Below are 57,407 nucleotides of genomic sequence, written 5' to 3'. Positions count from 1 at the left end.
GGTAATACTAATCCGGAAATAATTAATACTACCTGATTAATCAACGAAAATACTGAATTTAAGCGTAGTTTCTTTATATTATCCAACTAATTTTCTCCAACTTTCACTAGATTTCTTTTTATAAGCACCTCAAATTTATAAATTTCAATAATTAAAGCTATAATAATCGAAATTTAATTATCTATTTTAAATTTTTCTCCTAATTTCATATCAGCCATATATGAAATATCTTTATCATAGCCAGCACTAGAGTATAGGGTTAGTTCTCCTACATAAATCTTATTATCAACTGAGTACATATCTACTCTAACCTCTCTAATATTCTTAGATAATTTTTCGGCCATTTTCCACATTTTTTGAATATTTTTTGGTAGTTCAATGGACACATTATTAATCATTGCAGAAATAGATTGGAGATTATATGGCAGCATATTTCCCTTTTTATCGAAATAATAGTAATTTGCTGATCCATTTTTACGTTCTGAACAAACTAATAAACAAACAGCTTCACCATTGAAGCAATAAAATTTATAATCCAACAACTCGATTTTTTCTCCAAAGTTATTTAAAGCAATATTTTTCTCTGCAATAATTCTGGGTTGGACATCTTTATATGCCCACTCTCTATTATGAAAGAATAAATTTTGCTTAAGATGGTTTGATAATCCTTTTTTTATTCGTTCAAGTTCTTGATCTGTTAATTGATTTTTATCATTAATGATATAAACCCCTTGCCAGTCATGAGTTGTTTTTAAAACAAATGTATTTGGTAATTGATCAAAATTAATTTCTGAAACATTATTCCAAACTGCATAATTTGGAACACAGAATTCTTCCCCAATTATCTTTGAAACATAATTTTTTACCTCATATTTATCAACTAGCTTATTATATAGCGGATTATGATCATATACTTTCATCCATTGTACTTTTTCATTAAATGTCTTTGGATTAGATAAGTTTAATTTATATCCCATATGTAATAAAAACTGAAGACTAACAAAATATTTGTCGGAGAGCCAATTAAAGAAACCTTTCCAAGTAAGAATTAATAACCCTAATTTTAAATATTTAAAGTGAATGTAATTTTTTCCTAACATATTTTAATTTTTCCTTTACTGAATATTAATTTTAAGATTAAACATCTTTTATTTTTTATAACAATTAATCATATTGTATGGACACAATTGTCAGTTATAAAAATCCAAAAATAATTAGTAATCTGCTGAAAAAATTAAATATATGCATTATAATTACTATTCCACAAACCAATTTCTAAAAAAATTCTTATATCAATCTTGAATAATTAGTATTTGCAATTAGGTAGGATTAAACTTTGCAAATATACCAATAAATCACTTCATATATAGAAAGTTAGAAAATAAGCACTAGTCAATTAATTTATTTACAATATTAGCTACGATAATTACTTTCTAATTATCCTTATCAAAAGATAGATCCCAAAGATCTCCTAACATTAAATTAGCTTCATCAGGATGTATAATTTCAAATCCTGCCCCATTTGTAAAGGTCATCTCGCCAAAATATATTTTTCCATCAACGTTATACAAATCTACTCTGACATGAGAAAATCCTTCACATAAGATTTCAGCCAGCTCAACCATTAGTTCAAAGTTTTTGGGTTTAGGAACACTTCCTTCAAAATTAGAATAATTGTATTGATTCCAATCTTGTAACTCCCAATCTAAATTATAAATATTTCGTTTATGTTCATCGTATCGATCAAAATCCACCCAACAATAGTAGACTTTGCCACCAAAGCATAAAAACTTATAATCATTAAGTTGCCCTGAAGAGTCTTCAATATATTCTTCAGCGATTATTTTAGGCTGAATATCTTTATAGTGTAGTTCTAATGATTCAGTGTACCCAAAGTTTCGTTGCAAGGCATTATTAAATATTACTTTTTGAAGTTTCCAATCAATTTGGGACTTATCTTTTACTATTAAATTAACACCTGATGAATGATTAACTTTCAAAACAAATTGATCAGGAAGGTTTTCTAAATTAATTTCTTCAAAGCTATCCCACACACCCAGTAAGGGTATGAGATAGCTTTCGCCAATCTTATCTGCTATCCATTGCCTAACTAAATATTTATCACTAAGTTTTGTCTTTAATTGAGAACCATCATATAATTTAGCCCATTGCATCTTTTCCGTGTATCGTTCTCAATTAGTCCAATCCAGGTCTTGATTTGTTCTATTTTTATAAACAAACTTCAAATTATCTTCCATTTGTTTATTTGTAAATTGGCTTCTCTTTATTTCTTTTTTTATTTCCAAATTATTCTTATGAGTAATATATTTAGCGTATAAAGGAGTTAAATTTTTCAGTTTTGATTTAAGCATACTTACTCCTTCCATTAATCAATCATTATAAAATATATCTATATAGATAACTACTTACTTCTTAATATTAGGCGTACATCTTTTTATAAGCTATACTGAACAGACTGATATATAGAGATAATTCAATTTTACAATTTTTCCTCAATGATTTTAACTATTCTTTGAGATGCTTTACCATCTCCATAAGGATTTTTAGCATTTTTCATATTCTGATAATATTCTTTATCATTAATTAATCTATCAAAATAATAGAATATGTTATCTTCTTCCACTCCCACCAATTTAAGAGTGCCTGCCTCAACACCTTCAGGCCGCTCTGTAGTATCTCTCATAACCAGTACTGGGATATCTAAACTTGGAGCTTCTTCTTGGATACCACCACTATCAGTTAATATCAAATAAGAATTAGCCATAAAGTTATGAAAATCAAAAACATCTAAAGGGTCAATTAATTTAATCCTTTGATGATTTAAGAAATACTTATTAGCTAATTCTCTTACTCGAGGATTAAAATGAATTGGAAAAATAATTTTTATATCTGAATTCTTATCTAATACTCGGCGAATTGCTCTAAACATATGCTTCATCGGATTACCTTGATTTTCTCGTCTATGGGCCGTTAGCAATACCAATTTACTATCTTTCGCCCATTCTAAATATTGATTAGTGTAATCGTCAGTTACTGTTGTCTTCAAAGCATCGATGACAGTGTTTCCCGTAATAAAAATAGATTTAGAATCAAAATTTTCTTTTAAAAGATTTTGTTTGGCCAGCTCTGTTGGGACAAAATTAAATTTAGATACTAAACTCACTGCTCTTCTATTAAATTCTTCCGGAAAAGGTGAAAGAATATCTCCGGTCCGTAGTCCTGCTTCTACATGACCAATTGGAATTTGAAGATAAAAACAAGCTAAAGCTGTAACAAAAGTTGTAGAGGTATCTCCATGAACAAGCACCAAGTCAGGCTTTTCCTCTACTAATACTTTCCTTATTCTTTGTAGAATATTAACTGTAATATCGAATAAATCTTGGTTTTTCTTCATAATTTTTAAGTTGTAATCAGGGGTAACTTTAAATTTTTCTAGAACTTGAGTTAACATTTCATTATGTTGCCCTGTCACGCAAACAACTGTTTGAAGTTTTGTGGATTTCTTTAATTCTTTTACCAGGGGGCACATCTTGATTGCTTCAGGTCTAGTCCCAAATACAGTTAATATTTTTTTCATTGATGATTTACCTCCTATATTTCCAGAAATGTTTTATAGTAGAACCTAGATAGACAAAGAGCAATTTTAATTCTTGACCTTACTATCAAATTATATATAATCTGCTCAAATCGACCATTAAAGGAATTTCTATCTAAATTTTTAAGGCCTCTATATTCATGACGAGAATTCAGCATATCCAAAATATTTTCCGTTTTTTCTTCTATGGTCCAAGAACAAGTGGATGTCGATAAGTTCAAAATTTGAGTAAATAATGCATACCAATATTCTCTTAAAATCAATTTATCTTTATTAGGAATATTTTGTATTTCTACAAATTTTTTAAAAGCATCAGCAATATTTATCTCGTACATGTGTTTATTTGGATTAAATGTCTTAACTGCTGATCCCTCACGAGTTGCATCATAGTTATATATAATATCAGTACTTATATATATTTTTGTGATATATTTATAAGCTGTAAAATTAAATAATGCATCCTGCCCAACACATTGGTCCGAAAAATTTACATTATTCCTAAACAAAAAATCTCGAGAATAAACCTTATTCCAAAGTGATTTAATACTTACACTTTCAATGATTTTAAATGACGAACCTATTGCATCTTCCGTCAACAATTTATTATTATCATAACGATGAGTAATTGTAATATTTTTCCCGGCCTTATTTTTAGCGATTTCGTTATAACCACAGAATATAATATCAGGCTTTTCCTTATTTTTTTCAATTATAGCGTTGATTGCAGTCAAAGAATTTTCTACGGTAAAGTCATCAGGATCAACAAATACAATATAATCTCCCTTTGCGTTTTCCAAAGCTTTTGCTCTAGCTACACCAGATCCTTGGTTTTTTTGATTAATAAGTTTAATCCTATTATCATTATTAGCAAACTCTTCACAAATTTTCTTGGAACTATCTTTCGATCCATCATTGACAATGATTAATTCCCAATCTTTATAGCTCTGGTTTAAAATACTATTGATTGAGCGCTCTAAATAATTTTCAACATTATACACAGGCATTATAATACTGAATTGCATTCTTTATCTCCATTCAATTATCCTTAAATGATTAACGTAATTTCAGTTGAATTATATGTTATAAAAACAACAACTTAAGATCAAAACTTTTCTATGAGTCTTTTAATCAAGCGCTATTTTTCTAATGATTTTCTTTTGAATTTATCGTGCAGATAATGACCAATAATTTTATTTCAAGTTTCATGCTAAGTAATCCGTCTCAACCATCCATATCTATTTTTTCTTAATATTATGTATAGTGTTGAACATGAATATGTACTTTTTCATATACTTTTTAATTTACAATAACCATTATCATCCAAAAATATTTTAATTTTTCATCTAATTATTGTCTCAAGATTTTTCCAAATCTACATTTTGTTGTCTAACTTAATTAACAAAGGCGTTCTATACAGTGACTTAAAGTCACCATATTAACGAAATATAAGAAATTTATACAACTCAAATTAACGCAATTAAAGAAACGTTATTCCACATGTATCTACATCTGAGTATATTCGGAAACATAATTTGTATAACTCCCTCGACGAATAAAACGTAGACACTATTGTCAAAAATCTGTAGCTATTAGAAAGACTAATAATGTTTTCCTCTAAAGTGTATAAAAAAAGATTTTAACTCATAATTAATTATACATTGACATAAAACGTAGAACTGTTTCTTCAATTTTAAATTTATCGTCAACAACTTCCTTATGATTTCGTCGATAATTACTTTTTAACTCTAATATCTGACTTATCCAAGACTTATTATTATCATCATTAATATCTAAAAAATTTATGTTATTACTTATTATAACTTCTCGAGAAATATTTTTTGATGCCAATACTGGCAAACCATTTACTTGCGCCTCAATTAAAGATAGTGGTAAACCTTCATAAAAAGAAGGAAAAAGAAAAATATCCATTGCAGATAAGTATTTATTTACTTCGGATGTGTTACCAACAAATATGACTTTATCAGCAATACCATCCTTAAAAACATTTTCTTTAATTCCTTTTTTCATAGGACCTCCACCTACTAACATTAATTTAATATTATTATCTATACTTAATACCCCCTTAAGTATAGATATTAATTTTTTATGATTTTTAACAGGGACAAATGTTCCTGTATGTCCTAATACTATTTCGTCTTGTTGTATTCTATATTTATCTCTGATTAATTCTCTATAATCTTTATTGTATCTAAATTTTTTATAGTCAATTCCATTATTAATTTTTTGTATTCTATCATTTACTTCCCCGAATACCCACTGGCTAGCTTCGTCAGAAACACTTGCTAAAACAATATTTTTTTTCTTAGAAATTTTATGTTGATTAATTTTATGTACAATATTATGGATTAACTGTAACTTTCCTTTATTGGTAGAAGCACTATGGGCATGAATAATAATCTTTGAAACTCTATAATTTAGTGCCGCTTTTATTGCCTCGATATTAGCTAATGAATCTGTATGAAAATGAAACACCTTATATTTAGAATGATTTTCTCTCCAAAAATCATTCCAAACTTTTCTATATCTTATAGGGTTACTACGAAAACTTGGAAAAGGAATGATTCTTCCGCCTAATTCAATAATTTCTTTGTCCATATCTGCTTCATTTTTAGTATGGACTGCAAAATCAAACTGATATTTACTCTTATCTATGTTTCTATAGACATTCATAATTAAATTTTCCATTCCACCATGATTCATAGCACCAACATAGTGCAATATTTTATCCATTTAATAACAGTTTCCTTTCAATAATTAATATAACTATCTAAAATTACTTTTTCTAACTGCATTACTCACTAACTAAATCATAATGGCTATAAGACCTTATAATTAAGCCTTTTGCCTGGATCATTTTATCCCATTAGGTAAATTCTTGTTTGCGTATGCAAAATTATCTTAAAAATGAATATCACCAATATAAGAAATCAATATTTTTGCTTACATACTATCATAATCTTAGAATAATAATTCAAGGCTATTGATGTGATTAAAGCAAGCATCATTACTGCTGATCCATTAATTATTTCTCCTTTGTAGTTAGCTATTATCATAAATAATACAATAGACGCTAGCAAAAATTTGTTAGATATTCTTCGACTGAGATTAATAAAAATTGTTAAATATAAAGTAATCACATAAATTAATCCACCCTTAAAAAGATCATTAACGTAACCAATATCTGAATTAAAACCCAGAAAATATCTAGCCTTTTCACCGAAGGCCCTATGCCCAGTACCAAATATCAATGAAAGGCCTTGGGGAAACTTCAGAAAATCTTGTGTTAACGACTGCGTATAATCACTTCGATCACCATGAAGGATATAATTGAAGACATCAGCAATGGAGGTCGTTAACCATTGCAATTTATCACTATCTTGGAAAAATCTTGGTACCAAAATAAGAAGCGATATGATAAAGAAGGTCATTATTACTGCATTTAAAGATATACGAGTAAATAACTTTTTAAATACAAACATAAGAAGAACCAATACATATATGATAAAGCCTGTTCTATTGTTCAACAGGACACTCCACGCTAAGAATAAAGAATAGAATAAATATTTTATATTCATTTTTTTATCAACTATATATAGCGATAATATTCCCATAAAACTTTGAATGAAAGGTAGGGCAACCGTATATCCACTTCCAATCCCATAAATTCGATGGTTGGTAATACCTAATAAATTGAGGCTAGGATTTTCTCCTTCAATATATAACATGTTAGCAAATTCTTTGAATCCAGGAATTAAAACCATTAGTAATGAAATAACGGCCTGTGATAATCCGATAAATATAATATATTCTAAGAATTTATTGTTTTTATATATCTTTTCATACCATATGAATAAAGATATATAATTGATTAAGTTATAGCACATTACGATATTTGAAACATAATCAAATATGTAAAAACCATTAAGATAGTTTACAATACTAACATAAGCTGTCAAAACGATAAAACATATGAAGATATGTACTACTTTCATCTTTTTAACAAAACTCAGCAATTTTCGATTCAATAATATTATATTCGCTAAACTTAAAAGCAAAAGCACTATTGATGGTGAAAATAAAGAGCTTATAAAACTAAAATTTGGGGTGTAAAGGATATAAAAGGCATAGAAAAATAAAATAATTTTTTTTATATTAATCACTTTGTCCACCCTCTATAATATTCGAATATAATTTTAATAATCTTTCTTCCATCACATTCCAGCTAAAATATTTATTATATATTTCTTGAATTTGAATTGGGTTAAATTGCCTATTTACAGTTCTATTTGAGAAACCTAATAATTTATTTTCAACTGCTTCATATGAATATTCCACTGTTTCTCCTATTGAAAATTGATTAATAATACTATCGAAACCTGTTTCTTCGAACATTAATATTGGTTTTCCTAACATGAGAGCTTCATAAAATTTATTAGGAGCTGAATATATATGATTAGGAATAGTAGGCTCATAAAGAGCAAACAATAAATCACATTGCTTTTCTAAGGATAATGTATCACTATAAGCTAACTTTCCATAATAAAAAATATTTTCATATTTTTTTGACAATGTTTTGAAATCAGGTTCTAGCTTTCCAAAACCGCCAATGTGTAATTCTATATTTTGGTGTTTTGAAATTATATCTGCAATTTCTTTTAAAAACCTTCCGTCTTGTAAAATACCCACATAACATAATGAATAACAATCATTAGTGCCTTGCTTTTGAAAACTTTCATTCAAATTTAAACTACTATCGGGCGTATTATGAATCACTTCTAAATATTTGGGATTAGTCCCGATAATCTGTTTTTTTCTTTTTTCGGTGCAAATTATAACTGCATCCGCATTGTTTATAATATGACGATCTATTTTTTCTATTAACGATTTCAAGTTATTTGGAACATTAAATGCATCCACATAATAATCGAAAATATCATAAACAAACTTTTTAGAGAAAAGTTTAGCACAAATATAGCCAATAAATGCTGTATCAAAATCACACGCATGGATGACATCATACTGATCTTTATTTTTGAATAGCCAGGTAAGCATACATTTTTGAAATTTTGAGAGAGGTAAAATATTTTTTTTGAAACCAGCTCCGAATTCTGATTTAATTCCAAACCTGTAAATTGGAGCATAAAACTGATTAAATTTTAAAATATCTTTACTATCAATCTTTGACTCTCTATCCCAAGCCAAGATGGAAACCTCATGGCCTCCTTTTAATAAGCTAGCTACTTCTTTCTCAACTCTTGAATCTGGATTTACAGCATTACTTCTTAAAAAAATAATCTTCATTATGGCCTCCTTTCTCATTATTTACTATAAATTTTTTCCATTTCCTGATTAATTACATTTTTATCAAAATCGCTAATTTTATTTAAGTTATATCTCCCAAACGATAGTCGCTTGTGTTTATCCTCAATCAATGACTTTATTTCTTTTACATATTCTTCTACTGTATTATTACACAAGTATCCGCCCAAATTATGATCGATTAAGTCGGAATTTCCTCTTATATCAGACGTAATACAAGGAAGCCCGGTTCCCATTGCTTCCATCAATGAAACAGGTAATCCCTCTTGTAAAGAAGGAAAGACAAAAATATCTGTTACTTGAAGAATTTTATCAACATCAGAGCGATAACCTAAGAGCGATACTTGTTCTTCGAGGTGTTCTCTCTTTATTAGCTGGGTAAGTTCTTCCCTTAATTCACCTTCACCAATGATTAGATATTTTATATCATCATTTTTAAGTTCTGATAGCGCTTGAATTATAACTGAATGATTTTTACGAACTGATAATTGACCGACACTTGCCAACACAATCGAATCACCTTTTATTTGTAATTCCTTAGTTAGCTTTGGATCTCTATTCTTAAAATCTTTTTGCTTAAATTTTGAGGCGTCTATTCCAATACCATTAATTTTTACTACATTATTTCTTACTCGAAATTTCGCCGCACGTTCATAATCTTCCTGATTAATCGTGATTAATGTATCAGTATATCTAGCCATCCATCGCTCAATTGGATAAAAAATTAGCCAATTCTTTAGTGGCGCACCTTTAAAGAAGTGAAATCCGTGAGCGGTATAAATCATTCGCGCTGAACTTTTTCGAAATGCATAGCGACAAATCACCGACCCAATCGGTGAGTGACAATGAACTAAATCGTAATCCCTATCAGCCAACTCTTTTGTTAATCGATAGGATTCTTTTATATCTTTAATACGTGACAGCTTACGGGGAATTGGTATTTGAAAACACCTTATGCCGCTATTTTCGAGCTCTTGTTTGAACTCTTTTACCCGTTCATCAGAGGTGATACTTCCTTCTTCAAAATTACAGGCGACATCCACTTGATAACCTAGTTTTTGAAGGATTTTGATATTATTCATATTAAATAAATCGATCATCGAAGCTACTGAAGCGTACATTAGTGCTTTTTTCATCAATAACCCTCTTCCGTTATTTCAATCGTTCTTCTAAAACTTTTAACAGCTTTATTCAAGTTGTCCGATAACACTTTGTCATAATATAAATTTCCAAAAACTTTATTAATAACATTAATTGGTAAAGCAAAACGTATGAAAGGACTTAAGCCCTTGATTAAAGCTAGTTGGTGATTATGAACTTTTGCAATCTCTTTTACCATTTGACTAGTAGCCACATATTCTTCATTTTGTGGATAAAAATCGCCAGTCAATTCTTCATCGATAATTTGAGTTAATGCTGCTGATAGATTGTCGATAAATAGCATACTTCTCTTATTGGAGTAATCTGGAAAGATTGGTGTCTTTTGAGCTAATTTCGATAATTTAGGAAAGTTCCCCTTCGATCCTGGCCCATAAACCATGGGTGGACGAACAATGGCTACTTTAAACTGATCGTCTTCTAATTCTCGCAACCCTGCTTCTGCTTGTAATTTACTATCGCCGTAGAAATTATCTGGGTTGGTTGGTGTGTCTCTTGTAATTTTACTTACCTTTGAGCCAAAGACGATAATAGAGCTCATAAAGGCAAATTGGCCAACACCTTCTGCTTTCGCCTTCTTAGCTGCTTCAATGGTAAGGTCTCTATTGACTTCATAGTATAGGTCTTCCAATTTCGGATCGGAGGAGTTATGAGCAATCCCTGCCACATGCAAGATCGCATCATAAGTCGACCAATCACTTTGCCGCCAAGAACTATCCCTGAGACTTTCTTTCACCACTTCATAATCTTCCGGCCATTGGTTAAGCCATTTCTCAAATTGGTTTCCGATATAAGAATTTTTTCCCGTAATTAGGATTTTTTTCATCTATCTTCATCCTCCAATTCTTGCTTGGCTTTTTTAATGGCTCCGGTGCCACCTTCAACGACGCCTTCATGACGAATCACACTGATAATAGTTCCAAAGAAACATTTAATATCCATGGCTAGCCCCATATTTTCAACATATTGGCCATCGAGGCGGGCCTTGACATCAATCGGAAGCTCATCACGACCATTAATTTGCGCCCATCCGCTTAAGCCAGGCAAGACATCATTAGCCCCATATTTTTCCCGTTCATCGGCTAAATCATCTTGGTTCCATAGGGCGGGCCGAGGACCAATAATAGCCATCTCCCCTTTTAAGATATTAATTAATTGAGGCAGTTCATCTAGACTAGTTTTTCTTAAGAAGGCTCCTGATTTAGTAATAAAGGCAGCTGGATTATTTAATAAGTGAGTCGGCATATCTGCTGGCGTTTCCGATAGCATGGAGCGAAACTTGTAAATATAAAAAAAATCTCTATTTTTACCAATGCGCTTTTGTTTAAAGAAAACTGGACCTTTTGAGTCCAGTTTTATCCAGAGTGCTATCAATAAAAATAGAGGAGAAAGTATGATTAGGCTGATCAGAGCTATTATAAAATCGATGACTCTTTTTACTTTTAAATACATTACTTTCTCCTTTTTATTTACTCTTCTTCAACATCAAGGTGGACAAAGGTGGTCAATTTCTCACTTAACTTATCATCATGGCCACTAAGGTCTAAACCTTCCACAAAGTCTCTGCTCTCTTTCAAGCTCTTGTTGTGGACCTTACCCACGAAGATCTTGTCGTCGACTTTGCGGTCAGTAGTTTCATCATCCAAGAGTAGGGTTTCATAGAGTTTTTCACCTGGACGCATACCCACGTATTTGATCTCGATTTCATCTTCACTGTAACCACTAAGGGTAATCATCTTACGAGCTAAGTCTTTGATGTAGACTTCCTTACCCATGTTGAGGATAAATAATTCCCCACCTTCTGCCAGAGCGCTAGCTTGAATAACCAAGCGACTAGCTTCTGGAATAGTCATGAAGTAACGCCGCATGTCTGGATGGGTCACGGTGACAGGTCCACCAGCCGCAATCTGTTTCTTAAAGAGCGGGATGACAGAGCCCCGACTACCTAAGACATTGCCAAAACGTACCGCAGAGAAGGTGCATTGACTTTCTTCATTGAGACCGGTGACGATCATTTCCGCAATCCGCTTGGTTGCTCCCATGACATTAGGTGGATTATTGGCCTTATCGGTGGAAATCATGACAAAGCGTTCCACCCCATTTTCTTCCGCTGCCCGAGCCACATTATAGGTCCCGTAGATATTATTCTTAACCGCTTCAGTGGGATTGTATTCCATCAAGGGCACATGCTTATGGGCCGCGGCATGGTAGATAATATTGGGTTGGTAGAGTTTGACTAAGTCGTTAATGTGTTCACGGTCTTGAATATCAGCGATAATCGGTACGATTTGGACCCCACTTTGGTTTAAGTGGTTGAGTTCCCGATCAATGAGGTAGATGGAATTCTCCCCGTGGCCCAGTAAAAGTAACTTGGCCGGGCCAAATTTGAGCAGTTGCCGGCAGATTTCTGACCCAATTGACCCTCCTGCGCCGGTCACCAGGATGGTTTTTCCACCGATGGTATCAATGGCCGCTTGGTCATCGAGTTCAATTTCTTCCCGACCCAAGAGGTCATTGATTTCAATATCGCGCATAGCGACTTGAAGGTCTCCGGCCATAACTTTTTCCACTTCCGGCATTTGCTTAACCGAAACGTCTTTTTCATTGGCTAAGCGGATTACTTCTTCCACCTTTTCTGATGGAAGAGATGGCGCGGTAATGGTAATTTGATCCACTCGTTTAGCCTTGATTATCTCTGGAATTTGTTCGATTTGCCCAAGGACGGGATAGCCACGTAAGTAAACGCCCTGCTTGTTAGGGTCATCATCGACTAAACCGACAATAGAAAAGCGGTCACCAGCCTTGGCGAAACTTTCAATGAATAAGTTGCCGGCGTCTCCAGCTCCAACTAATAATAAACGTGGCGCATCAGTTTGAGTCTTGGCTCTGACGTGGTTCTTTTCGTCGACGTAGGTCCGCCACAACATCCGTGCCAATAGCATAAAGGCGGTCGCAAAGAATAATAAGAGGAAACTGTAGCGGTTACTTACCCGGCTGAAGACCATGGTACCGGTAATAAAGGCTACCGCACCGGCGATAATATTAGCTAAAACCAGCTGCCTAGCATCCGAGAAATTAAAGAAGCGGATAATTCCTGAGAAACTATGCTGCTTGAAAGAGACTAATAAATAGACCAGTAGATAGATGCTGGCTATGGTCGCGTATTGAAATAAATTATTATGGACGTAGAACTGGATCAAATAGACCGACAAGCTCGCACTTAGCAAAACACTAAGGGCATCACTTAAGATGATCGTTGCCTGCTTCCTTCTTCGGGTTAATTTCATTCACTAAAACCTTCCATCTTTTTCAATCCTTTAAATGCTGACATCTACTTAAAACAAACCCAAAAACTTCTTCTTCCGAATCGAACTCACCCCACCAATATCAATGGGATCACCATTAACTAAGTCTCGGGCAGTCTGGTCAAAGCGCTGGCTGGCTACCTTACCAAAGTGTTTCTCTACTTGGTCGTAAGCCTGAGCCAAGTCAAAGGGTCGGCGTTTGGGGTGGTGGGCATCTGAAGCCACCACATGAATTAAATTGGCTTCAATTAGGTCTAGGGATAGTCGCTTGACTTGCCGACCTAGTTTACCGTTCAAAGAGGCTGCCGTGACTTGGCCTAGAGCTCCCTTTTCCACTAAATCTTTTAAAATCTCGGGATTCTTTTGAATGGCCTTGTTGCGTTCCGGATGGGCGATAACAGGACGAATGCCCTGAATACCCAGTTCATAGAAGATTCGGTCGGTATACTGGGGCACTCCTCCAGTGGGAAATTCAATCAGGAGATACTTATTAAATTCATCGTAGAAGCAGATCTCACCTTTTTTAATGTTTTCCAGAATTTCGCCATGGAGACGGAGTTCTTGACCAGGAAAGAGGGTGATATTGATCCCCTCTTGGTCTAAGCGACTCTGAAAACTTTGGACCGCTTGAACCACCTGGGGACGAGGATTCATCCAAGACCGGTTCATATGATGGGGAGTGCAGACGATATGGGTCACTCCCTGGTTTTCAGCCTGTCTAGCCAAAGCCAGAGAATCCTCGATCTGCTTGGGACCATCATCCATGCCCATTAAGATATGGCAGTGTAAATCAATCACAGGATCTTACTCCTTCTCGCTTTATTCTTCCTCGTAGTAGTAATAGTAATCTTCGGTTCTTTCAGTCCGGTTCATGATCACCCCTAGGACATTGGTATTGACCTTGTCTAGGAGGGCTTGGCTTTCCTTGACTTCATCCTTGGTACATTGACCATAAGGCACCACCACTACCGTGCCATCTACCCGGGCTGATACCACTTGAGCGTCAGTAGCCGCTAGGACTGGTGGGCAGTCCAAGACAATGATGTCAAAGACATTACGCAATTGTTCCATTAATTCCTGCATTCGTTTCGAAGCTAGGAGTTCAGACGGGTTAGGAGGAATCGCCCCACAGGTTAAGTAGAATAAATTGGGAACATAGGACTTCTTAATCACTTGGTGGATCTCTAGGCGGTTATCGGTCAAGAGGTTAGTTAACCCTCGGTCGTTAGGAACGCCAAAGGTCTTGTGAACGGTGGGTTTACGCATATCGGCATCCAATAAGAGGACCCGCTTATCATCACTAGCAAAGGCCGCCGCAATATTAGCCGCTAAGAAAGACTTCCCTGATGAGGGACCTGGAGAAGTGATATTGAAGGTTTTCAATTCCTTGTCCAGCATAGAGAACTGGATATTGGTCCGGATGGTCCGGAATTGTTCGGCCATGGCTGACGTGGGATTATCAACCACCACCAAACCGGGACGGTCAGCTGGCTTTTTGATTTCTGTTTTTTTCTTTCTACCAAACATGGTTGATAACCTCCTTAAACACGTTCACGTTGCCGCTGACCACGGTCTTGGTCAGGGTGGTAAATTTGTTGTAACTCGTTAGCCTGGTGGGTAACTTTGAGGTCATTTTCAGATAATTCACTGACCCGGCCCAACATGTTCCAGCCAATTTCCTTAGTCAAGAAGTCAACGTCCTTAACAGTGTTATCAGTGAGTTCATGAATAAAGGCAATCACGAGACCCACGCCCATTCCGAGGACTAGACCAATTAAGAGAGCTAAGGCCTTACGTGGCGAAACCGGTGCCTGACTGGCTTGGGCCTTGGAGATGATCGAGACATTATCGATGTTCATCATTTTACGGATAGCCTTTTGGAAGACGTCTGCCGTGGTGTTAGCGATGGTAGCCGCTTGTTCGGGATTAGGATCCTTTACAATAATAGAAAAGACCTGGGAATTATTCTTACTTTCCACTGAAATCTTTTCCCGAAGTTGATCGGGATTTTCTTGTAAATTGAGTTGGTCAATCACTGGACTTAAAACGACTTCATTTCGAATAACATCAGAATAAGTATTAATTAATTGCAGGGAAGCGTTAATGTCCTGGTTGAGGGTATTGTTTTGCCCTTTACTATCGCTTTGGTTAACTAAGATTTCGGTAGAGGACTGGTAGATAGGCGTCGCTAAGACAAAGGCATACCCTGCTGCTAAGAGGACTCCTACCAAACTACTGATAAAGATGACATAGATATGCTCTTTGATGATCTGCCAGAGATCTAATAAACTAATTTCTTCTTCCATCGCTAATCAACACGACCTTTCCTATTTATTGCTTTATGCATGGAAATAGCGCTTGATTAGAGCGCTATTTGACTGGTAACTATCATTTAAGTGTTAGAGATTTAATTCCTGTTTTAAGGCTTGGGAAGCTTGATTGATATTGGCTTCTGGAATCATTTCGTAGTAGACTCCATCAATCATTTGTCCACTGCCCTTCAGTTGCGCCTGGTTAATATGATTGGCCGCTCCCCGGTAATTGGTAAAGAGGTCCTTCATATCCGAAAAGGCCATATTGGTTTGAACGTTACTTCCTATAGTGTTTAAGATTTCTTGGTAGTTAGGAAGCGATGATAAGGAAGCTGCTTCCTTAAGACAAGCCAGAATCACTTGGCGTTGGCGGGCTTGGCGGCCGTAGTCCCCTTCTGGATCATCATGGCGGTTGCGGACATAGGCCAAGGCAGCTTCACCATTTAAAGTGGTCGCTTGTCCTTGAACAAATTGGTGACCATCTTCAGTAAATGAGATCGGTGGTGTTACCGTCACCCCGCCTAGGACATTGATCATATCTTCCAAGCCCTGCATGTTGACAGACACATAGTAGTCAATGGGAATATCCAGCAGGTTTTGCACGGTTTCTACCGCTCCCGCTGGGCCACCATAAGCATAGGCATGGTTGATCTTGTCTTTGTTGCCATTCGGTAGAATAGTGGTATAGGTGTCCCGAGGGATGGAAAGCAAACTGGTTTGTTCCGTCTTGGGATTAACGGTCATCACCATCATGGTGTCTGACCGCCCTTGTTCCGTCCGACCTAGAGAACCCGTATCAATTCCCATTAAGAGGACCGAAAAGGCCTGATTACCTTGGCTCAAGTCAACTTGACCATTCCGCTTGGACTTATAGTCAGCAGCTTGATACATTTGGTCAGAGGTTTCTTTGACATCACTATAGGCCTTAAAGGCTATCCAGCCTCCTATACAAAGAAGGATTCCTAAGATGCCAAGCACCCAGGGCCAAATCCGCCGTTTTTGGGGTCGCTCTATTTGAGATCGATAGTCTTCACGAGTCGAAGGCCGTTCACGATGCGATCTTCTATTATTATCAAAATTATCTGTCATATACTTTCTTTCCTTAAAAGTTTTCTTTAAAGTGATTCTCATTAATTGATCATGATATATGAACATCCCAAATAAGCCTGAAAAATAGGCCTATTTATCAATTTTCATAATAACACAACTTTTTTTGCAATAACATATGAAATTATTATAAAAACGTTATCATTTAGCCAAATAAAAGAGTCTTCTTGGACAAATAAATTAAATAAAGGCCCAGTCTCAGACTAGGCCTTTATCTTGTCTATATAAATTTAATTTTCAGTATTATTAACTTTTTTATTCTTTACTCTTAGCAATAGCATCAGCTACCGCTTCTTTAAGGGCATTGGAACTTAAGGTAGCGCCAGAAATGCCATCAGCATCAGTTGAATTAGCGGCAATCATGGCTTGAGGCAGTTCTGAAAATACTTCGTGACCTTGTTGTTCACTTTCATTGTGATTAAGGACAGTGATTTCTCTTAACTTATCCCCTTCAAGAGTCACCAGCACATTCAGTTCATCTCCCATTCCTGAATGACTAGTCCCCAGGTATTGATTATCTTTTAATTGGAGGTCTTTAGTGGCAGTTCCTTTGTCTAAGTCACTTTGGAGGTTAGCGCTCTGCGTTTCTCCTGCCCCTTTTAACTCAGGTTTTGGTTGGTCTTTTTCTTGAGCGGCGTTTTCACCTGCAATCTTACCAAAAATCAGACATTCAGCGATATTCATTCCCCCTTGGTACATGCCCGGAGTAATCCCACCCAGTTCACCAGCACCGTAAAGATTAGGAATGACTTGGCCATGACTATCTAAAATTTCCGCTTTAGAGTTCCGACGTGGTCCCCCTTGGGTATTTAACATAGTTTGTACGATCGGAATAGCGTAATAAGGACCTTCCGCATCAAAAACCGTCATAGTATCTGCTGACCGACCATAAGTGTAGTCCTTGCCTATTTCAGCAAAATGATTAAAGTCCGCAATTGTAGCTTCCAAAATTTCACTATCAAGATCTAATTTCTGAGCTAATTCAACTAGGCTATCGGCCTTGACTGCTGCTTTGGCATAATCGACAAAAAGGCCATCCGTTTGGGTAAGTTCTTCATACTTCTTATGGTCAAAGATAATATATGGTTTGGCTTGTCCTTGAGGGACCCGCCAAATTCCATGATTATAGATATGACCATGGCGGTTTGCTTCATCTTCCTTGAAATAACGCGTTCCGTCGTCCCCAATGACTAGGATACTGCCGTGGGTCAAAGGTTGGGTACCAAAAGCATGTAAGGTGGCCCTTTCTCCAGCTGGGACATCAAAGGCAGTGCCGTGATACATGCCCAAGGATTCATAGTTAGCCATATGCCAGAGGTCAGCCCCGACTTCAAGTGCCATAGTTACCCCATGGCCTTGGTTATATAGTCCACCTAAGGGAGCCAGACGACTTTCATTGAGATAGTCTTTAACCATTTGCGGGTTGTTTTCAAAACCACCTACAGCTAAGACAACCCCATTTTTAGCTGCGATATTAATGGTTTGACCCTGGCGTTCGACTTGTACCCCAAGAATTGCTCGAGTATCAGGATCTTGGAGGAGGTGTTGAGCGGGTGATTCGAACCAAACATCGATGGAATCGGCCCGATCTACTACCTTTTGCCGCAAAACCTTCCACAAGGCAGCGTCAAAGATCCCCTCATGAACGGTAAGGAAGTTATAAGTTTCTACACCTTCAAATTCTGGATATTCATAAACTGCTGATTCGAGTGGAAACTTATCAAAATGGTCTTTGATACTATAAGGTTCAACTTCTAAATAATCACGAACGTAGTCTTCCATATTAACCAAGCCATCAATATAGGTTGATTTTACTTCTTCGTCTAAATCCATACCCGCCATCAGTTCATCATAATATTTGTGCATGGCTTCCTTATCATCAGCTGAACCAATCAATTGGGCACAATAGCGAGTGTTGCCCCCTTCATGGCCATTAGGAGCGGAATCGACTAAGAGCACCTTAGCTCCCCCGTCACTAGCAAAACGAGCCGCTGTCGCTCCTGCTCCACCAAAGCCGAGGACAACCACATCATATTCCGCTGCGTAGGTCGTTTGTTCATTCACTAACATCTTCGATCTCCTTCCTTTGTCGCTTATTTAAAAATCCGCGTAAGAATACGCTTACATTTACATTCTAAGTATACTATTCTTGTGAAGAAAATAACAGAATTTCTTCTTAAAGAAAGATTTCCATTAATAAAGCACAAATATAAAAAGTGACGAACACTAGCGGCCGTCACTTTCACTCTCTGCTTCAAACAGAATCTCAGAAAAATCTAAACTTATGATAAATTGCTCTTCTTGAACATCCCCTGCCATCTTTATCCCCATCTTCTTGGCAGCGGATTGAACAATATTAAGACCTAAGCCAGAAGCTCCCGACTGACGATAGCTCTGTCCTTGCTGAAAACGTTGGAAGAGGTCTGATACTGAACGAGATAAGAGATGCGTTAAGTCATTTTTAATTACCAAGAAACCTTTTTCATCCAAGCTGATCTCAACTTTTTTATCACCATGAACAAGGACATTCTTGATTAAATTCTCAAATATCCGTTGTAAGAGATGACTGTCTCCCTGAATATAGAGGGCTTGATCTGGCAAGGAAAAGTCCAAGTCCATCCCCTTATCTTGAAAACTATTGTAATAGGCTAGAAAATGGTTGACTAGGTTTTCCTTCAAATCGATTGTCTCTAGGGCTAATGGATAGTCATCGTCTTCAATTTTCATATAAGTAAAGAGCTGGTCCAGTAGTAGGGTCAAGCGGTCTAAACGTTCAGATAAATTGGCCAGGTAATGCTTGCGCTCAGTTTCTGAATCGGATTCATCCAAGAGTTGGAGGTACCCCTTTATGGAAGTCAGTGGGGTACGGACGTCGTGTGAAAGATTCAACAAAAGCTCTTGTTGCAGACGGTCTTTCTTCTCTAAAGCCAACCGTAATGTACGTTCCTTGGTCAGGCTGGCATTAATATTTTTCGTAAGTTGGTCAAAGGCGGGGCTATAGAGTCGCTGTCTAATCAGTTGATTAGTCTCCCGTTGATTAATCTCCTCTAATTGTTGACTGAGATAGACAACTTCCTTTTGGCTAAGATAGAGCATTAACAAGAGACCAATAATAATTGCTAAAGCGATAATCAAATAAAGCACCAGACTCACCCTTTTCATTTTTATTCAGTATAAGCAAAAAGCTCTGGCCTTTCTAGAAGTAAAATAGAAAGAACGCAGAGCTTTAAAACAAGCATCAATGGTCAAAGTGAAAATCCATTTTTTCAATACGGTGATAATTAAGTAAAGTGACTAAAATAATCTGACTGAGGGCTAAGGCCAGAAGTTCTAAGAACTGGCCACTTTGGCTAAATTCTATGCCTTCATAGCGGATAAAGAAAAGCCACTTAGCTAATGGGAGCTGGAGCCATTCACCGATAAAAGCGATTAAAGAGGACAGCATTCCCACGGATATCAGGGCCCCAATCAATACGCTCACAGTCCGACTTTGACTGAGGAGCGTGATTGAAGAACAGATCGCCATAATCATCAGCAAAAGACATTCAATGAGGAGAAAGTGTTTACCTAATGTAAGGAAATCTAAGTCGGTAAAGGCTTGACCTGAGAGATAATGCGTTATCACCCCAAAAACTAGCCCCAATAGTAAGGAAAGTAGTCCATAAATTAAAGCTAGGCCAAATTTGGCAAACAGCCAAGACCTGCGCGCATTTTCTAGGGGCAGGAGGTTCTTCAAGTAGCCCGAAGAGAAGTCTATTCCTAAGAAGAGGACAAAGAATATCCAGGAAAACTTACCCATGTTCATCATGAAGGACCAAGCGGCGCGATCCACTTTAAAATTAGCATAGGCTTCCTGGTGAAAAACTTGATAGGCCTCCTCATCCAAAGTCGGACTAGGCACAGGTTCAAATTCAATCCCTGCCTGCTCATCAGCTGGCTTGGTGGCTTTCTTCTCATAGTTTGCCTGGTCTTGGTCTTGCTTTTGCTTATAGACTTGGTAGTCTTGCCCATAGCCGTAGTGTTGGGTGGCATGGTAGCCAATGCCCCCTATAAGAAACATCAAGCAAATAATCACATAGAGAGCGGGACTTTTAAGCATTTTCCTCAGGTCAAAACGGATAAAATTAAGCATCATTCCCACCCCCAGTCAATTGCATATAGTAGTCTTCCAAGGAATTTTCCGAGTAGGCGAAGCTTTCAAATAGTATTCCTGCGCGTATGAGGCTATGGGGGATTTTTTCGGCTTGATCTAAGTATTCATAAATATAAAGGGTGTGGTCATCGACGACTAAGAAGTCCTTAAGGTCAAGATTTTCTTCCAAGTAGGCTAGGACGGTTTTGAGATCATGACTCCTTAAGACTAATTTATTGCGATTTTCTTTTTCTAGTTCTTGCCTACTCACTTCTTTAACCAGACTCCCCTGGTGGATGATGCCGATCTTATCAATCATCTTAGCCAGCTCACTGAGAATATGGCTAGAGATCATGATGGTCAGCCCTCTTTCCTGGTTGAGCCGCTGGATCAGCTTTCTAAAATCAGCAATCCCTTGAGGGTCTAAGCCATTAGTCGGTTCATCGAGGAGTAAAATATCGGGATCCCCTACCAGAGCTAGAGCCAAACTTAAGCGCTGCTTCATGCCTAAAGAAAAACTCTTGGCCCTTTTCTGTTTGACTTGACCTAGTCCGACCAGTTCCAGAAGATCTTGAACATAATTTGGCCTCCGAATCCCCATAGCCTCACATTTCAGCATGAGATTATCCCTAGCCGATAGGTGGGGATAGAGTCCCGGACCTTCGATCATCATCCCTAATCTTAAATCATGAGCACTGCTGGCTACCCTTTCATTGAAGAAAGTGTAGGAACCTGATGTGGCTTGGATCTGTCGACTTAATATCTTTAGGAGGGTGGTTTTCCCCGCCCCATTTCTGCCAACTAACCCATAAATCTCTCCCGCTTTTACCTGGATAGAGACCTGGTCTAAGGCCACCTGCTGACCATAGCTTTTAGATAAGTTATCGGTTTCAATTGCTAAATTAACCATCGTCTTATTCCTTTCTTTTTCTTAAGCCCTATTATAAAAAAAGAAGCCTCAGAATGAATAAAGGAAAAGCAAAGAAAGTTCAAAGAATGTTAGAGTGCGACAGTCACACCAAAGGACGAAAGCACTAGAGAAAACTGGAATAAGTTCAACAAAGTTGAGCGTTTCCAGTTTTTGAAGTGGACATTCGTCCTGTGACTGGAGCAGGTTTGGAAAGGATGTGAGAACGCCATCAAAGACTTGAATCGCTACGCATACTATATCTGTAACTCGCTGACGCTTCGAACAGCTATAGCAACTGGAGAAAAATTACCATAAGCACAGGGATCTGTGCGTTGGAATTTTCTGAAGTGACTTCAAGGCTGGCGTTCGAACTCAACTAGAGAGTGCGACAGTCACACCAAAGGACGAAAAGTCATTCACTTTGAGAATTCCTATAACCGAAAACCTAACCCCCAGATAGTTTCAATCCAGTCTTTACCACTGACTGCTTTTAGTTTCTTACGCAAGTTAGATATATGCACACTAAGGGTTTTGTCATCCCCAAAGTAAGCTTCCTGCCACGCCCCCTCATAGACCTCTTGCTTAGAAAAGATCCGCTTGGGATAAGTCAATAACAACCTAAGAATCGCCCGCTCACGTGGAGTAAGTGACAGTTCCTGCCCCTGATAGCTAATCAACTGATTAGCTTGATCTAGACTTAGGCCTTGATGGGTAATTATTTCCGTATTAGAAGAACAAGTCCCCTGCTTATTTTTTAACTGTACCTCGATTCGAGCCATCAGTTCATTTAAGTCGTAGGGTTTGACCATATAATCATTAGCCCCAGCCCTTAATAAAGTCACCTTGCTAAAGGAAGAATCTTTGGCTGAAAGAACAATAACGGGAGTATTATTTTCTTTTCGTAACTCGCTAAGAAAGTCTTCCCCTGTCATGCCTGGCAACATCAAATCCAAAAGTATTAGGTCAAAGGCTGTTTTATCAAGATTAAGTAAGGCTTCCGTTCCTGAATAGGCCTGTTTATAATCATAACCTTCTCGCTTTAATTTTTCGCTTAACATGTCTTGGATACTAGGATCATCTTCTACAATTAAAATAGTGGTCATTTCATCCCTCCTGCTTAAAGCTTATAAAAACTTCCTTTGGCTTGTTTGACCATATTAGCATAAAAGCTTGACAAAATCCGCTTGAATTGAGTAGAATATAAGAGTTGTTACTTCTCGGGGTAGCTCAGCTGGATAGAGCAACGGTCTTCTAAACCGTGGGTCGCGAGTTCGAATCTCGCTCTCGAGATAAGTGAGTGCATAATTGAACACTCAAGCAAGTTAAAAAGCTGGTAGATTAATTTCTGCCAGCTTTTTTCTTTTATTCAGTTTTAGGAAGCGGAAGGTAGTCAGGCTTATAGCCCATAATTTGATAGGATTCGCTGTCCTTATCAAATTCAAATTTCTCAATATAGAAACGATTTTGCCAACCCAGCCACTCATTAGCCGCTTCTGGAGCGACTTGGACCGCAAAGGGTTGATAGATATCCTTAACCTGGTCAATAATTGCCTGACGCAAGGCTTCAATATCCTGGCTATCTTGGGCCGACATCAGAATATGGGGACTAGAAGGTGTGAGAACCTCTTGGTCTGACTCCACTTGGTCACGCTTATTATAGATATAGAGCTTGGGTAGGTCTTGCATATCCAAGTCTTCCAGTAATTGGTTAACCACAGCTTCCTGTTCTAAGGCAAAAGCCGAAGAGGCATCCACCACGATCATCAATAAGTCCACATTGCGACTCTCTTCCAAAGTTGAATGGAAGGCATCGATAATCATCGGTGGCAGATCTTGGATAAAACCAACCGTATCTGTCAGGGTAATTTCAAAATGGTTGGGCAGACTAAATTTTCGTGTTAAAGGCGTTAGGGTAGCAAAAAGTTGGTCAGCCTGGTAGGTTTGGGCATCAGTTAAGGCATTAATCAAGGTCGATTTTCCAGCATTAGTATAGCCTAAGAGGCCGATTTTAAATAGGCCTGACTTCTGCCGACGTTCCCGGGTTAATTCTCTTTGCTTTTCCACTTCTTTTAACTCATGGCGGATTTTTTGAATTTCATTACGGAGAACTCGGCGGTCTTGCTCTAACTTGGTCTCCCCTGGGCCCCGGGTACCAATTCCCCCACCGAGTCGGGATAAAACTGTCCCCATCCCTGCTAATCGGGGTAAGAGGTATTCATTTTGGGCCAAGGCCACCTGCAACTTCCCTTCTTTAGACGTTGCCCGGCTGGCAAAAATGTCTAAGATTAATTGGACCCGGTCAATGACGGGACAGTCAATAGCCTCTTGCAAATTGCGGTTTTGTGAAGGCGACAATTGTTGATAGAAAATCACCAAGTCAATGTCTAGCTCCTGACTTAGGTCATGAATTTCTCTAACCTTGCCGCTCCCAATCAGGTAACGGGCATCTTCTTGGTCACGCTTCTGACTTTGCCGGCTGACCACTTGGCCACCCGCAGTTTCTACTAAGGCTGCTAATTCATCCATTTGCATGGTGAAACCTAAGTCAGTGGTTTGTGGGAGTTGTAAGCCGATTATTAATACATTTTCTGGCATAGAAACCTCCTTTCACTCTCTATTCTTCTAGGAAAGCTGCCACATCACTAATCACAGTAGCTAAGCTATCCTCTTTTTCGACTAAATTATACCAGTGAACCTGGTCCATCCGGTTCTTTAGCCAGGTCAACTGCCGTTTGGCATAGCGTCTCGAATTTCGTTTTAGCAAGTTGAGACTAGTTTCTAAGTCCTCTTCGCCCCTTAAATAGGGAAAGACTTCTTTGTAACCGATGGATTGCAGGCTTTGACTTTTAGGGTCTAGGTCCTGGTCTAAGAGCCACTGGGCTTCTTTGAGTAAACCCTGGTCTACCATCAAGTCCACCCTGTGGTTAATCCGCTCATACAAACGCTGGCGGTCACAGTGGAGGCCAATGAAGTAATAGTCATAGGGGCTGTGGTGGTCGTCATGGGTTTCCTTGGCTTGGGAGAAGAGCTGATCAGAAAAAGTTCCTACCTCTAAGGCCCGGATCACCCTTTTAACATTATTGGGATGGATCTTTTCCGCAGCTTGGGGATCTAATTCGACTAACTTTTGATGGAGGGCTTGGTTACCGTGACTGGATGCAAAATCTTCCATTTCCTGTCTATAATCTGGTCGGGGTTCAACCTGTCCTCCTAAAGAGAGGTCGAAGAGAAAAGACTCCAGGTAGAGTCCTGTTCCCCCGACTAAAATGGGCAAGTCTTGATCAGCTTCGATTGCTTGAACTGCCGATTCAGCATCCCGCTTAAAATCAGCCACCGTATAAGGCTGGTCAACTGATCGGATATCCAGTAAATGATGGGGAATCCCCTGTCTTTCATCTAAAGTGGCCTTAGCGGTACCGATATCTAAGCCTTGGTAAACTTGCATAGCATCGCCATTAATGACCTGCCCCTGGAAGTGCTTAGCCAGTTCAATACTTAGGGCGGTTTTACCTACAGCGGTAGGTCCACCAATACAAATGAGCTTAGTCTTCATGAATATCTTGCCTTCTTTGTTGACGATAGTCTTGAGCCTGTTTCAACTGGTCTTGGGCAGCCCGGCGACTGGCTTCAGTCATAACTTCACCGGTAGTCATGTGGCCAATCTCACCAATCCGTTCCTCTTCATTCAAGCGGCTAACTTGGGTTTGGGTCTGGTCTTCATCACTGACTTTAGCGATATGCAATTGTTGGTCAGCCATAGCAGCCACTTGGGGCAGGTGGGAAATACAGAGGACTTGGGCCGACAAGGCAATCTCAAACATCTTGTTGGCAATGGCTTGAGCTACCCGGCCACTCACTCCAGTATCGACTTCGTCAAAGACCACAGTCGATGTCGGTCGACTAGCCTGTAAAATGGCCTTAATAGCTAAGATAATCCGCGAAAGTTCCCCACCACTGGCAATTTTATGTAGCGGGCGTAGGGGTTCGCCGGGGTTGGTTTGAATATAGAAGGTCACTTCATCCGCTCCAGAAGCAGCAAAGCTCTTTCTTTGTTTAAAGTCAACCGCAAAGCGGGTATTTTTCATATAGAGATCTTCTAATTGAGCCTCGATAGCTGCTTCCAATTCTTCTGCCACAGACAGGCGTTTTTGATGGAGTGCCTTGGCAGACTTGGCAATGGCTTGTTTGGCCTGCTTAAAGTCAGCTTCCAATTCTTCTTGATGGTTTTCCCGGTCTTGTAAGTCTTGGTAGTCCTTTTGAGCTTCTTGGTAATAGTCTAGAATATCAGCAATACTTTTTCCATACTTGTGTTTCAGTTGGTCTATCGTGGCTAGCCGCTCTTCAATTTGGTCTAAGCGTCTGGGGTCGTAGGATAAGGAGTCCAGGTTATCGCGAATACTGTAAGCGAGTTCCTGAACACTGTAATATGCGGATTGAGCTTGTTCATAATAAGCCTTATAATCACTATCCAAGTCTTCAATTTGCCCTAGGGCTTGGCTGGCTTCACTCAGTAAGTCCACCGCATTGCCTTCCCCTTCTGATAAAGCATTTAGCGCCTGGCCTAGGGAAGCCACAATATTTTGATAGCTTTGCAGTTTTTGCCGTTCTTCAGTTAATTCTTCGTCCTCGCCTTCAACCAATTGGGCCAGTTCAATTTCATTAAGTTGAAACTTCAATAAATCGAGACGTTGGGCCACTTCTTGCTCATTTAAGGCAAAGTCTTTGATAGCTTTTTTAGCCTGACGGTAATTTTGATAGTCTTTTTCGTAGGCTTCCTTCTCTTGGGCAATCCGCTTGCCGGCATATTGGTCTAAGAGGTCCAGGTGGTTTTTAGGGTCAAGTAAGCTTTGGTGTTCATTTTGCCCATGGATTTCCAGTAAATAATCGCCCAATTCCTTGAGCAGAGAAACCGTTAAGGGTACGCCATTCACCTTGATGGTATTACGCCCCTTTTGGTCTAAGGTCCGGGTAATTAGTAATTGATCATCCTCAAAGGGAATTTCTTGGTCCTTGAGAAAGTCCCGCCCGGCTTGAGAAAAATCGGGTAAGTAAAAAATCCCCCGTAATTTTAAAGCCTTGGTTCCATAGCGGATAAAGTCGACTGAACCCCGACCCCCGGCTAAGAGGCCCAGGGCATCGATAATAATGGACTTTCCTGCCCCCGTTTCCCCAGTGAGGACCGTCATGCCTTCATCAAAGTCAATGGTCACTTGGTCGATAATGGCAAAATTTTCAATGACGATATTTTGTAACATGACCCTTTTTCCTTTCTAGTGAAATTGTTGGTGGGCGGCTTGGACGACTTCCTGACTATTGACATGGGCGGCAATTTCGCCCTGATGGTCTTCTTGGTGGTTTTGGAGCAGGGTTAGAAATTCGATATTTCCAGTTCCGCCAGTAATTGGGGAATAGGTCAGGTCTAAGATATCGTAGCCCATTTCAGTCCCGGCTTGGAAGATCATTTCAATGACTTCCTCATGGATTTTGCCATCCCGGACTAAGCCTTTCTTCCCTACCTTATCCTTGCCCGCTTCAAATTGAGGTTTAATCAAAGCCACTACCTTACCTTGGTCTTTAAGGATGGCCTTAAGAGGCGGCAGGATGAGTTTTAAGGAGATGAAGGAAACATCAATCACGGCAATATCTGGCACGCCTTCAGTAAAGTCTTCCGGTTGACTGTAACGGAAATTGGTCTGCTCCATCACGGTCACCCGGTCATCATTACGGATCTTCCAATCCAGTTGGTTGGTCCCCACATCCAAGGCATAGGAGTGTACCGCTCCGTTTTGTAAGGCCACATCGGTAAAACCTCCGGTAGATGAACCGATATCTAAAACATTTAAGCCGGAAAAATCTAAGTCAAATTCTTTGATGGCCTTCTCTAATTTAAAGCCACCCCGGGACACATAGGGAATTTCATGGCCTTTTCTTTCTAAGACGGACTCCACTGGGATTTTTTCCCCTGGCTTGTCAATCCGTTCTTGTTTTTCATTATAGATCTTACCCGCCATAATTAAACGCTTAGCCTTTTCCCTGGTATCGGCTAGGGCTTGGCGGACCACCATAATATCTGCACGTTCTTTTGTCATGGCTATCCCTTTCCATAATCCATGCTGAGGTAACTGAGAAAATCTCTTAATAATTGCGGATCAAAATCCTCTGACTGTTTACTTAAGTCATCAAGGGCCGCATGACAGGCTTGCCGTTCACTAGCTAAGGCTTTTAAAGCTCCATCCTTACCTAAAAGACTAGGATAAGTATTCTTATCACTTTCTTGGTCCCCATGTGACTTCTTGCCACGCTCTTCATCGGTCCACATGACTTCCTGGAGGTCATTTTGAATTTGATAGGCGATGCCAAAGTGTCTAGCGTAAGTGGCTAAGGATTCTTGGGCTGCTTGACTAAGGTCCATGATTAAGGCAGGAGCCATGATGGCAAAGTATATCAGGGCTCCAGTCTTCTTAGCATGTAAATTTTTGAGTTCTTCGATTTTTAACTGCTTTTCTTCACTGGCCATATCCATAATCTGGCCGTCTACCATGCCCGACTTACCCGCCGCTTGGGCTAAGAGTTGGACGAGTTGCAAGCTGAGCTTAGGATCAATGTCTGCTTGCCCTTGGCTTAAGACTTCAAAGGCTAGGGTCAGTAAGGCATCTCCTGCTAAGATAGCCGTGGCTTCGTCAAACTTTTTATGGTTGGTAAGTTGGCCGCGACGGTAGTCATCATTATCCATGGCCGGTAAATCGTCATGAATCAAGGAATAGGTATGGATATATTCCAGCGCACAGGCTGGTGCCAGGCCTAAGTGATAATCATAGCCAAAACTCGCTAGGGTGGCTAACAAGAGGCTTGGACGGAGGCGTTTGCCCCCATTTTCTAAGGAATAGCGCATGGAGGTTAGCAGACTGTCCTGGCTATCCTGGCCTAAGTGGTCGATTAATGCCGCCTCTAATTCGCTGTCAATGCTTTGGCGGAAGCTCTTCAAATCCATTATTGGTCCTCATTTCCCTTGGCAACTTCAAATTCTTCCAATTCATCCTGGTCGTTCATAAGTTTAGCCATGGTTTTTTCGGCTTTTTCTAAGCTTTGGCTACAGTAATTAGAGAGCTTGACCCCCCTTTGGAAGGCATCCATGGATTCTTTCAGAGGGATGTCACCGTTTTGTAATTGGGCGACAATGCCTTCTAATTCCTTTAGGGCTTCTTCAAAGCTGAGTTCCTCAATCTTACTATTCATCATCATTCTCCTTATTCTGTAATGGCTGCAGGGCTTCCTTCTTAGATCCGATAACCTGGCTGTTTAAGTAACCATCAGCTAGTCTGATGTGGACATTATCGCCAATAGCGACTTGGTCGACCGATTCCACCGGTACTTGGTTTTTACTTAAGTAGACATAGCCACCCGATAAACGCTTGAGGGGGGACAAGAGGTCTAACTTACCAGCAACTTGCTGTAATTGGTATTGCTTACGTTCCAAGAGTTGGCCTTGAACTTGGCGTAATGACTCACCTAGGCTAGCTAACTTGTGCTTGTTTTCTAAGACTAAGAGCTTAGGGCTCAAGCCTTGTAATTCCGATTGGACCTGTCTCAGCCGTCGTTCCTCTTGGTAAAGCTTGTTAGACACCAAGTCATTCAAACGGTTATCTAAGTCGGCCAACTTAAGCCGATAACCGTCATACATTTTCTCCGGTTGTTTGAAGAGATAGGATGACTTGACCTGCTCTAAGCGATGTTTGAAGTAGTTCAAGCGGTTGAGTTGGATTTGAATCAGGCGCTGCTTGTAGTCGTTAATGGTAAAGACCAGGTCATTGAGGACCGGAGTAGCCAGTTCAGCCGCCGCTGTTGGGGTGGCCGCCCGCTGGTCACTGACATAGTCCGACAAGGTGGTATCGGTTTCGTGGCCAATGGAAGAAATGACTGGGGTCTGACAGGCCGCAATGGCCCGAACCACTTCTTCTTCATTAAAGCACCACAAGTCTTCAATAGAACCCCCACCCCGGCCAATAATAATGGTATCGTAATCGCCACTCTGGTCAGCTCTTTGCAGGTTCTTAACAATACTCTTAGCGGCTTGTTGACCTTGGACCACAGTCGGATAAAGGACAATCTGGACAATGGGATAACGACGTCTAGCAGTGGTAATAATATCCCGAATAACTGCCCCCGATGGTGAGGTCACGACCGCAATCCGCTTGGGATACTTAGGGATGGGCTTGGCTTCAAAAGTAAAGAGCCCTTCTTCGCCTAGTTTCTGCTTCAATTGTTCGAAGCGGACATAGAATTGACCGATCCCATCCGGCTGGATATGGTCAATAATGATGGAATAGCGGCCCGTCTTTTCATAGAGACTCAGTCGGCCGATGACTTGGACCTTCATACCATCTTCTAGGTCGAAATTGAGTTTGGAGAAAGTCCCCCGAAAGATGATAGCTGAAATATAAGCGTCATCATCCTTGAGCCCAAAATATTGGTGCTTATTCTTTCCCCGGTTACGAAAGCCTGAGACTTCACCTACCAAATGGACAGTTTGCATGTAGGGGTCGCGGTCAAACTTAGCCTTAATGTATTTGGTTAATTGCGAGACCGAGAGATACTGGTCTTGGGCATCATTCATTAATAACCCTCGTTTCTATGGCGCGGATTAACTGGTCAAAGATTAGGGTTGTGGTTAAGGGGCCAACTCCTCCTGGAACTGGGGTCAAGAAACCTTGCTTACTTTCCAAGGCTTCAAAATCAACGTCCCCGCTGACTTTCCCCTTTTCATCATAATTAGTTCCAATGTCAATGACTACTGCGCCCTCCTTTACCATATCGGCTTGGATAAAGTGAGGCTTACCGATCGCCACACAGAGGATATCGGCTGCTTGACTAATGGCTGTTAAATCTTTGGTGTGGGAGTGGCAAACGGTAACGGTAGCGTGACGAGAGAGGAGTAATTGCGATAAGGGCTTACCAACAATATTACTCCGGCCGATAACCACGGCTTGCTTACCCGCAATTTCAATTCCAGAAGCTTCGATTAAACGCAAAGCAGAAAGCGCAGTATTTGGAATCATTTTAGGAGTCCCTTTTAATAAATAGCCCAGGTTGAGGGGATGGAGCCCATCCAAGTCTTTTTCTGGGGCGATGGCTTCAATCACTGCTTGTTCATCGATATGCTTGGGCAGGGGCATTTCCACCATAACTCCGTGAATATTAGGATCCGCATTTTTTTCTTTAATGGCTTGGACTAGTTCCCCAGTAGAAGTGGATTCTTTTAGGGAGATAAAATCATAGATTACCCCTAATTTTTCTGCTAGACGGCCTTTGACTTTAGCATAGGCAGCACTGGCATCATCACTCTCCACTAGAAAGGTTACCATCCGTGGCTGAATGCCCTGGTCTTTTAAGGCAGCCACCCGCTGGCTCAAGTCGGCCTTCAGGGGCTCTGTAATCGTCTTCGCTTGCAATGCTTGCATGTTATCGCTCCATTCACTTTACAAATTCTCTTACCACTAAGTATATAAGAATTTTCCCTAAAACAAAAGTCAGGAAAACAGGTCAAAAAAGCCCTGAACCACTAGGAGAAACCCAGTCCAGTAGTTACAACTACCTGCTATGGTTCACCCAGTGGTGGTCAGGGCTGACTATTAAAGCACATGGTTATTTAAAAGGAAGTATCTTAAAAGCGTCTGTTTCCCTAATTAGAGGTCTTCATCTGACTGCTTGTCTTCGGCTGTTTCTAAGATACTAGAAAGAACGCCATTGATAAAGCGCCGGGAAGCTTCATCGGAATAGCGACGGGCTAAGTGGATAGCTTCATCGACCGCAACCACTCCCGGAACCCGGTCATGGTCCCCATAAAGAATCTCATAGGCACCTACTCTTAAAATAGCCAGGTTCATCGCCTCCAAGCGGTTAAGCGACCACTTCCCTTGGATGTGGTCTTCAATGGCTTGGTCAATACTTTCTTGATGGGCAGCAATCCCGTCTAAAAGTTCTTGGTAATACGACGGCAAGCTGAGCTCCTCATCTTCTGAGACAGTCGTTTGCTTGAAGCGCTTGTTGCTCTTCATTTGCCCTTGGCTCTTCTCCAAGGGTAAACCTTGACTCTTCAATTGGTCCAATTGCTCTTCATCAATTTCTTCATAGCTCAATTGATCTTCCAAATCGTCAAGATTGGCTAATAAGTAAGCAAAGCTCTCTTCCTTCGTGCTTTCTGGTACCATGGCCTCTTGATAGAGGGTGAGTACCGCTAGTTCACGTATTTGTGATAATCCTAAATTCATTATTGCCACCTAACTATTGTTCCCAAATGGCGAGATCGCAAACCACAACATTGACCCGGTCTACCAGAATATCTGTCATTTCATAGATCGTTTCTTTGACATGTTTTTGTAAAGCCAGCATGGTTTTAGGGATGTCGCGGCCATATTCACTGACGACTGCCATTTCAACCACCACTTGGCCGGACTCATCATTATAGAGTCTGACACTGTTAGCTTTTGAAAAGAAGGCTTGAAATGAGCCTTGGTATTCATTGATCGGTAGCGCGCCTTCGATATGCTCACAAGCAATGCGGGCTATGGTTTCAATCACTTCTGGGGCTATATTGATACTTCCCTTAGCATCCACTTCATGGGAAAGGACATCGTTTGCTGTTGATGTTGTCATATTATCGCCTCTCTTCATGACATCATTCTTTATGAGATAGACAAAAGAATTTTTACTTTGCTATGTGAAAACTAAGCCCGGGAAATGTATTCGCCGTCATTGGTGTTGATGACTAATTTATCACCCTTGTTAACAAAGAATGGCACGTTAACGACTAGGCCGGTTTCCATAGTAGCGGGTTTGCTGCCACCTGATGCGGTGTTTCCTTTGATCGATGGTTCAGTTTCAGCAACTTCGAGTTCTACGGTGTTAGGAACTTCTAGACCAATGACTTCCCCTTCAAATGAAACCACAGAAACGATCATATTTTCTAATAAATATTTTAATTCGTTTTCAATTTTTTCAGTTGGGATTTCGATTTGTTCGAAGGTAGTGGTATCCATGAAGACATGGGAGTCCCCAGCTGCATAGAGGTATTGCATTTCTTGGGAATCAATATGGGCAGTTTCCACCTTTTCCCCTGCACGCCAGGTCTTGTCGGTTACGGCGCCTGAACGTAGGTTTCTTAATTTAGACCGAACAAAGGCACTGCCCTTACCTGGTTTAACATGTTGGAATTCAATAATCCGATATAAGTTGCCGCCGTCTTGGATGGTTAAGCCATTTTTAAAGTCATTTGTTGTTATCATTCTTTATCTCCTTTTTTCTTGAAATCATTTCTATTTTAGCATAGACGCGCTAAATTTTCCCTAACTAGCTTGATATTTTACAAAACAATCAATTCACGTGGGGATTTAGTGATGTATTCGTTACCGTCTTCATGGATGAGTAAGTCATCTTCAATCCGGACACCACCTAGGTTTTCCAAGTAGATTCCTGGTTCATCGGTAATAAATTGGTCTGCTTTTAGGACGTTTTTACTGTTGGGACCAGCCATTGGGGCTTCGTGGACTTCCAGACCGATACTGTGACCAAGAGAGTGGCCAAAGTTCTTTCCATAGCCTTGGCCTTCGATATAGTCTCTAGCAATGGCATCCAATTCTTGGCCGGTCATACCAGGTTTGAGGGCTTCTTGGACCATGCGATTAGCATCAAAGACAATTTGGTAGATCTTCTCTAAAGTGGAATCCACTTGTCCCACAGCCACGGTCCGAGTCATGTCGGAACAATAACCTTGGTAGTAGCAACCAAAGTCAATGGTAATTAACTCATGGTTGGCAATTAATTTATCCGTAGCGACCCCATGAGGCATGGCTGAGCGTTTACCGGAAGCCACGATGGTGTCAAAGGAAATTCCACTAGCACCGAATTCGCGCATCTTAAAGTCCAGAGTATTGGCAATATCAATTTCACTGATTCCCGGTTTAATATAACCCAGAATATATTCAAAAGCCTTATCGGTAATTTCACAGGCCTTTTTGATCTTATCAATTTCATCAGCATCTTTCACTTGACGGAGAACTTCAATCATTCCGGAAGCTGGCACCAATTGGACTTCTAAAACATTTTCAAAGTCGTCAAATTGCGCGACTGTCACATGTTGTTCTTCATAACCGAGTTGGCTAACCCCGTTTTCTTGGAGTAATTCTTGGATCAGACGCAAGGGGGAAGAATGTGAGGCAGAACCACCTGCTTCAATGACCTCATAACCTTGGCACTGGAGTTTCGCTTGCTCGGTGTAACGAAAATCGGTAATAAAGTAAGCGTTCTTGGTTGTTACTAAGGCTAGTCCACTTGTCCCAGTAAAGCCAGTCATGTAGCGCAAATTATAGGAATTGGTCACTAAATAAGCGCCCAAACTTTCTTCTTGCAAACTCGCTTGGAGCTTTTTGATACGTTCTTTCACAATAGTTCCTCCTTATTTACTGAGTAAGTAATGTAAATCGTACACTCCATTCTACCACAAGTTGAGAAAAATATTTTATAAACTTTATTTGATGCCTCTTTCTTAGGTGACATGTAGTTTTTACACAAAGTCGGTCAAATTTTATAGAGTCAAAGATAAAAAGGCTGTGGCTTGAACCACAACCTTCTTTAAAGACGAAATTTCTTTCATTTGCTATAGCTGTTCCAAGCATCAGCGAGTTACAGATATAATATGCGTAGCGATTCAAGTCTCTGACGGCTTCCACACATCCTTCTTCTAATAACTTAGATCATAGACCTTGTCACTAGCATAGATGGTTACTCGACATAGTTGCTGGTCATTTTGAGTGTAATAGTCAACTTGGCCGAGGTTAAAGTAAAAACGTTTGTTGAGCTTTAGATTTGCTCGTTGATCTTTAATCTGTTGACTGATTTCCTTATCTTGCTGGTCTTTGAGTTTGGCTTTGACTTGCCTGAGCTCTTTTTCTTTAGCCTCAACCATTCTTTTCTTCTTAGCTTCTTCCTGGGCCTTTTCCTCTTCAGGAGAAAGCTCCTCAGCCTTTTCTTCAGCTAAATCTTCCTCCTCTAATGCCGCTTGCTCCTTATTAGCCTCTTCTTCTGCTCTTCTGGCGTCCAGGTCTTCTTGGGCTTGGTCGTAATTTGGATAGACATTAACCAGTAAGATTTCTGTCTCCTCATCCTCATTCTCCAGCATCTCCTCTAAACCAGGTCCATTAACTAGGACCTCTTCTGAGTCTGAATCTGTATTGACTTGGATAAGATAAACCTGGTCGGGATTAGATATATCCACTTCCCCTTGATCGATTATGCCCGCAAAATACTCCCTATTTAATGAAGAAATTCGTTTATAAGCGTCTTGGTCTTGATTCTGTTTTTCTTTATCTCGCTTTAGACTTGCTTCTTGTTCTTCGCGCTCTTTTTGCTGGGCCTCTTTCTCCTTATCTTGGATCGCTTTTTCGATCCTTTTCTCTTCTTTAGCGAGGCGGTCTTCATACTTGGCTGACATTTCACTTTCTACCTGGTCCTCAATTTTCAAGTATTCGTGCTGGTAGGCCATTTCTGCCAGGCTATGGGCCAGGTAACCTTCCGCTACTGTCCGCATATTGGTGATATTGACTTGGTAGAGCTTGAGGCTAGCTAGCGACAACAAGCTCAGGATAAAGAGCAAGGAGAGGGAGTAAAAGAGGATGGAGCCAGACTTATCCTTAATCACTTTCCCTAGCCTCCTCTCTAAAGGAAATCAGTGCCTGGTATTCTTTTTGATCGGCCAAGCGGCAATTTACCCTCACTTGGTAAGAATTGACCATGGTGAAATTTACCCATTCCACCCCCATCAGGTAAGGTTGGTGGCCACGACCAGAGACCAGACGGCGGATCATTGAAGACTCCTGGTTACTGTAATACTCCATCTGAATCCGTTGGCCACTAGCCAGTTGGTAGTTCAAGCGAGTGCCGGTCGCCCAGTTGAGCCGACTATGACGGGCTTCTCTTTGCAGCTGCATCAAAAAAACGCCCCAATCATCTTGTTGGATATCCTTGACGGCTTGGTAGTGGTTAATCTCCACCTCGACCACCAGGACAAAGAGGGATTGGATCATAAAGAATAGGGCTAGGGCCAGGACTGCTTCAATTAAGGTAAAGGCCGACTTATTCCAAGTCTTCCACACTTTCCAATTCAATGCTGACTGCCTCCACTTCTTCTCGACCGGGAACATAGGCGGTCCCCTGGATAAAGTCTACTTGGCTGGTTTTTTCTTGGCCCACACCGGCTAATATCTCACTATACAATGCTTCCTGCTGGTCTAGAGCAGCTTGCTGGCGCTTGAAGTGCCTTAGCTGTAAGGGAATCATAGTGACAAATAATGACACAAAGGAGGCAATCAAAAATAAAGAAACCAGGGCTTCGACTAGCATAAAACCCGTCTTATTCCTTACGTTTTTCCACCACATACTTGCCCACTCCTAACTGAAATTTCACCATGTAACGCCCCTGAGGGTAGCGTAGGGTAACCGTTCGCGGCTGGATATAGCCGGTCCCTGGTTGGATGCTGACCTTTTGGTAGGACTGAATTCGGGTATTCTTAGGCAAGAGAATAATATCTTTGATATAAGGATCCTGCCCTTCCTTAGCCTGCATAATCCGCACCTGGTAAGAGAGAAAATAAAGATAGTAGTATTCGCCCTTGATAATGGCCTCCTTTTGACAGGCTTCGTAACTCTGCAGTATTTCCTGGAGGCAAGTTTCAATAGCTAAATTTTGACTGGCTTTTTGACTTTGAATCATGGTCACCGTAAAGATCACCCCCACAATAAATAAGGTTAAGACCATGGACAGGAGAGTCATCCCTGCCTTAGTCCGTACTTGCTTAAGCTTCATTCTTATTCAGTGGATATGGCATTGAAGCGGTCTGCCTGCTCTTGGCTTAAGTATTCTTCTGCCACCAATTGGTCAATCGTCCCCTCTTGGCCATCATGGTCATTTTTGTAGAGGATCTTCTGGGTTTCAACGGTTTGTATGAGGGCTTCGTCCCCGGTTTTCTGGGCACTGTCGCGCTGATTCATGATATTAGGTAAAAAGAGTAAGATCAGTAAGCCTAAAATAAAGAGAACAACGATCATTTCTAAAAGAGTGAAGCCTTCTTGCTTATGGACACCTAATTTCTTCATCATTCGATTCGCTTTATGGTTTAAGACATTCATCATCCTGGTATCTCTCCTATCATATTAAACATGGGTAGCATCAACATCAGATAAATGGTTACGATAAATAGTGCAATCACGATAAATAAGCCATTCTGAACCCAACGCATGAGGAGCTTGACCTGGTCTTGGTAATTCTTCAAACAGCGCTGGCTGTAAAGACGCATCTTGAGCGCCAATTGACTCAGTAGCTCCCCTTGGTGGACAATGGCGGGGAATTCACGGGTAAAGATATTAACGGTCCTTAACTGACCGACAATAGCCTGGCCTTCTTCATAAGAATGGGCCAGATAATGACCAAAGTCATAGAGAAATGGGACCTCTTCTTGCTGGCCAAAAGTGTCAATAATCTGCTTAATGGAATAGCCCACCTGGAAGAGTTGGCTGAATTCATAGGCGAAGTAATAGGTGTAATAAAGCCGCAAGAGTCTCCCTAAAATTGGAATTTTGACCAAGGTCTGGGCTTGAACTAAGGGACCCACCTTTTTCTTCCAAAGTCGAAAAAGCAAATAGAAAAGCACTAACGCCATGACAAAAATTCCTAAAAGTAAGGGGAGGTTTTCCAAGCACCAAAAGAGTAAACCTAGGACTCCAGAGTCAGGGCTGGCTTGTAGACGGTCAAATTGAGGTAAGACAAAACCTCGCATTCCCAAAAGCATGGCTAAGAGTAAGACCACTAGAAAGATCGGATAGCGCAAGCTTTGCCTGATAGTGGCCTGCTGCTGGGCCCTCTCCTTAAGATAGGAACTGATCGTCTTTAGCCCTGGGGCAAAGTCACCCCAGCGTTCAGCTACTTGGATTTGGAATTGGATATCCTTTGCCAGTTTCATCTCTGCGGTGGTTTCATAGAAGAAATGTCCTTCAATTAATAAGGCTTCCATAGCCTGAAAAGTCTCCGCTTGCTTAGGATAGAGAGCCGCTAAGAAGGAAAAGATATCAATCATTTGAAAACCTTCCATTAACATGTCAGCGATATAGGCAAGCACTTCAGCTTGGAGGGTTTTATTCCAAGAGGAAGTAATTTCGTAATTAGCAATTTTCTTCCAATTGATAGGCCGCCAAAAGTTCGGCTTGGATTTTTCCATGAGTATAAGCCTCCTGCAATTTACTATTTAAAGACTTAAAGTCACTGGCTATTTTCCCCTTGGTGAGGTAGTGGGCCAGCATGCGGGCATTCATCCACTCACAAAAGAGTTGCCGTGAGGCCGCTTCTCCTGTGACGGGAATAAGGCGCTGGGAGGCTACAAACAAGAGCGTTTGCAGTAATTGTTCTTGGCTGAGTCCCAACTCTTTCATTCGGCCAATAACCCCGATGCAGTTCTTGGCATGGATAGTGGCAATCACCAAGTGCCCGGTTAGGGCTGCCCGCATCACCATTTGAGCAGTTTCTTCATCACGGATTTCACCGATCAAGAGAATATCGGGATGGTGGCGGAGACTGGCCTTGATCAGCCGTTCATAGGTCAAGCCTGCCTTGCGGTTGACTGAGATCTGTAGAAAGTTGGCTTCCTTAATTTCGACCGGGTCTTCCATGGTGATCACCTGGCAGGCGCGTTCCTGGTAGACCTCTCTTAAGAGATGATAGATGGTTGAAGTCTTTCCCGAGGCCACCGGGCCAGAGAAAAGCATGAGTCCACTTTTTCGATAAAGGTATTTCTTCATCTCCTCTAAGTCTTCAGCCTCTCGCTCACTGTACTGCCACTGACTTTGGTCATAGAGCAGACGGATCACCAAGGATTCCTGCATGAGGTAGTTGGCTAAGGTAGACAACCTAAGTTCAATTTCTCCCTGGTCTAATTGATAGATCAAGGCCCCTTCTTGGGGTAAACGTTGCTCGCCCACATCTAAATGACTAATATACTTCAAATAGCGAATCCAGCGGCTACCAAAGTCTAAGTCAAACTGGCGCACCGGCTTTAGAATTCCCTCTTGGCGGAAATAGACTTGGTAAAGACCCTTTTCTGGCAAGAGATGGATATCATCCACCCGAGCTTGGTAAGCTTCCCTGAGTATTTCTTGAGTGACTTCCTGCAAATTATCCCTCCTTTTCCTTCATTAAATACAGTGAAAGGCTTAGGCGTTAACCGCCTACTTATTGGTCCGCAAAATCTTTACTTTTTATTTTTAATTTTCTCAGCTTTTTAAGCTAAAAATCAGTTTGCTGACTCTCATCCGTCTGAGGCCAAAAATGTCAAATTGCTAAAACGCTATCATTTTTATCCATGCAAAAATCGTCAGCAAGCGCCGACTTTTTACTGTTTTTGCAAGATTTCATCCCGGGTAAAAATGACTTTAATTGCCTTCTGTCCTATAATGAATTGCAGAGCTCAAACTGGCTTTGTGCTTATAAAATAAAAAAAGAAGGATGGTGGAATAGATGGATAAAATCATAGAGCAATTGCACCATATGGAAGTTGATGCCAATCGTCATCTTGAGAGTGTTCAAGAAGAAAAATTAGCCTTGCGTCAAGACTATGATCAAAAAAAAGCTGATTATAAGAAGCAAGCTCAAGATAAGTATGACGAAGAATTAGCCAGGGTCCAAGCCCGTAACCAAGACTTACGCGAGCAACGTACCCAAGACTTGCAAGCAAGTTACAACCGACAAATGGAGCAAATCAAACAGCTCGTTGATCATGATCAAGACAGCTACCTCAAGGATTTCTTCAATCAATTACAGGCACTCGGAGTGACAGGCGATGACTAACTATACCGCTATCAACACCAAGGTCCGGGCCATGAAGGGGAGCCTTGTCTTGACTCCAGAAGAAATCGATGACCGCTTAGCAGGTTATACCTTGTCAGACCTCTACCAGGTCCTCGACCAATTGCCCTCCTACCACCAAGTGATGCCCAGCGAACAGAATAAGCTTGACCTCACTGCGGAAAACTTGATTGAACTGATTGATCGGGGCTTGCGCTATGACTTTCTCAAGCTCTACCGCTTTTCTGGTTTCGAACAACGGGCGGCCTTGTCAGTCTATGGGATTCGTTTTGAACGCGAATTTATCACCAAGGTGCTCAGAGGCTTGGAACGCCAAGAATCGGTCCCCTTTGTCGTCAACCCCTTTACTGACTACTTGGAAAAACACCGCCACTTTCACATCGGTGAACTGATTACCAAGACATCGGTCCTTGATGCTATTGATACCTTTAGAGATACCGATTACGGTAAATTCTTTGAGGATTACCATGATTATTTCCACGACCACGACTACAACCATTACATTATCAGTACCGTCTTTGAACAATACTGTGCGGTCTTGGTTTGGAAGAAGGCCAGTCGGGTACTTAATGATAAGGCCCTGACCCGCTTTAAGAAGTTATTTGGTAGTGAGATGGATTTAGCCAATATCCGGACCATTTTTCGTTTGAAATTCTACTATAAGGTGGATGAGAACTTTATCCGGTCGCAACTCTTTAGCCCAGGTCGCTATCTCAATGAAGCAAATATCAGTGCCCTCCTGGCTAGTCAGGACAAGAACACTTTTTTCAACCTCTTGACCAACTTGGGCTACCAAGATTTATTCAAGAGTGGAGAAAATAAAGTGGTAGGCCTCAAGCAACAAAAGGCTTGGTTAAAGACCATTGAGCACCGTTTTGCTAAGAGTTTACCGCAGTCGGTTTTGCCCCTCTTTGACTATCTCAGCCTCAAAGAATTGGAAGCTGACCTCCTCAAGGAAAAGGTCGAAGCCATTGCCTACCAATCCCCTGTTACTATGCCATTCCATAATTGAAAGGAGTTCCTTGGATGATTACAAAGATGAGTATGGTCAACATATCTGGTCCCCGTGATGATATCGACCGGATGGCTGACCAATACTTAAGTCATTATGATATTCATTTAGAAAATACGCTAAAGGAATTATCAGAAATACAGACTTTAAAACCCTATACCAGTCCTGATCCCTACCAACCCTGGGCTGATCGGATTGATAACTTATTACAAATCACGAGTGATGAAGAAGAAGAATTAGAAGGCGATTGTCGCGACTTAGACTTTGACTATATCAAGCGTCTAGTGACTGAGGTCGAAAAAGATTGCTCCGATGTCCAAGGGCAATTAAATGAAGTCAATGAATCACTGGAAAAGTTAGAGGCTGACTACCACACCTACCTGCCTTTTTCTGAAATCGACTATAACTTAGCCGATATTCTTTCCATGGAAAAGATTAAGTTTCGCTTTGGCCGCTTTACCGAAGCCAACTATCGCAAGTTTAAAAAATATATCGATAATATGATTCCTTCCATCTTTATTCCATCTAAGACCGAAGACGGCTATGTTTATGGCCTTTACTTTGTGCCTGCTGAAGCCCGGCAACGGGTAGACGCTTTGTATTTCTCCTTAGCATGGCAAAGAATTTACCTGCCTGAAGAAAGCGGGACTTTTAAAGACATTCTCAGCCGTTACCAAGGCGAAATCCAAAAACTCAAGAAGATGCAAGCTGATCTAGAAACCAAGCTTAAAGCCTTCCTCCTACCTGTTAGAGACAACTTACTGGAAGCTAAACAACGTCTCCATAAGTTATCCAAGGCCTTTGGCGTCCGCCGCTATGCAGCCATTACCCGAAATGAATTTGCTAAGAAGGAAACCCGCTACCTCTTAATCGGTTGGATGGATGAAGATGATGCCAAGTCCTTAGTCAACGACGTCAAAGATGATCCTAACGTGACCATCTATATTGAAGACGATAGTGATGAAGATAATATCGAACCTCCCACGAAATTGAAGAATAATTTTTTTACCAAACCCTTTCGCATGATCACTAAGATGTATGGGACCCCCAATTATGAAGAGATGGACCCTACACCCTTAGTGGCGGTAACCTATTCCTTAATGTTTGGGGCCATGTTTGGGGACGTGGGCCACGGACTCTTACTCTTTTTACTGGGTTTAGCGTCCTACCATCTACCTAAAGTCGCCATGGCCAAGATGTTCTTGCCAGTGGGTATTTCGTCGATGCTTTTCGGTTTCTTATACGGTTCCGTGTTTGGAATTGAAGACAAGATTATTGAACCGATCTGGTTGAGTCCAAGTAAGGCCATGACCAATGTGCCCTTCTTTGGAACTTTGAACACGGTCTTTGTGGTGTCAGTTTGCTTTGGGATGTTCTTAATTCTCTTAACCATGCTGATGAATTTTGTCTTACGGCTTAAAGAAGGCGAAAAATTGGAAGCCATCTTCGACCGCAATGGCCTCATGGGCTTAATTTTCTACGGATTAATGGTTTTAACCCTGGTCCTCTACATGACCGGTCATTCCTTACCTGCCCTAGGCATTATTATTGCCGTGATGGTGATTGCCCTACTCTGCATTGGTTTTAAGGAACAAATCATTAACTTTATTGAAAAGAAAAAAGCCGATAATGAAGACGGAATCGTGATTCAATTAATCACCGTTTTCTTTGAAGCTTTTGAAACCTTATTATCCTTTATTTCCAACACCATTTCCTTTGTCCGGGTGGGTGCCTTTGCCATCAGCCACGGCGTTATGATGGGGATTGTTTTAATGTTTGCCAATCTAGAAGGTAATAACCCTAACTGGTTGGTCTTTATCTTAGGTAACCTCTTTGTCACTGGATTCGAAGGTTTGGTTGTCTTTATCCAAGTCTTACGGCTAGAATTCTATGAACTCTTCAGTCACTTCTACAAGGGCGACGGGATTGAGTTCAAGAGCGTCTGGTCATCAACCAAGTCATAATTCATAAGTTGTCGATTTAATTCAATTTAATTTTTTAAAAAGGAGAATGAAAATGTCTATTGCTACTATGCTTAAATTAACTATTGCCCTAACCTTTATCCTTGCTTTTGTCCTTCCAGGCGCTTATTACTTCTTAGGCCATGCCGGTCGGGAACGTTATAAGAAAACCTTGGCTTGGAATGTCTTTGCCCTGGTATCAGGAATTGCCATTGCTTTAATTATTGCCTACCACCCAGAAGTGGCCTTTGCGGCTGGTCAAGAAGCAGGCGCTGCTAGTGACGGTTTAGCCCGTGGCTTAGGTTTTATCGGTGCTGCCCTTTCTACTGGTCTCTCCTGTGTGGGTGCTGGTATTGCCGTATCTAACTCTGCTTCTGCAGCTCTTGGTGCCATTAGTGAAGACGCTTCTATCTTTGGTCGTTCATTGATCTTTGTTGGTTTGGCTGAAGGTATCTCCCTCTTCGGTTTAATTGTTTCCTTCTCTATCCTAGGTCAACTTTAATGAAACAATATCTCATTAGCGATAATGTGCATTCCTTAACCGGGATGAAACTGGTGGGCGTTGATGGCGTCTTGATCAAGGACCACAATTCATTTGAAGAGGCTTTTCAAGCAGTCTTGGAAAGAAATGATATTGGTGTTTTGATGATTTCGCCCCAGCTGATTGCTGACCACCAGGACCTAGTCGATGAGGTGCGATTCAACCGCTCAACACCTCTGATTGTAGAGATGTTAGGCCCCAATGAATATGCATCCGAACAATCCTCAATCGCTGACACCATCCAGCGTGCCATTGGGATATCCATTTAGGAGAGGAGCCTAGTATGAAACTTGAAGAAAAAATGGCTTATTTTAAGGATCAAGTGACCCAACAAAGCCAAGCTGAAATTGACCAACAAATTAACCAATATCGGCAAACGCTAGAAGACGATTACCAAAAATTTCAAGTACAAACTGATGAAACCTTTGCTCACCGTTTAGTTAACGAAAAAGAAGCCTTACGCAAGGAAAATAATAAGGCCATTTCTCAAATTCAAATCAACCAACAACGGGAATTGTTCTTAACCGAAGAGAACATGAAATTGACTCTCTTCCAAACCTTCACCAAGCAAATCGAAAGCTATCAAAAGAGTGAGGCTTATATTGAACAATTGAAAAAAATGCTGAAGAATATTCAAGCCTACGCAGGTCGTGAAAAATACGACCTCTACATCGATGAAAATGATAGTCATTTAAGAAGTCAATTAGAAAGTTATGCTTCCCACCCTATCATTATCTCTGACCGCCCCTTCATGGGCGGCATCCGGGCGGTATTAAGAGAGCGTCAAATCTTAGTAGACTACTCCTTCTTAACCTTTCTTGACCGCCTCAAAGAAAACTTTGTCATTAAGGAGGCTGATTAATCGATGGGAGAAAATACAATTTATGCCATTAATGGCCCCATTGTTACCGTCAAGGGTAATACCGATTTTTCCATGCAAGAATTGGTCCATGTCGGTAAGAGTCGCTTAGTTGGCGAAGTCATTCGTATCGACCAAGCGAAAACCACCATCCAAGTCTACGAAGAGACCGCCGGCTTAAAACCAGGCGAACCTATTTACGGGAGTGGCTCAGCCATGACGGTTGAACTGGGCCCTGGTCTCTTGAACAATATCTACGATGGGATTGAACGGCCCCTAGAAGATATCGCTGAATCCAGTGGTTTCTATATTAAAAGAGGCGTCAATGTCGACTCGCTCGACCGCCAAAAAGCTTGGCAAATCACCCCGACCGTTCAAGTCGGTGACCAAGTATCAGCTGGGGACGTCATCGCTGAAGTCCAAGAAACCCAAGCCATTAAGCATAAAATCATGGTCCCTAATTCTGTGGTCGGTGAAGTGATTGATGTAGTAGCTTCTGGTTCTTATACCATTGAAGAGACCCTAGCTACTATCCGCCAATTTAATGGTGAGGAATACCAAGTCAAGGCCTATCAAAAATGGCCGATTCGTACCCCACGCCCTGTGGCGAAGCGTCTAGAAAGTACTACCCCACTGCTCACTGGACAACGGATTATTGATACCGTCTTCCCGATTGCTAAGGGGGGGACAGCGGCCATTCCAGGTGGTTTCGGTACTGGGAAAACCACCATGCAACACCAAATCGCTAAGTTTGCCGATGCCGATGTCATTGTCTACATTGGTTGTGGGGAACGGGGCAATGAAATGACCGAAGTCTTGGAAGATTTCTCTAAACTGATTGACCCGCGTTCTAACGCCCCATTAATGGAACGGACCGTCTTAATCGCTAACACTTCCAATATGCCAGTGGCAGCTCGGGAAGCTTCCATTTATACCGGCCTAACCATTGCCGAATATTATCGGGATATGGGTTATGACGTAGCCATTATGGCCGACTCTACTTCCCGTTGGGCGGAAGCCTTACGTGAATTATCGGGCCGTTTGGAAGAAATGCCAGCTGAAGAAGGTTATCCTGCCTACCTGGCTAGCCGGATCGCAACCTTCTATGAAAGAGCCGGCGACATGGAAACCCTCAATCACGATAATGGTTCAGTGTCAATTATCGGGGCGGTCTCCCCTCAAGGTGGGGACTTCTCTGAACCCGTGACCCAAAACACCAAGCGTTTTGTCCGTTGTTTCTGGGGACTGGATGCCAACCTGGCCCATGCCCGTCACTACCCAGCCATTAACTGGATGAATTCCTATTCTCAATATGTGGATGACTTAACGGCTTGGTATAATAAACAGGTTTCCGAAGAATTCGTGGAAAACCGCTCACAAATGATGGCCCTACTCCACGAAGAAGATGAATTAAATGAAATCGTTAAATTAATTGGTTCAGATATCTTACCTGATTCGCAAAAATTGACCCTTCAAACCGCACGAATTATTCGTTTAGGTTTCTTACAACAAAACACCTTCCACGAAATCGACCAAGCGGTGCCGATTGCTAAGCAAGCCAAGATGTTAGATGTGATTCTCTATCTACATTCCCGCTGCCAACAATTGGTTCAATGGGGGATGCCAATGTCTTACATCGCTAAGGCTGATATTTTTAACCAATTAATTACCATGAAGTTTGATGTGCCAAATGATGACTTGGAAGCATTTGATCATTATTATGAAGATATCGATCGTTTCTATGAAAAAGCAATGCAAGAAAATGGATAAGGGGGAAAATAAATGGCAATTGAATATTTAGGATTAAGTTCGATTGAAGGCCCTCTTGTCGTGGTCGACGGTGTTAGGGGGGCGGCCTATGGTGACATTGTCCGCTTCCGAACTAACCGTTCTGACCAAAAAGTGGGTCAAATCATCACAATTGAAGGCGAACATGCCCTGATACAGGTTTTTGACTCGACTACTGGAATGTCCTTGGATAACACCCATACCCACTTTACCGGTAAGGGGATGGAATTAGGCCTAGGTCCTGATATCTTAGGACGGACCTTTAACGGGATCGGCCAACCCATTGACGGCTTAGGCGCTATCCACGCTGAAGTGAGCCGTGATGTCAATGGAGCGCCCCTTAACCCGGTCTCACGGATCTATCCGCGTGACTATATCGAAACCGGTTTTTCCGCCATTGACGGCTTAACTACCCTGATTCGCGGGCAAAAGTTACCGATTTTCTCCGGTGATGGGATGCCCCATAACCAACTGGCTGCTCAAATTGCTAAGCAAGCCAAACTCGGTGACGGCGTAGACGGCGAATTTGCGGTCGTCTTTGCAGCCATGGGGGTTAAACACGATGTGGCCGATTTCTTTAAGCGGTCCTTTGAAGAGAGTGGCGCTATGGAACACGTTACTATGTTCGTTAATACCGCTGACGATCCCGTGATGGAACGTTTGATTACCCCACGGATGGCCCTCACTACCGCGGAATACTTGGCCTATGATTTAGGTAAGCATGTCCTGGTTATCTTAACCGATATGACTTCCTTCTGTGAAGCCCTGCGTGAAGTTTCTAATGCTAAGCAAGAAATTCCATCCCGTAAAGGTTATCCTGGCTACCTCTATTCCGAGTTAGCTACTATCTATGAACGGGCGGGTATTGTTAAAGGGCGGCAAGGTTCAGTGACCCAAATTCCAATTCTAACCATGCCTAACGATGACATCACCCACCCGATCCCTGACCTTACCGGTTATATTACTGAAGGTCAGGTGGTATTGGACCGGAGTATTGAAGGGAAAAATATCTATCCACCAATTAATCCCCTGCCTTCCTTGTCACGTTTAATGAAGGACGGGATTGGGGACGGCTACACCCGTGAGGACCATGACGCGGTCTCTAACCAACTCTTCGCCGCTTACTCCCAAGCTATTGATGCCCGTTCGCTGGCATCGGTTATCGGGGAAGAAGAACTTTCTGACTTAGATAAGAAATACTTAGCCTTCGGGGAAGCCTTTGAACAAGAATTTATTGGGCAAAAGCAAGATGAGAACCGGACTATTACCGATACCTTAAACTTAGGTTGGGACCTACTCCGGACCTTCCCACGGACCGAGTTAAACCGGATGGATAGTCAATTACTCGACAAATATTATGAAGACACCACTTATTCTTACAAAAAAGATGCCCTAGATAAGGATAGTAAGCAGGACGGTGAGGACTAATGGAAGTCAACCACACCCCTACCAAGGGGAATCTCATGCAGGTTGAAAAAACCTTGCGCTTATCCAAGAACGGCCACGAATTAATGGACCGTAAACGGATGATTTTAATGAATGAAATTATGTCCCTGGTGCAAAAGGCTAAGAAAGTCCAAGAGCAATTAAAGGAAGCCTATCAAAAGGCCTATGAGTGCCTCTTTGAAGCCCAGAGTGAGATTGGTTTACATACCATTGCGGACTGGGCCCAAGATGTGCCCCAATCCGATAGTCTTAGCCTCAAAGTTCGTAGCGTGATGGGCAGTGAGGTGCCTGAGGTCGACTACCAGGCTGAAGCCATGCAACCGGCCTATTCCTTCTCTCAAACCACCACAAAAATGGATGAAGCCCGGATTGCCTTTGAAACTGTTAAGGACTTAGAAATGCAACTGGCCCAAGTCGAAAACGCAGCTTACCGGCTAGCCTCAAATATCCAAAAAACCCAAAAACGGGTTAACGCCTTGAAAAATATCACTATTCCGCAATTACAAGACGCCCAAAGAGACATCTCCTCGGCCCTTGAAGAAAAGGAAAGAGAAGAATTCACCCGTCTCAAAGTGGTTAAACGCATCCTTACTGCCAAGGATGAAGCCCAAAAAGAACGCATGCGGTCTGAAGCATAAAAAAGAAGCCCCTAGAGGCTTCTTTTTTATGTCTATTAATTTATCCTTCTTGCCTTATATCTCCAAAATAAAAAGGAAGCTGATTGATTCCAGCTTCCTTTTTATTTATCTTAAGCTTTATTTTTTAGCTTGGTTTTTAGCTTCTTCCTTGCCGTCTTTGGCTTCTTTTTTAGCGGTGTCTGCAACGTCTTTTGATTTTTCTTCGACTTCTTTACCAGCTTTTTTGGCTTCGTCTTTAGCATCTTGGGCAGCTTCATCGACATATTCCTTGGTGTAGTCGTAAGCTTCTTTGACGTCATCTTTAGCCTTGTGGTATTGTTCGTTGGCTACACGGCCAGTTTCTTGTAAGGAGTCTTTAAGGGTGTCAGCACTTTCTTGTAAGTTAACGCGGATGTCGTTAGCTGCATCTGAGGTTGCTTCGTAGATGGTGTTACCCTTTTCGATAGCAAGATCAGCATAGTCCATGGCTGTATCTTTTAAGTTGTTCGCTTGGTCATTGATGTCTTGACGTAATTCTTTACCAGATTTTGGTGCGAATAATAATGCGGTTACAGCCGCTGCTGATCCACCGATAATTGCTCCGAGTAAAAATGCACCTGTTTTATTTGACATAAAATATACTTCCTTTCCTTTTTAACACATTCACACTAATCGGCTAAAATGCCTTGGTTTCAGATTGTTCTTGAGCCTTACGCATATCGCGTTTTTTCTTAAGTAATTTAGCTGATTTTCCAATCTTTTCAAAGCCAGAAACCTTGGGATCAACCTGGCTATTTTCACTGGCTTGACGTACTTTCTTATAACCAGCTTTGGCTTGATCAACTTTTTCATCCGCTTTATTGGTGATATTCAATACCAAATCGCGGGTAGAATCATTCACATCGGAAATGGAAACCCCAACATCTCCCACTGCTTGGAATAAAGGATCAACCTTAGCTACCTTACCGTTAACGTCTTCCAGTAGTTGGTTGGTCTTGTTAAGTAGGCCTTGAGCTTCTACTGAGATACCGTCGACATCGCGTCGGAGAACGGCAATTGTTTTATTGGCCTCATCAACTGTATTCACAACTTCCTTAACGGTTTGTGTCAATTGACGGATAAATAAAACAAGAAAAACCACTAAAACAGCGAAGGATACTGCAGCAATAATTGCCGCTATCTCACTCCATGTCATGCTATACATCACTCCTCACATCTTTAAGTGACTTTCTTATTTTTAATATACCTATATGATACCATTTTTTACCTATAATACAAAATATAATCGCTTCCAGTGGCTTGGCTTTACCTTTATTGAAATAACGTATAAACTATATCTATGAATAAGAAAGGAAAGTCTCAATGCAATTCATCAGTCAATGGTTCACCAATTATCTGGGCAATATCGATATTGAAAGTATTTTATCCCACTTACTGACCACCCTCTTACAGTTGGTTCTAACGGTAATCTTGCTCTACATTATTCGTCGGATTACGGTGCGTTTGATTAACACCTACTTTGACAAAACTGCCCGTTTTTCCAACAATAACTACCGTTCCAAAACCATGAAAGCCTTACTCACTAACATTACCCAGTATGTTTACTACTTCCTTCTGGGTTATTCCACCCTAGCTATTCTTGGCGTCCCAGTTGCCACGCTCTTAGCTGGTGCTGGGATAGCCAGTATTGCAGTAGGTATTGGCGCTCAGGGCTTGGTTACCGACATGGTCAACGGCATGTTCATCCTGCTAGAACACCAGCTAGACGTTGGTGATTCCGTAGTGATCGACCAAGTCAGCGGGATCGTAGAAAAAATTGGGATTAAAACCACTGTTATCCGTGGTTTCGATGGAACGATGAATTTTATCCCTAACCGTCAAATTGAAGTTGTGGTCAATAATTCACGAAACCCTATCCGTAGTGAAGTCGACCTGTCTTACTTTGCTGATACCGATATTAATGAATTCGTCACTGTCATTAAGAAACGTCTTGATGATTTGGCTCCCGACGAGAACCTATCTAAGCCACCGGTATTACTAGGGGTGACTAGAAATATTGACCACCAACTCGTTTATCGCATCCGCTTCTTCTGTGTAAACGGCAGCCAGGAAGATGTTCAAAGCAAGTATTATGAAGAACTCACCAATGCCTTAAGAGAAGCAGGCATAGAACAACCTGACTCCCAAAGAGCTGTCTCTCATATCAGCGTCGATTATAAACATGCCGAAAGTAAAAACGATGGCGAATAAAAAAGCCATGACAAATGTAGTGCCCCCAAAAAGTTGGACTAAGAATTCAACTTATGGGGGTTATTTTTTTGGATAAATATTCTTTAGAGTTTAAATTGAATGGTTCTATAATCTTTTGAAAAGACGGCTTTTTTAGCAACTCACTAAACTGTATAGTCAAGCCATTGTCTAAACTCGCAGGCTAAATGATATTGGTGTTTCTTAATCATGTAATTTGGTAAAAGTGAAGGAAACTCAACTAAAGCTCTAAATCGTAAACCATTCCCTTCTTTTTTAATTTGATGACGAACTCCGCCGATAACAGTTCCGTCTTCTAATTTTGCTGCTCCAGCTGCTTGCACAGTGAATCCTTCACCAAGCGTGGAAGTCAGCCCTGTTTCATCACCATAATATGCAAAGAAACGAGTTGGCAATGGCGACCCTCCAGTAATTTCAACGACCTCTTGCACATTTTTAGAAGTGCTGATTAGAACGAAGTGATCAGGATTAGTAGCTAGATTCATATATAAATGCTCATCCGTATTTTCTAACATAATTTTTTCTATCGAATTCATAACTTCTTCTGGTGTTTTTTTAGAGATTGGAATAACAAACTCTGTAATACTATATTTTCTACCTCTTGATAACATAGCTGCTATTTTCGAAGCAAAATTGCCGATAGTATACTTTCTTTTAAGAAGTTTTCTAAAAGTTTCTGGATGATAGGCAGACTTCAATTTTCCTAACTCAGACCGTGCATTGTCTACATCTTTACTTTCTAGATAGGAACTAAACTTTTGACTAAATTTAAAACCATGTTTCTTTAAGAATTTGTATTCTTTTTCTAAACGGCCAAGTTCCCATTCATCAATCTTTTCTTTAGAAACTACTTGTCCGTCAATTTCAAAAATCATTTTTTTCATGTTAATCTTCCTTTCTTGTCAGACTCACTTGATATTCTTTGATTGTATAAGATATTTTTTCTAGAATCTGTTTAATGGTTGAAATTTGGTCTGGTGAGAATGATTCTAACGATTCATTTATTGAGCTATAAAGCTCTTCGTGTAAATAATTATGTGATTCGTACACCTTTCGCCCATATTTTGTTAACGATATGAGTTTAGTTTTCTTATTTCCCTTTTTTTGAGAAACACTTATAAGATTCATTTTCTTTAAAGTGGGAATCTGTTGGGATACAGCTCCTTTGGTAACGCCTAATCGATCAGCTAGTTCCGTAATACTAGTTTCAGGATAATTTCCAATCACATCGATCAAGTGAATCATACTCGTGCTGAGTTTTAGATCATTAGTTATTCTGATTGGTCGTTTTTGAATATGAGTCATTAAATTATTTACTTTGATGAATTCTTCTATAACTTGATTAAACTGAATTTTATCAACCACATAAACACCTCTTTCTATTCCTTTTACCAATATAGTATAGCCCTAAACAATAAAACGCAAATAATTTGTTTAGGGCTATACTAATTTCTATTTTTATTTATCAAATTGATGTATAAATTGAAAGATATTTCACTACTACTTAGTTTTCTTAAAAGTGATACAACATTTGAACGACGTAATTTCAAATGTTGGATTGCTTTTAGATAATCTTTTACTTATTCACAATTGCTAATAGTCCAATTTTTATTTTTGTTTAGTTTTAATCTATACTGAAAAACACTTGTTGTTTTGGACAACTCATAAAGATACACAACACCAACAATTACTTGAATCGCTTTACCATTTTGTTTGTAAATAGGATTCACTAATTTCAAGTTAGTATTAATTGGTCACATTGCGTCTTTTTCAACATAATACTCCAGTTCTTTTTCTGAGACTGCGGGATAAAGTTTGAAAAATGTCTCTAAAAACTCAGGGATTTCTTCTGTGGTTTTGGCATCAATTTCCGAATCACTTTCTACTTGTTTTACCTCGTACTTTGCCTTATCAAGTTTTGCAATCATGGTAGGCAAACACGTCACAATATGATTCCTATTTTCATCTTCAAAGATCATCACTCGATAAGCAGAAGAAATTGATTGTGTCTTTTTCCCTTCCGTAATCTTTTGCTCCACTAAAAACGAAACAACAAATTTCTCTGAGCTCTTCTCAACGTCTAAGATTTTTACTGGTTGAACTTCAGAACTAGTAGGAATATCTACTCAAACCATCTCTTGACTCAAAGCGAGTCCTTCTTCTGTGAGGTATTGTCCAAGAGTACTCCTTCTCTTTCACTACCACTTTTTCATGAGTTGTATACTGATCAATGGCGGTGAAGTTTTTGTAGATTCCAAAAGCAAGGCTACAAGGCAATAAAAGCCAAAGGCCAACTCTCTACAAATATAAAGTCCAACTTATTAAGGTCACCAAAAAAGGTCACTGACTTTCTACAGTAAAATACTATTAGACAAGCGCAAAAAGGAGGCTAGGATTTTCATCCTAGCCTCCTTTTTGCGCTTGTCGCACTCTATTCCAAACGTGCTCCGGATGCAGATCGACCTCCACTTCACTAAAGGCCAGCGAATTCTCTTTGAGAATTCACTTGCCCTTTAGCTCCAGTGATCTTACCTTTTGACGCACCAGTCACACTCTATTCCAAACCTGCTCCAGTCACAGGACGAACGTCCACTTCAAAAACTGGTAACGCTCAGCTTTGCTGAGCTTATCCCAGTTTTCTCCAGTTGCTATAGCTGTTCGAAGCGCTAGCGAGTTACAGATATAGTATGCGTAGCGGTTTCGTCCTTTGTTGTGACTGTCGCACTCTATTTTATGGCAGGAATTTTTCGGGGACTTTTTCGCCATTTCTTTGGTAGAAGGTGACTTTTTCTTGGTCAGCTTGCCAGTCTAAGATGGCATAGGTGGGGGTGAGATAGTTACCACGGGGGAAACTTACGGAACCTGGGTTAATTAAATGCACCCCATCAAGGACCTGGTCATCCATGATATGTGTGTGACCATAGACAGCAATTTGACAGTCTTGTTTCTTAGCATATTCAGCGTATTTCTCTACTCCCGCCTTGACCCCATAAAGGTGGCCATGGGTATAGATCAGCCGGCCTTCTGGTGTATCGATAATCCGCTCAGCCTGGTAGGGACCAAAATCGCAATTTCCCTTCACCGGTTCAATCACATTCCAGATACTGTCGCTAGCATCTAATTCAGAATCACCGCAATGGAGCATGAGGTCAACTTGGTCTTGGTAGCGTGCAACCAGGTCTGATAAGATCTGGCTATCCCCATGACTATCTGAGATTAGTAATATTTTCATTGCAATTCCACCTTTCCTGCTTCAATATCGGCTTTGAGTTGGGCCATGGCTTGACCACGGTGACTGATCTTATTTTTTAAATCAGGGTCAATTTCTGCTGTAGTTTTTTGGTAGTCTGGAAGATAAAAGATTGAATCATAACCAAAGCCTTTACTACCCCGCTCTTCCCTTAGGATTTCTCCGGCCAAGTGACCAATATAATGTTTATAGACTTGGCCATCCGAATGACTTAAAACCAAGGCACAGGTAAATTGGGCTTGACGCTTGCCATCAGGAACAGCTTCCATAGCTAGTAAGACTTTTTGGCGGTTGGCTTGATCATTCTTGTCTAAGCCAGCATAGCGGGCCGAATAGATTCCTGGTTCTCCATTTAGGGCTTCAATTTCCAAGCCAGAGTCATCAGCAATAGTGGGAACCTGTAAGAGTTTTGCTGCTGTACTGGCTTTTTGACTAGCGTTTTCTAAAAAGCTGGATCCCGTTTCTGGAATATCATTGATTTCGGGATAATCTAAAAGGGTCTTGATTTTAAAACCTAAGGGGGCAAATAATTGTTGAAATTCCCTGGCCTTGCCAGGATTTTTGGTGGCGATTAAGAGGTCATTATTAGCCATGGTCTACTCCTTTTTTGCTTCTAATTGACTGAGGGGAATCCGACTGACTGGAATATCTTTTTGCAGCCAGGTCTTGGCAATGTCCTTAAACATGGTCACCCCTCCGGTAGTATAAAACTGATAAGTGGTGGCTTCTGGGTTCCATGAAGATTCCGCTAGATTATAGAGGTCGAGAATTGCCGAAACATCACTCACGGTTTCTGCTCCGGAATTGACCAAGCGTACCCCTGGCCCCATGAATTTTTGGATCAGAGGAGCTAATAAGGGATAATGGGTACAACCCAGAATCAGGGTATCAATAGCTGTCTGTTTCAAATCATAAAGACTTTCAGCCACGATCTTCTTAGCAATCGGCGAGGAATATTGGCCACTTTCTACTAAGGGCACGAATTTGGAACAGACCAAAGGATACAAGGTTAAATGCTTGTTATGGTCCAATAAAACATTTTGATAGAAATGACTATTAATGGTGGCTTCAGTAGCCAAAATCCCGATATGGCCGTTTTCACTATATCGATTAGCTGCCCGGGCACCGGGGTGGATAACACCAATGACCGGTATATTCACCCGTTGGCGGATCCGCTCCAGTGACACTGCTGTCGCTGTATTGCAAGCAATCACAAGCATTTTAATATTTTGCTCCAGGAGGAAATCAACTAATTCTTGGGTGAATTCGTTAATCTCTGCCTCTGGCCGGGGCCCATAAGGACAGCGGGCATTATCCCCAATATAAATTATCGACTCATTGGGCAACTGACGCATGGCTTCTTTGACGACAGTTAAGCCACCCACTCCTGAATCGAGAAAACCAATGGGACGCTTCATGGTGACACTCCTAACAATAAAAACTCAAATCAATACTTCTATTATAGCAAAAGTGCTTTTCTAATTATAGTAATCACTTAGCTAAAAATATTGAGGCTCAGGTGCTTAACAGAAAGGAGTCTTTTCTAATGTTATTTTTTATTACAATTTATTGAGACCTTAAAAGTTTAAATCTTCCGGAAAGCCCTAATTTGATAGGATTTACTCTGCTTTTAATTAGCAATGATTTTATTAGTCAGTGGATCAATATGATATATTAAATGACATAATTAATGACATTAATTTATATTACATGGTATTATAATTATAAGTACTTATTTACATACAATGTTCAATCATATTGAGGAGCGATTATATGATTACAATTAATTTTGATATCGTTCAGACACTCGGCCTTGCAGTGCTTGCCTTATTTTTTGGTAAGTGGATGACCAATGTCTTTCCGGTGCTCGAAGAATATTCCCTGCCCCCTGCCATTGTAGGTGGCTTAGCCTTTGCCTTAGTCAACATGTTTTTACGTTTGACTAACCTGGTCACATTTAACTTGGACACTTCCTTGTCTACCCTATTTATGGTGGTATACTTTACCACCATTGGTTTTTCCGCTAGTATCCAAGCCCTATCACGGGCTAAGGGTGTGGTGATGAAGTTCCTCTTTATTGCCATTTTAGCCATTTTTATTCAAAATATCCTAGCCCTAGTCTTAGGTAAATTCCTAGATATCCCCGGTCCCTTGGCCCTATTGCTCGGTTCCCCTGCCTTAGTCGGCGGCCCAGGGACGGCGGCAGCTGTCTCCCCTACTATTGTCAACTTGGGTTATGACAATGCGACCTCGGTAGGGATTATTGCAGCTACTTTGGGAATTGTATTGGGCTCACTTTCTGGTGGTCCAATTGCCTCAGGTATTGCCAAAAAATACTCCCTATCCGCTAAAGATGAGAATGCCTCAGCAAATACTAGCAACCGCTACCACCGCCATCCCCAGCACCAACGCTTAACCGCTGAACGGATTGGTTATATGTTGTATGGCACCTTACTAGTGATTTTTGTAGGAACCTTTGTCACTGAAATCATTAACACAGTCGTAGGAAAATTAGTGGGTGGAATCACCTTCCCCGTTTATATTGGTCCGATGATTGTGGCAGCCACCGCCCGTAATATTTCTGATGCCAAGGAGCACTCTATCCTTGATGATGCTGCTCTGGATGTGACTTCAGATATCTCTCTCAATCTCTTTCTAGCCTTAACCATGGTGGGATTAGAGTTATGGACCATTATTGATATGGCTCTACCCATGCTTTTAATTATTGTGGCAGAAACAGTCGTTACTCTAGCTTTTGCTCGTTATATTGTCTTTCATACTATGGGGAAAAATTACGACTCGGCCGTGATGACTGCAGGATTTATTGGCTTTGGGATGGGGTCCTCCTCCAACGCCATGGCCTGCATGCGGCAAATCACTCATGAATATGGTGCTAGCCCTTTAGCCTTTCTAGCAGTTTCTATCGTGGGAGCCCTCTTTATTGATTTTATCAATATCTTTGCTATCTACGGCTTCATCCATCTGATTGCTTAGGCCAGCTGGTAGTCATCGCTTAACTTTCTTTTCCCTGATAATTTGTTTATGATAGATATGAACAATGTTCTATTTCACAGGAAAGGAAGACCCTCATGCGGATAGCACTCATTGCCCACGACAGTAAGAAAGAACTCATGATCCAATTGACCACTGCCTACCAGGATATTCTCAGTCAGCATGACTTAGTGGCGACCGGGACCACTGGCAAACGCGTCAGTCAAGCGACTGGTATCAAAGTCCATTGTTACCAATCGGGTCCCTTAGGTGGTGACCAGCAAATTGGAGCTGAAGTTTCACAAAATCAGATCGATTGCGTCATCTTCTTAAGAGACCCCTTAGCGGCCATGCCTCATGAACCAGATGTGAATGCCCTGATTCGTCTTTGTGATGTCTACAATGTTCCCTTAGCGACCAATATTGGCAGTGCAGAAGTGCTAGTCCGCGGCTTGGGCGCGGGGTTAATCAATTGGCGAGAGGACTATGCCGAGGGACAGGTTAACCGCGACATTCGCGAAAATCTCAGTCACGGCAGCGTCAACCGCCCACTTAAAGAAGATTGAGCAAAATAATAAGGTCAACTCAGACTTCTCGATTAAGAGAGAATCCGAGTTGACCTTTTCTTTTTTACTTATTTTCTAGTGCTCAACCTGCCGCCAGTTATGGTTATTCCACCATAATAGGGCTGACAAGACAAACACTGAAAGGTATAAGGCATAGACGACAAAATCAGTATTTAACTGGGTTCTTGCCATCAAAAAGTCGTCAATGGGAAAGGCTGCGTAATAAATCGCATTCATAAGGATAAGAAACATACTAAGATTAGCTCGAAGGTAAATCGACGGATTTATCTTCGAGCTATTTCTTTTTTTAGATATAGTGTAAG

At 40.7% G+C, this 57,407-nt stretch carries 59 protein-coding genes, 1 tRNA gene and 1 pseudogene (1 of these 61 running past the window's edge); 13 read left to right on the top strand and 48 right to left on the bottom strand.

Features of this window, described 5'->3' with window-relative positions; genetic code table 11:
• The 21 genes from JFU01_RS00305 to JFU01_RS00205 form a co-directional block, all read right to left on the bottom strand.
• Window positions 1–86, bottom strand: the beginning of a protein-coding gene (locus tag JFU01_RS00305; RefSeq protein ID WP_195855385.1) for a lipopolysaccharide biosynthesis protein. 1,417 nt of this gene lie to the left of the window's left edge; the window shows 86 of its 1,503 coding nt (coding positions 1–86); the start codon lies at window positions 84–86; its stop codon lies beyond the left edge, outside the window.
• 87 nt (window positions 87–173) lie between these two features.
• Complete coding sequence (locus JFU01_RS00300; RefSeq protein WP_195855384.1) at window positions 174–1,100, bottom strand: ATP-grasp fold amidoligase family protein; 927 nt, start codon at window positions 1,098–1,100, stop codon at window positions 174–176.
• A 333-nt stretch (window positions 1,101–1,433) separates the two neighbouring features.
• Window positions 1,434–2,174, bottom strand: coding sequence for an ATP-grasp fold amidoligase family protein (locus JFU01_RS00295; protein ID WP_198434167.1), 741 nt, complete (start codon window positions 2,172–2,174; stop codon window positions 1,434–1,436).
• A gap of 326 nt (window positions 2,175–2,500) precedes the next feature.
• Window positions 2,501–3,598 carry a non-hydrolyzing UDP-N-acetylglucosamine 2-epimerase gene (wecB, locus tag JFU01_RS00290; protein WP_195855383.1) on the bottom strand — a complete coding sequence of 366 codons (1,098 nt, stop codon included), beginning with the start codon at window positions 3,596–3,598 and terminating at the stop codon, window positions 2,501–2,503.
• Window positions 3,599–3,612: 14 nt separating this feature from the next.
• Window positions 3,613–4,638 carry a glycosyltransferase family 2 protein gene (locus tag JFU01_RS00285; protein WP_195855382.1) on the bottom strand — a complete coding sequence of 342 codons (1,026 nt, stop codon included), beginning with the start codon at window positions 4,636–4,638 and terminating at the stop codon, window positions 3,613–3,615.
• Between the two features lie 625 nt (window positions 4,639–5,263).
• Window positions 5,264–6,367 (bottom strand): glycosyltransferase, encoded by a 1,104-nt coding sequence (locus JFU01_RS00280; RefSeq protein ID WP_195855381.1) that lies wholly within the window; start codon window positions 6,365–6,367, stop codon window positions 5,264–5,266.
• A gap of 197 nt (window positions 6,368–6,564) precedes the next feature.
• Window positions 6,565–7,797: a hypothetical protein gene (locus tag JFU01_RS00275; RefSeq protein WP_195855380.1), complete on the bottom strand. Its 1,233-nt coding sequence runs from the start codon at window positions 7,795–7,797 to the stop codon at window positions 6,565–6,567.
• Entirely contained in the window at window positions 7,790–8,938 is a 1,149-nt protein-coding gene (locus JFU01_RS00270) for a glycosyltransferase (RefSeq protein WP_195855379.1), read from the bottom strand. Before JFU01_RS00270 ends, JFU01_RS00275 begins: the two co-directional genes overlap by 8 nt.
• Before the next feature lie 17 nt (window positions 8,939–8,955).
• The gene (locus tag JFU01_RS00265) at window positions 8,956–10,092 is read right to left on the bottom strand and encodes a glycosyltransferase family 4 protein (protein ID WP_198434166.1); all 1,137 of its coding nucleotides are present in this window, start codon (window positions 10,090–10,092) and stop codon (window positions 8,956–8,958) included.
• Window positions 10,092–10,940: an NAD-dependent epimerase/dehydratase family protein gene (locus tag JFU01_RS00260; RefSeq protein ID WP_195855377.1), complete on the bottom strand. Its 849-nt coding sequence runs from the start codon at window positions 10,938–10,940 to the stop codon at window positions 10,092–10,094. The genes JFU01_RS00265 and JFU01_RS00260 overlap by 1 nt, the downstream gene beginning before the upstream one ends.
• Window positions 10,937–11,566, bottom strand: a complete 630-nt coding sequence (locus JFU01_RS00255; protein WP_195855376.1) for a sugar transferase — start codon at window positions 11,564–11,566, stop codon at window positions 10,937–10,939. The genes JFU01_RS00260 and JFU01_RS00255 overlap by 4 nt, the downstream gene beginning before the upstream one ends.
• Window positions 11,567–11,583: 17 nt before the next feature.
• A complete protein-coding gene (locus JFU01_RS00250; RefSeq protein ID WP_195855375.1) occupies window positions 11,584–13,401 on the bottom strand; it encodes a polysaccharide biosynthesis protein in 1,818 nt (605 codons plus the stop codon).
• A gap of 48 nt (window positions 13,402–13,449) precedes the next feature.
• The gene (locus tag JFU01_RS00245; protein ID WP_195855374.1) at window positions 13,450–14,217 is read right to left on the bottom strand and encodes a tyrosine-protein phosphatase; all 768 of its coding nucleotides are present in this window, start codon (window positions 14,215–14,217) and stop codon (window positions 13,450–13,452) included.
• 21 nt (window positions 14,218–14,238) lie between these two features.
• Window positions 14,239–14,946, bottom strand: a complete 708-nt coding sequence (locus JFU01_RS00240) for a CpsD/CapB family tyrosine-protein kinase (RefSeq protein ID WP_195855373.1) — start codon at window positions 14,944–14,946, stop codon at window positions 14,239–14,241.
• A 14-nt stretch (window positions 14,947–14,960) separates the two neighbouring features.
• A complete protein-coding gene (locus JFU01_RS00235; RefSeq protein ID WP_195855372.1) occupies window positions 14,961–15,725 on the bottom strand; it encodes a YveK family protein in 765 nt (254 codons plus the stop codon).
• Between the two features lie 93 nt (window positions 15,726–15,818).
• Window positions 15,819–16,820 carry an LCP family glycopolymer transferase gene (locus JFU01_RS00230; protein ID WP_230086912.1) on the bottom strand — a complete coding sequence of 334 codons (1,002 nt, stop codon included), beginning with the start codon at window positions 16,818–16,820 and terminating at the stop codon, window positions 15,819–15,821.
• A 273-nt stretch (window positions 16,821–17,093) separates the two neighbouring features.
• On the bottom strand, window positions 17,094–18,908 hold the full coding sequence (locus JFU01_RS00225; protein WP_195855371.1) for an FAD-binding protein: 1,815 nt from the start codon (window positions 18,906–18,908) through the stop codon (window positions 17,094–17,096).
• 156 nt (window positions 18,909–19,064) lie between these two features.
• Window positions 19,065–19,982: a sensor histidine kinase gene (locus tag JFU01_RS00220; RefSeq protein ID WP_195855370.1), complete on the bottom strand. Its 918-nt coding sequence runs from the start codon at window positions 19,980–19,982 to the stop codon at window positions 19,065–19,067.
• Window positions 19,983–20,076: 94 nt separating this feature from the next.
• The gene (locus tag JFU01_RS00215; RefSeq protein ID WP_195855369.1) at window positions 20,077–20,973 is read right to left on the bottom strand and encodes a hypothetical protein; all 897 of its coding nucleotides are present in this window, start codon (window positions 20,971–20,973) and stop codon (window positions 20,077–20,079) included.
• On the bottom strand, window positions 20,963–21,880 hold the full coding sequence (locus JFU01_RS00210) for an ATP-binding cassette domain-containing protein (protein WP_195855368.1): 918 nt from the start codon (window positions 21,878–21,880) through the stop codon (window positions 20,963–20,965). The genes JFU01_RS00215 and JFU01_RS00210 overlap by 11 nt, the downstream gene beginning before the upstream one ends.
• A 431-nt stretch (window positions 21,881–22,311) precedes the next feature.
• Entirely contained in the window at window positions 22,312–22,983 is a 672-nt protein-coding gene (locus tag JFU01_RS00205) for a response regulator transcription factor (protein WP_195855367.1), read from the bottom strand.
• A 113-nt stretch (window positions 22,984–23,096) separates the two neighbouring features.
• On the opposite strand from JFU01_RS00205, the gene JFU01_RS00200 reads away from it, so the two are divergent.
• Window positions 23,097–23,170, top strand: a tRNA-Arg gene (locus JFU01_RS00200).
• A 72-nt stretch (window positions 23,171–23,242) separates the two neighbouring features.
• Here JFU01_RS00200 and hflX read toward each other — a convergent pair.
• The 19 genes from hflX to comGA all read right to left on the bottom strand — a co-directional run bounded on the left by hflX (window position 23,243) and on the right by comGA (window position 39,094).
• Window positions 23,243–24,475: a GTPase HflX gene (hflX, locus tag JFU01_RS00195; RefSeq protein WP_198434165.1), complete on the bottom strand. Its 1,233-nt coding sequence runs from the start codon at window positions 24,473–24,475 to the stop codon at window positions 23,243–23,245.
• Between the two features lie 19 nt (window positions 24,476–24,494).
• A complete protein-coding gene (miaA, locus tag JFU01_RS00190; protein ID WP_195855365.1) occupies window positions 24,495–25,433 on the bottom strand; it encodes a tRNA (adenosine(37)-N6)-dimethylallyltransferase MiaA in 939 nt (312 codons plus the stop codon).
• A complete protein-coding gene (gene recN / locus JFU01_RS00185) occupies window positions 25,423–27,135 on the bottom strand; it encodes a DNA repair protein RecN (RefSeq protein ID WP_195855364.1) in 1,713 nt (570 codons plus the stop codon). Before recN ends, miaA begins: the two co-directional genes overlap by 11 nt.
• A gap of 15 nt (window positions 27,136–27,150) precedes the next feature.
• Complete coding sequence (locus tag JFU01_RS00180; protein ID WP_195855363.1) at window positions 27,151–27,969, bottom strand: TlyA family RNA methyltransferase; 819 nt, start codon at window positions 27,967–27,969, stop codon at window positions 27,151–27,153.
• Between the two features lie 2 nt (window positions 27,970–27,971).
• Window positions 27,972–28,871, bottom strand: coding sequence for a polyprenyl synthetase family protein (locus JFU01_RS00175; RefSeq protein WP_195855362.1), 900 nt, complete (start codon window positions 28,869–28,871; stop codon window positions 27,972–27,974).
• A complete protein-coding gene (locus JFU01_RS00170) occupies window positions 28,871–29,116 on the bottom strand; it encodes an exodeoxyribonuclease VII small subunit (RefSeq protein WP_013669827.1) in 246 nt (81 codons plus the stop codon). The genes JFU01_RS00175 and JFU01_RS00170 overlap by 1 nt, the downstream gene beginning before the upstream one ends.
• Window positions 29,109–30,494 carry an exodeoxyribonuclease VII large subunit gene (gene xseA / locus JFU01_RS00165; RefSeq protein WP_195855361.1) on the bottom strand — a complete coding sequence of 462 codons (1,386 nt, stop codon included), beginning with the start codon at window positions 30,492–30,494 and terminating at the stop codon, window positions 29,109–29,111. Before xseA ends, JFU01_RS00170 begins: the two co-directional genes overlap by 8 nt.
• The gene (locus JFU01_RS00160) at window positions 30,487–31,338 is read right to left on the bottom strand and encodes a bifunctional 5,10-methylenetetrahydrofolate dehydrogenase/5,10-methenyltetrahydrofolate cyclohydrolase (protein WP_195855360.1); all 852 of its coding nucleotides are present in this window, start codon (window positions 31,336–31,338) and stop codon (window positions 30,487–30,489) included. The genes xseA and JFU01_RS00160 overlap by 8 nt, the downstream gene beginning before the upstream one ends.
• 225 nt (window positions 31,339–31,563) lie before the next feature.
• Window positions 31,564–32,148, bottom strand: a complete 585-nt coding sequence (nusB, locus tag JFU01_RS00155) for a transcription antitermination factor NusB (RefSeq protein ID WP_195855359.1) — start codon at window positions 32,146–32,148, stop codon at window positions 31,564–31,566.
• Between the two features lie 13 nt (window positions 32,149–32,161).
• Window positions 32,162–32,533, bottom strand: coding sequence for an Asp23/Gls24 family envelope stress response protein (locus tag JFU01_RS00150; protein ID WP_195855358.1), 372 nt, complete (start codon window positions 32,531–32,533; stop codon window positions 32,162–32,164).
• 71 nt (window positions 32,534–32,604) lie between these two features.
• Window positions 32,605–33,162 (bottom strand): elongation factor P, encoded by a 558-nt coding sequence (gene efp, locus JFU01_RS00145; protein ID WP_013668769.1) that lies wholly within the window; start codon window positions 33,160–33,162, stop codon window positions 32,605–32,607.
• Window positions 33,163–33,239: 77 nt separating this feature from the next.
• A complete protein-coding gene (locus tag JFU01_RS00140; RefSeq protein ID WP_195855357.1) occupies window positions 33,240–34,319 on the bottom strand; it encodes a M24 family metallopeptidase in 1,080 nt (359 codons plus the stop codon).
• Window positions 34,320–34,616: 297 nt separating this feature from the next.
• Window positions 34,617–35,573 (bottom strand): hypothetical protein, encoded by a 957-nt coding sequence (locus JFU01_RS00135; protein ID WP_195855356.1) that lies wholly within the window; start codon window positions 35,571–35,573, stop codon window positions 34,617–34,619.
• Complete coding sequence (gene comGF, locus JFU01_RS00130) at window positions 35,566–36,039, bottom strand: competence type IV pilus minor pilin ComGF (protein ID WP_195855355.1); 474 nt, start codon at window positions 36,037–36,039, stop codon at window positions 35,566–35,568. The genes JFU01_RS00135 and comGF overlap by 8 nt, the downstream gene beginning before the upstream one ends.
• Window positions 36,008–36,310, bottom strand: coding sequence for a hypothetical protein (locus tag JFU01_RS00125; RefSeq protein ID WP_195855354.1), 303 nt, complete (start codon window positions 36,308–36,310; stop codon window positions 36,008–36,010). Before JFU01_RS00125 ends, comGF begins: the two co-directional genes overlap by 32 nt.
• Complete coding sequence (locus tag JFU01_RS00120; RefSeq protein WP_195855353.1) at window positions 36,285–36,737, bottom strand: type II secretion system protein; 453 nt, start codon at window positions 36,735–36,737, stop codon at window positions 36,285–36,287. The genes JFU01_RS00125 and JFU01_RS00120 overlap by 26 nt, the downstream gene beginning before the upstream one ends.
• Window positions 36,738–36,739: 2 nt before the next feature.
• Window positions 36,740–37,063 (bottom strand): competence type IV pilus major pilin ComGC, encoded by a 324-nt coding sequence (gene comGC / locus JFU01_RS00115; protein ID WP_230086911.1) that lies wholly within the window; start codon window positions 37,061–37,063, stop codon window positions 36,740–36,742.
• Window positions 37,060–38,145, bottom strand: coding sequence for a competence type IV pilus assembly protein ComGB (gene comGB, locus JFU01_RS00110; protein ID WP_198434164.1), 1,086 nt, complete (start codon window positions 38,143–38,145; stop codon window positions 37,060–37,062). The genes comGC and comGB overlap by 4 nt, the downstream gene beginning before the upstream one ends.
• Window positions 38,090–39,094, bottom strand: coding sequence for a competence type IV pilus ATPase ComGA (gene comGA / locus JFU01_RS00105; protein WP_195855351.1), 1,005 nt, complete (start codon window positions 39,092–39,094; stop codon window positions 38,090–38,092). The genes comGB and comGA overlap by 56 nt, the downstream gene beginning before the upstream one ends.
• A gap of 343 nt (window positions 39,095–39,437) precedes the next feature.
• On the opposite strand from comGA, the gene JFU01_RS00100 reads away from it, so the two are divergent.
• Genes JFU01_RS00100 through JFU01_RS00060 form a run of 9 tightly spaced genes read left to right on the top strand, consistent with a single transcriptional unit; the run spans window position 39,438 to window position 48,030 of the window.
• Window positions 39,438–39,767 (top strand): hypothetical protein, encoded by a 330-nt coding sequence (locus tag JFU01_RS00100; protein ID WP_195854043.1) that lies wholly within the window; start codon window positions 39,438–39,440, stop codon window positions 39,765–39,767.
• The gene (locus JFU01_RS00095; protein ID WP_195855350.1) at window positions 39,760–40,797 is read left to right on the top strand and encodes a V-type ATPase subunit; all 1,038 of its coding nucleotides are present in this window, start codon (window positions 39,760–39,762) and stop codon (window positions 40,795–40,797) included. Before JFU01_RS00100 ends, JFU01_RS00095 begins: the two co-directional genes overlap by 8 nt.
• Before the next feature lie 14 nt (window positions 40,798–40,811).
• Entirely contained in the window at window positions 40,812–42,761 is a 1,950-nt protein-coding gene (locus tag JFU01_RS00090; RefSeq protein WP_195855349.1) for a V-type ATP synthase subunit I, read from the top strand.
• Between the two features lie 52 nt (window positions 42,762–42,813).
• Window positions 42,814–43,260 carry an ATP synthase subunit C gene (locus JFU01_RS00085; protein WP_082702867.1) on the top strand — a complete coding sequence of 149 codons (447 nt, stop codon included), beginning with the start codon at window positions 42,814–42,816 and terminating at the stop codon, window positions 43,258–43,260.
• Entirely contained in the window at window positions 43,260–43,568 is a 309-nt protein-coding gene (locus JFU01_RS00080; RefSeq protein WP_111821837.1) for a V-type ATP synthase subunit F, read from the top strand. Before JFU01_RS00085 ends, JFU01_RS00080 begins: the two co-directional genes overlap by 1 nt.
• A gap of 14 nt (window positions 43,569–43,582) precedes the next feature.
• Window positions 43,583–44,161: a hypothetical protein gene (locus JFU01_RS00075; protein WP_195855348.1), complete on the top strand. Its 579-nt coding sequence runs from the start codon at window positions 43,583–43,585 to the stop codon at window positions 44,159–44,161.
• 3 nt (window positions 44,162–44,164) lie between these two features.
• Window positions 44,165–45,928: a V-type ATP synthase subunit A gene (locus JFU01_RS00070; protein WP_195855347.1), complete on the top strand. Its 1,764-nt coding sequence runs from the start codon at window positions 44,165–44,167 to the stop codon at window positions 45,926–45,928.
• A gap of 12 nt (window positions 45,929–45,940) precedes the next feature.
• Window positions 45,941–47,374, top strand: a complete 1,434-nt coding sequence (locus JFU01_RS00065) for a V-type ATP synthase subunit B (RefSeq protein ID WP_195851077.1) — start codon at window positions 45,941–45,943, stop codon at window positions 47,372–47,374.
• Window positions 47,374–48,030 (top strand): V-type ATP synthase subunit D, encoded by a 657-nt coding sequence (locus JFU01_RS00060; protein WP_195855346.1) that lies wholly within the window; start codon window positions 47,374–47,376, stop codon window positions 48,028–48,030. The genes JFU01_RS00065 and JFU01_RS00060 overlap by 1 nt, the downstream gene beginning before the upstream one ends.
• Window positions 48,031–48,147: 117 nt before the next feature.
• Here JFU01_RS00060 and JFU01_RS00055 read toward each other — a convergent pair whose 3' ends face one another.
• Together JFU01_RS00055 and JFU01_RS00050 are read right to left on the bottom strand one after the other, a co-directional pair.
• Window positions 48,148–48,642, bottom strand: coding sequence for a YtxH domain-containing protein (locus JFU01_RS00055; RefSeq protein WP_070559836.1), 495 nt, complete (start codon window positions 48,640–48,642; stop codon window positions 48,148–48,150).
• A gap of 43 nt (window positions 48,643–48,685) precedes the next feature.
• A complete protein-coding gene (locus JFU01_RS00050; protein WP_013668516.1) occupies window positions 48,686–49,204 on the bottom strand; it encodes a DUF948 domain-containing protein in 519 nt (172 codons plus the stop codon).
• A 167-nt stretch (window positions 49,205–49,371) separates the two neighbouring features.
• Between JFU01_RS00050 and JFU01_RS00045 the strand changes: the two genes are divergently transcribed.
• Window positions 49,372–50,259 carry a mechanosensitive ion channel family protein gene (locus tag JFU01_RS00045; RefSeq protein ID WP_195855345.1) on the top strand — a complete coding sequence of 296 codons (888 nt, stop codon included), beginning with the start codon at window positions 49,372–49,374 and terminating at the stop codon, window positions 50,257–50,259.
• A gap of 143 nt (window positions 50,260–50,402) precedes the next feature.
• On the opposite strand, the gene JFU01_RS00040 is transcribed toward JFU01_RS00045, so the two are convergent.
• From JFU01_RS00040 to racE, 6 genes and pseudogenes are all read right to left on the bottom strand, one after another.
• Window positions 50,403–51,161, bottom strand: a complete 759-nt coding sequence (locus tag JFU01_RS00040) for a hypothetical protein (RefSeq protein ID WP_195855344.1) — start codon at window positions 51,159–51,161, stop codon at window positions 50,403–50,405.
• Between the two features lies 1 nt (window position 51,162).
• Window positions 51,163–51,672: a MarR family transcriptional regulator gene (locus JFU01_RS00035; protein WP_195855343.1), complete on the bottom strand. Its 510-nt coding sequence runs from the start codon at window positions 51,670–51,672 to the stop codon at window positions 51,163–51,165.
• 185 nt (window positions 51,673–51,857) lie between these two features.
• Window positions 51,858–52,554, bottom strand: a pseudogene (locus JFU01_RS00030) (conjugal transfer protein).
• A 454-nt stretch (window positions 52,555–53,008) separates the two neighbouring features.
• Window positions 53,009–53,509 carry a metallophosphoesterase gene (locus tag JFU01_RS00025; protein WP_195855342.1) on the bottom strand — a complete coding sequence of 167 codons (501 nt, stop codon included), beginning with the start codon at window positions 53,507–53,509 and terminating at the stop codon, window positions 53,009–53,011.
• A complete protein-coding gene (locus JFU01_RS00020) occupies window positions 53,506–54,120 on the bottom strand; it encodes an XTP/dITP diphosphatase (protein ID WP_195855341.1) in 615 nt (204 codons plus the stop codon). The genes JFU01_RS00025 and JFU01_RS00020 overlap by 4 nt, the downstream gene beginning before the upstream one ends.
• A gap of 3 nt (window positions 54,121–54,123) precedes the next feature.
• Window positions 54,124–54,945: a glutamate racemase gene (racE, locus tag JFU01_RS00015; RefSeq protein ID WP_195855340.1), complete on the bottom strand. Its 822-nt coding sequence runs from the start codon at window positions 54,943–54,945 to the stop codon at window positions 54,124–54,126.
• A 355-nt stretch (window positions 54,946–55,300) separates the two neighbouring features.
• On the opposite strand from racE, the gene JFU01_RS00010 reads away from it, so the two are divergent.
• Both JFU01_RS00010 and mgsA read left to right on the top strand, forming a co-directional pair.
• The gene (locus JFU01_RS00010) at window positions 55,301–56,521 is read left to right on the top strand and encodes a sodium/glutamate symporter (RefSeq protein ID WP_195855339.1); all 1,221 of its coding nucleotides are present in this window, start codon (window positions 55,301–55,303) and stop codon (window positions 56,519–56,521) included.
• Between the two features lie 95 nt (window positions 56,522–56,616).
• Window positions 56,617–57,084, top strand: coding sequence for a methylglyoxal synthase (mgsA, locus tag JFU01_RS00005; protein WP_195855338.1), 468 nt, complete (start codon window positions 56,617–56,619; stop codon window positions 57,082–57,084).
• Window positions 57,085–57,407: the final 323 nt, after the last annotated feature.

Source organism: Aerococcus sp. Group 2, assembly GCF_905125285.1.
In the GTDB taxonomy this organism is placed as follows: domain Bacteria; phylum Bacillota; class Bacilli; order Lactobacillales; family Aerococcaceae; genus Aerococcus; species Aerococcus urinae_E.
This window is presented reverse-complemented; position numbering and strand designations above follow the sequence as displayed.

What these genes read in the sequence shown, in the direction of transcription:
- JFU01_RS00055 (WP_070559836.1), bottom strand. Translation starts at nt 48,642, where the DNA reads ATGTCAAATAAAACAGGTGCATTTTTACTCGGAGCAATTATCGGTGGA.
- JFU01_RS00175 (WP_195855362.1), bottom strand. Translation starts at nt 28,871, where the DNA reads ATGGATTTGAAGAGCTTCCGCCAAAGCATTGACAGCGAATTAGAGGCG.
- JFU01_RS00160 (WP_195855360.1), bottom strand. Translation starts at nt 31,338, where the DNA reads ATGCAAGCATTGCAAGCGAAGACGATTACAGAGCCCCTGAAGGCCGAC.
- JFU01_RS00080 (WP_111821837.1), top strand. Translation starts at nt 43,260, where the DNA reads ATGAAACAATATCTCATTAGCGATAATGTGCATTCCTTAACCGGGATG.
- hflX (WP_198434165.1), bottom strand. Translation starts at nt 24,475, where the DNA reads ATGCCAGAAAATGTATTAATAATCGGCTTACAACTCCCACAAACCACT.
- JFU01_RS00060 (WP_195855346.1), top strand. Translation starts at nt 47,374, where the DNA reads ATGGAAGTCAACCACACCCCTACCAAGGGGAATCTCATGCAGGTTGAA.
- JFU01_RS00040 (WP_195855344.1), bottom strand. Translation starts at nt 51,161, where the DNA reads ATGAAAAAAATGATTTTTGAAATTGACGGACAAGTAGTTTCTAAAGAA.
- JFU01_RS00180 (WP_195855363.1), bottom strand. Translation starts at nt 27,969, where the DNA reads ATGACAAAAGAACGTGCAGATATTATGGTGGTCCGCCAAGCCCTAGCC.
- JFU01_RS00300 (WP_195855384.1), bottom strand. Translation starts at nt 1,100, where the DNA reads ATGTTAGGAAAAAATTACATTCACTTTAAATATTTAAAATTAGGGTTA.
- JFU01_RS00120 (WP_195855353.1), bottom strand. Translation starts at nt 36,737, where the DNA reads ATGAAGCTTAAGCAAGTACGGACTAAGGCAGGGATGACTCTCCTGTCC.
- JFU01_RS00070 (WP_195855347.1), top strand. Translation starts at nt 44,165, where the DNA reads ATGGGAGAAAATACAATTTATGCCATTAATGGCCCCATTGTTACCGTC.
- recN (WP_195855364.1), bottom strand. Translation starts at nt 27,135, where the DNA reads ATGTTACAAAATATCGTCATTGAAAATTTTGCCATTATCGACCAAGTG.
- JFU01_RS00125 (WP_195855354.1), bottom strand. Translation starts at nt 36,310, where the DNA reads ATGTGGTGGAAAAACGTAAGGAATAAGACGGGTTTTATGCTAGTCGAA.
- racE (WP_195855340.1), bottom strand. Translation starts at nt 54,945, where the DNA reads ATGAAGCGTCCCATTGGTTTTCTCGATTCAGGAGTGGGTGGCTTAACT.
- nusB (WP_195855359.1), bottom strand. Translation starts at nt 32,148, where the DNA reads ATGAATTTAGGATTATCACAAATACGTGAACTAGCGGTACTCACCCTC.
- JFU01_RS00250 (WP_195855375.1), bottom strand. Translation starts at nt 13,401, where the DNA reads ATGAAATTAACCCGAAGAAGGAAGCAGGCAACGATCATCTTAAGTGAT.
- comGC (WP_230086911.1), bottom strand. Translation starts at nt 37,063, where the DNA reads ATGATGAATGTCTTAAACCATAAAGCGAATCGAATGATGAAGAAATTA.
- JFU01_RS00150 (WP_195855358.1), bottom strand. Translation starts at nt 32,533, where the DNA reads ATGACAACATCAACAGCAAACGATGTCCTTTCCCATGAAGTGGATGCT.
- JFU01_RS00225 (WP_195855371.1), bottom strand. Translation starts at nt 18,908, where the DNA reads ATGTTAGTGAATGAACAAACGACCTACGCAGCGGAATATGATGTGGTT.
- mgsA (WP_195855338.1), top strand. Translation starts at nt 56,617, where the DNA reads ATGCGGATAGCACTCATTGCCCACGACAGTAAGAAAGAACTCATGATC.
- JFU01_RS00090 (WP_195855349.1), top strand. Translation starts at nt 40,812, where the DNA reads ATGATTACAAAGATGAGTATGGTCAACATATCTGGTCCCCGTGATGAT.
- efp (WP_013668769.1), bottom strand. Translation starts at nt 33,162, where the DNA reads ATGATAACAACAAATGACTTTAAAAATGGCTTAACCATCCAAGACGGC.
- JFU01_RS00280 (WP_195855381.1), bottom strand. Translation starts at nt 6,367, where the DNA reads ATGGATAAAATATTGCACTATGTTGGTGCTATGAATCATGGTGGAATG.
- JFU01_RS00295 (WP_198434167.1), bottom strand. Translation starts at nt 2,174, where the DNA reads ATGCAATGGGCTAAATTATATGATGGTTCTCAATTAAAGACAAAACTT.
- comGB (WP_198434164.1), bottom strand. Translation starts at nt 38,145, where the DNA reads ATGGAAAAATCCAAGCCGAACTTTTGGCGGCCTATCAATTGGAAGAAA.
- JFU01_RS00215 (WP_195855369.1), bottom strand. Translation starts at nt 20,973, where the DNA reads ATGATGCTTAATTTTATCCGTTTTGACCTGAGGAAAATGCTTAAAAGT.
- JFU01_RS00050 (WP_013668516.1), bottom strand. Translation starts at nt 49,204, where the DNA reads ATGACATGGAGTGAGATAGCGGCAATTATTGCTGCAGTATCCTTCGCT.
- JFU01_RS00260 (WP_195855377.1), bottom strand. Translation starts at nt 10,940, where the DNA reads ATGAAAAAAATCCTAATTACGGGAAAAAATTCTTATATCGGAAACCAA.
- JFU01_RS00100 (WP_195854043.1), top strand. Translation starts at nt 39,438, where the DNA reads ATGGATAAAATCATAGAGCAATTGCACCATATGGAAGTTGATGCCAAT.
- JFU01_RS00075 (WP_195855348.1), top strand. Translation starts at nt 43,583, where the DNA reads ATGAAACTTGAAGAAAAAATGGCTTATTTTAAGGATCAAGTGACCCAA.
- JFU01_RS00010 (WP_195855339.1), top strand. Translation starts at nt 55,301, where the DNA reads ATGATTACAATTAATTTTGATATCGTTCAGACACTCGGCCTTGCAGTG.
- JFU01_RS00265 (WP_198434166.1), bottom strand. Translation starts at nt 10,092, where the DNA reads ATGAAAAAAGCACTAATGTACGCTTCAGTAGCTTCGATGATCGATTTA.
- JFU01_RS00170 (WP_013669827.1), bottom strand. Translation starts at nt 29,116, where the DNA reads ATGAATAGTAAGATTGAGGAACTCAGCTTTGAAGAAGCCCTAAAGGAA.
- JFU01_RS00045 (WP_195855345.1), top strand. Translation starts at nt 49,372, where the DNA reads ATGCAATTCATCAGTCAATGGTTCACCAATTATCTGGGCAATATCGAT.
- JFU01_RS00235 (WP_195855372.1), bottom strand. Translation starts at nt 15,725, where the DNA reads ATGGAAGAAGAAATTAGTTTATTAGATCTCTGGCAGATCATCAAAGAG.
- JFU01_RS00230 (WP_230086912.1), bottom strand. Translation starts at nt 16,820, where the DNA reads ATGACAGATAATTTTGATAATAATAGAAGATCGCATCGTGAACGGCCT.
- JFU01_RS00085 (WP_082702867.1), top strand. Translation starts at nt 42,814, where the DNA reads ATGTCTATTGCTACTATGCTTAAATTAACTATTGCCCTAACCTTTATC.
- JFU01_RS00255 (WP_195855376.1), bottom strand. Translation starts at nt 11,566, where the DNA reads ATGTATTTAAAAGTAAAAAGAGTCATCGATTTTATAATAGCTCTGATC.
- JFU01_RS00285 (WP_195855382.1), bottom strand. Translation starts at nt 4,638, where the DNA reads ATGCAATTCAGTATTATAATGCCTGTGTATAATGTTGAAAATTATTTA.
- JFU01_RS00065 (WP_195851077.1), top strand. Translation starts at nt 45,941, where the DNA reads ATGGCAATTGAATATTTAGGATTAAGTTCGATTGAAGGCCCTCTTGTC.
- JFU01_RS00020 (WP_195855341.1), bottom strand. Translation starts at nt 54,120, where the DNA reads ATGGCTAATAATGACCTCTTAATCGCCACCAAAAATCCTGGCAAGGCC.
- JFU01_RS00095 (WP_195855350.1), top strand. Translation starts at nt 39,760, where the DNA reads ATGACTAACTATACCGCTATCAACACCAAGGTCCGGGCCATGAAGGGG.
- JFU01_RS00240 (WP_195855373.1), bottom strand. Translation starts at nt 14,946, where the DNA reads ATGTTTGGTAGAAAGAAAAAAACAGAAATCAAAAAGCCAGCTGACCGT.
- JFU01_RS00205 (WP_195855367.1), bottom strand. Translation starts at nt 22,983, where the DNA reads ATGACCACTATTTTAATTGTAGAAGATGATCCTAGTATCCAAGACATG.
- xseA (WP_195855361.1), bottom strand. Translation starts at nt 30,494, where the DNA reads ATGAATGATGCCCAAGACCAGTATCTCTCGGTCTCGCAATTAACCAAA.
- JFU01_RS00210 (WP_195855368.1), bottom strand. Translation starts at nt 21,880, where the DNA reads ATGGTTAATTTAGCAATTGAAACCGATAACTTATCTAAAAGCTATGGT.
- miaA (WP_195855365.1), bottom strand. Translation starts at nt 25,433, where the DNA reads ATGAAGACTAAGCTCATTTGTATTGGTGGACCTACCGCTGTAGGTAAA.
- wecB (WP_195855383.1), bottom strand. Translation starts at nt 3,598, where the DNA reads ATGAAAAAAATATTAACTGTATTTGGGACTAGACCTGAAGCAATCAAG.
- JFU01_RS00025 (WP_195855342.1), bottom strand. Translation starts at nt 53,509, where the DNA reads ATGAAAATATTACTAATCTCAGATAGTCATGGGGATAGCCAGATCTTA.
- JFU01_RS00270 (WP_195855379.1), bottom strand. Translation starts at nt 8,938, where the DNA reads ATGAAGATTATTTTTTTAAGAAGTAATGCTGTAAATCCAGATTCAAGA.